The sequence below is a fragment of the Streptomyces sp. CC224B genome (genome assembly GCF_030010595.1).
Classification (GTDB): Bacteria; Actinomycetota; Actinomycetes; order Streptomycetales; family Streptomycetaceae; genus Streptomyces; species Streptomyces longispororuber.
On sequence record NZ_JASCXL010000015.1, the window covers coordinates 1 to 57671 of the forward strand.

General features: G+C 74.9%; 22 protein-coding genes and 1 tRNA gene (1 of these 23 running past the window's edge). 17 read left to right on the forward strand and 6 right to left on the reverse strand.

Annotated features, from left to right (window positions below; genetic code table 11):
- Positions 1-243: 243 nt before the first annotated feature.
- The 9 genes from QK440_RS08445 to QK440_RS08485 all read left to right on the forward strand — a co-directional run bounded on the left by QK440_RS08445 (position 244) and on the right by QK440_RS08485 (position 39037).
- Positions 244-1011, forward strand: a complete 768-nt coding sequence (locus tag QK440_RS08445) for an alpha/beta fold hydrolase (protein WP_282792373.1) — start codon at positions 244-246, stop codon at positions 1009-1011.
- A 149-nt stretch (positions 1012-1160) separates the two neighbouring features.
- On the forward strand, positions 1161-2378 hold the full coding sequence (locus tag QK440_RS08450; protein WP_282792374.1) for a cytochrome P450: 1218 nt from the start codon (positions 1161-1163) through the stop codon (positions 2376-2378).
- Between the two features lie 5 nt (positions 2379-2383).
- Positions 2384-2593: a ferredoxin gene (locus tag QK440_RS08455; protein WP_282792375.1), complete on the forward strand. Its 210-nt coding sequence runs from the start codon at positions 2384-2386 to the stop codon at positions 2591-2593.
- A 460-nt stretch (positions 2594-3053) separates the two neighbouring features.
- A complete protein-coding gene (locus tag QK440_RS08460; protein WP_282792376.1) occupies positions 3054-3590 on the forward strand; it encodes a response regulator transcription factor in 537 nt (178 codons plus the stop codon).
- A 590-nt stretch (positions 3591-4180) separates the two neighbouring features.
- A complete protein-coding gene (locus tag QK440_RS08465; protein ID WP_282792377.1) occupies positions 4181-24166 on the forward strand; it encodes a type I polyketide synthase in 19986 nt (6661 codons plus the stop codon).
- Positions 24167-24176: 10 nt separating this feature from the next.
- The gene (locus QK440_RS08470) at positions 24177-32666 is read left to right on the forward strand and encodes a type I polyketide synthase (protein WP_282792378.1); all 8490 of its coding nucleotides are present in this window, start codon (positions 24177-24179) and stop codon (positions 32664-32666) included.
- A complete protein-coding gene (locus QK440_RS08475; protein WP_282792379.1) occupies positions 32659-35403 on the forward strand; it encodes a thioester reductase domain-containing protein in 2745 nt (914 codons plus the stop codon). The genes QK440_RS08470 and QK440_RS08475 overlap by 8 nt, the downstream gene beginning before the upstream one ends.
- A complete protein-coding gene (locus tag QK440_RS08480) occupies positions 35400-36497 on the forward strand; it encodes an alpha/beta fold hydrolase (RefSeq protein ID WP_282792380.1) in 1098 nt (365 codons plus the stop codon). Before QK440_RS08475 ends, QK440_RS08480 begins: the two co-directional genes overlap by 4 nt.
- Positions 36498-38611: 2114 nt before the next feature.
- On the forward strand, positions 38612-39037 hold the full coding sequence (locus tag QK440_RS08485; RefSeq protein ID WP_282792381.1) for a hypothetical protein: 426 nt from the start codon (positions 38612-38614) through the stop codon (positions 39035-39037).
- An 89-nt stretch (positions 39038-39126) separates the two neighbouring features.
- Here QK440_RS08485 and QK440_RS08490 read toward each other — a convergent pair.
- Positions 39127-39199: transfer RNA gene (locus QK440_RS08490), tRNA-Arg, on the reverse strand.
- A 307-nt stretch (positions 39200-39506) separates the two neighbouring features.
- On the opposite strand from QK440_RS08490, the gene QK440_RS08495 reads away from it, so the two are divergent.
- The 7 genes from QK440_RS08495 (at position 39507) to QK440_RS08525 (ending at position 48638) form a co-directional block, all read left to right on the forward strand.
- Entirely contained in the window at positions 39507-41111 is a 1605-nt protein-coding gene (locus QK440_RS08495; RefSeq protein WP_282792382.1) for a dynamin family protein, read from the forward strand.
- A 5-nt stretch (positions 41112-41116) separates the two neighbouring features.
- On the forward strand, positions 41117-43066 hold the full coding sequence (locus QK440_RS08500; protein ID WP_282792383.1) for a GTPase: 1950 nt from the start codon (positions 41117-41119) through the stop codon (positions 43064-43066).
- A 139-nt stretch (positions 43067-43205) separates the two neighbouring features.
- Positions 43206-43793 carry a single-stranded DNA-binding protein gene (locus QK440_RS08505; protein ID WP_282792384.1) on the forward strand — a complete coding sequence of 196 codons (588 nt, stop codon included), beginning with the start codon at positions 43206-43208 and terminating at the stop codon, positions 43791-43793.
- Positions 43794-44174: 381 nt separating this feature from the next.
- A complete protein-coding gene (locus QK440_RS08510) occupies positions 44175-45590 on the forward strand; it encodes a Cys-Gln thioester bond-forming surface protein (RefSeq protein WP_282792429.1) in 1416 nt (471 codons plus the stop codon).
- 180 nt (positions 45591-45770) lie between these two features.
- Entirely contained in the window at positions 45771-47435 is a 1665-nt protein-coding gene (gene ettA / locus QK440_RS08515; RefSeq protein WP_282792385.1) for an energy-dependent translational throttle protein EttA, read from the forward strand.
- A 1-nt stretch (position 47436) separates the two neighbouring features.
- Positions 47437-47955, forward strand: a complete 519-nt coding sequence (locus QK440_RS08520; protein WP_282792386.1) for a thioesterase family protein — start codon at positions 47437-47439, stop codon at positions 47953-47955.
- Positions 47952-48638 (forward strand): hypothetical protein, encoded by a 687-nt coding sequence (locus QK440_RS08525; protein ID WP_282792387.1) that lies wholly within the window; start codon positions 47952-47954, stop codon positions 48636-48638. Before QK440_RS08520 ends, QK440_RS08525 begins: the two co-directional genes overlap by 4 nt.
- 42 nt (positions 48639-48680) lie before the next feature.
- On the opposite strand, the gene QK440_RS08530 is transcribed toward QK440_RS08525, so the two are convergent.
- Positions 48681-49085, reverse strand: a complete 405-nt coding sequence (locus QK440_RS08530) for a globin (protein ID WP_282792388.1) — start codon at positions 49083-49085, stop codon at positions 48681-48683.
- 85 nt (positions 49086-49170) lie between these two features.
- Between QK440_RS08530 and QK440_RS08535 the strand changes: the two genes are divergently transcribed.
- Positions 49171-50160, forward strand: a complete 990-nt coding sequence (locus QK440_RS08535; RefSeq protein ID WP_282792389.1) for a methyltransferase domain-containing protein — start codon at positions 49171-49173, stop codon at positions 50158-50160.
- Between the two features lie 78 nt (positions 50161-50238).
- On the opposite strand, the gene QK440_RS08540 is transcribed toward QK440_RS08535, so the two are convergent.
- The 4 genes from QK440_RS08540 to QK440_RS08555 form a co-directional block, all read right to left on the reverse strand.
- Positions 50239-52446 carry an FHA domain-containing protein gene (locus QK440_RS08540; RefSeq protein WP_282792390.1) on the reverse strand — a complete coding sequence of 736 codons (2208 nt, stop codon included), beginning with the start codon at positions 52444-52446 and terminating at the stop codon, positions 50239-50241.
- A gap of 184 nt (positions 52447-52630) precedes the next feature.
- Positions 52631-53974, reverse strand: coding sequence for a VWA domain-containing protein (locus QK440_RS08545; RefSeq protein ID WP_282792391.1), 1344 nt, complete (start codon positions 53972-53974; stop codon positions 52631-52633).
- 141 nt (positions 53975-54115) lie between these two features.
- Positions 54116-55729, reverse strand: coding sequence for a protein phosphatase 2C domain-containing protein (locus QK440_RS08550; RefSeq protein WP_282792392.1), 1614 nt, complete (start codon positions 55727-55729; stop codon positions 54116-54118).
- Between the two features lie 2 nt (positions 55730-55731).
- Positions 55732-57671: the 3' portion of a serine/threonine-protein kinase gene (locus QK440_RS08555; protein ID WP_282792393.1), read on the reverse strand. The gene runs 697 nt beyond the window's last position; only the last 1940 of its 2637 coding nucleotides appear in the window; its start codon lies off the right edge, out of view — the gene reads right to left on this strand; its stop codon occupies positions 55732-55734.

A 57671-nucleotide genomic window follows, 5' to 3' on the forward strand; every position in this document is an offset into this window, starting at 1 on the left:
GGCGCCCCCCCCCCCCCGCCCCGGGGGGGGGCACCGGCGGGCCCCCCCCGCCCGGCCCCCGCCCCCCCCCCGCGCCGGCGCCGCCCCCCGCCCCCCGGGGCGGCAACCCCGGCCCCCCGGCCCCGGCGCCGGAACCCCGCCCCCCGGCCCGGGACCCCCGGCCCCGGGGGCGGCACCGCTCCCCCCGGGCAGCGCCCCCGCCCCCACCGCAGCTCGCCCCAACCCCGCCTGGAGAGCACCGACTTGACCGCGCCCGCCACCGCCGCCAGCCCGTGGATCCGCCGCTACCTCACCGTGGCGGAGCCCCGCGCGAGGCTGCTGTGCCTGCCGCACGCCGGCGGCTCCGCGACGTACTACCTGCCGCTGGCCCGCGCCCTCGCGGGCGACGGCGTCGAGGTGCTCGCCGTCCAGTACCCGGGCCGCCAGGACCGCCGCCACGAGCCGTGCGTCGACTCCGTCACCGGCCTGGCCGACCTGCTCGCCGCCGAGGTGCTGCCGTGGGCCGGCCGGTCCACGGCGGTCTTCGGGCACAGCATGGGCGCCATGGTCGGCTTCGAGCTCGCCCTGCGCCTCGAGGCGCGAGGGGTGGTGCCGCTCGCGCTGTTCGCCTCCGGGCGGCGCGCGCCCTCCCGGCAGCGGCCGAACGCCGACCCCGTGCACCTGCGGGACGACGCGGGCCTGCTCGCGGAGGTGCGCACCCTCAGCGGCACCGACGCGCGGGTGTTCGCGGACGAGGAGCTGGTACGGATGGTGCTGCCCGCCCTGCGCGCCGACTACAGGGCCGCCGAGACCTACGTCCACACCCCCGGCCCCCGCCTGGCCGCCCCCGTCCAGGCGCACGTCGGCGCCGACGACGACAAGGTGACCCTTGACGAGGCGCGCGCGTGGGCGGACCACACGGACGGGGCCTTTACGCTGCACACCCACCCGGGCGGCCATTTCTATCTGACCGAACAGGTGTCAGAGGTCGCGGGGGCGGTGTTGGGGAGGCTCGCGGAACTACTCGAGTAAACGCGGTCATATACCAGACGCAGGACTTTGGTCCCGGTTCGCAAAACGTGTGAGCTGCCTCACTCGAACGTTTTTCAGTCAACATTCTTGTTAGGCTGAATCCGTCTTTCCAATACCGAGTTCAGCGAGGTGTTGAAGTGGCGGGGGATATGACAGACGTCGATGTAGCGAACCTACCGGCCTTTCCGTTCATAGGCCCGGACAATAATCCGTTCATTCCTGTTCAGGAATCTGATACGGCCCGCCTCGGCGGGCCCATAGGGAAAGTCCGGCTGCCGTTCGGCGGCTGGGCCTGGCTGGTCACCCGGCACGAGGACGTGCGGCAGCTGCTGCGCCACCCCGGGTTCAGCTCCGACCAGTACAAGCCGGGGTTCCCGGTGCTCAACCCGATCCCGCAGAAGCGGGAGGACGCGTCCGGCCTGTTCATCTTCATGGACGGGGACGCGCACAGCCGGTTCCGGCGGATGCTGACCGCCGAGTTCATGATCAAGAACATCCGGCGGATCGAACCGCTGATCGAGGAGACGGTCGTCGAGGCCCTGGAGCGCATGCGCGCCATGGGCCCGCCCGCGGACCTGATGTCCGAGTTCGCGCTCCCGGTCCCGTCGATGACGATCTGCCACCTGCTCGGAATTCCGTATTCCGAGCATGACTTCTTCCAGAACCACAGCCGCGTGATCATGGACCGGAACGCAGGTCCCGCGGAGGTCGAGGCCGCGCTCGGCGCCCTCGCCGGCCTCATCGGCAAGGTCATCGAGTACAAGCGGAACGCGCCCGAGGAGGACCTGCTCAGCCGCCTGGTGGCGGAGCGGGTGGTCCCCGGCGAGCTGCGCGAGGACGAGCTGGTCAGCCTGGCCATGCTCCTGCTCGTCGCGGGTCACGAGACCACCGCGAACATGATCGGCCTGTCCGCGCTGGCCCTGCTCGAGCACCCGGAGCAGCTCGACGCGCTGCGCGCCGACCCCGGCCTCGCGCCGGGCATGGTGGAGGAGCTGCTGCGGTTCGGCACCGTCGTCCGCACCGGCCTGCCCCGGCTCGCCATGAAGGACGCGGAGATCGGCGGACAGCTCATCCGCGAGGGCGAGGGCGTCGTGGCCATGCTGTCGATGGCCAACCGGGACGCCTCGGTCTTCCACGACCCGGAGCTCTTCGACCCCGCGCGGCGCGAGGCGCACCGGCACATGGCGTTCGGCTTCGGCCTGCACCAGTGCATCGGCCAGCCGCTGGCCCGGGCCGAGCTGCGGATCGCGCTCGTCGAGCTGGCCCGCCGCTTCCCGGACCTTCGGTCCGAGACCACGCTGGCCACCGTGCCGAAGCGGCACCTGGCCGTGACGTTCGGGCTCGGCGAACTGCCGGTCTCGTGGTGAGCGGCATGGACATCACGGTGGACAGGGAGCTGTGCGTCGGCTCCGGCAACTGCGTGGCCAACGTCCCCCAGGTCTTCGACCAGGACGACGACGAGGGCCTGGTCCTTGTGCACACCACCGAGGTGCCCGAGCACCTGCGGGCATCGGTGGAGCTGGCCGAGCGGGTCTGCCCGGTCGGCGCCATCCAGGTCGGGCGTCAGGCGCCCACGCACTGAGACGCAGTACACGGGGGAGTAGCACGCGTTTCGCGCCGTGGCGCGCGGACCCACGCTGAATTCCGCATTCCGTATTCCCTGTCCCCGGGCGCGCCGGGTCGGCTCGGCGCGCCCGGGGGGAACGGACGGATTCCGGCACGGGTCGGCCACCGAGGGGGATGGTTCCCGCGCGCACGGCGAACGCGGTCACCGCACGCTCCGCCATGCCCGGATTCCGCGCTTTCCGGCGCGGCTGTCGGGCATGCGGCCGGAGCGGCAGACATGGTCGAAGGGTTCGCGGAGGAATATGTCCACGGACCTTGCTCACCCCTGTGTGAATTCCACGTACGCGAAAGCTTTTGCTGACAGGGGAGTACGGAAGTTGAATAGTGGAATTCAAGCGCGGGTTATTGTATGCGACCCCCATCCCTATGCGCGACTGGGTATTCGGGGGGCGCTGGAGGAGGACCCCGGGCTGACCGTGGTCGGGGAGGCCGCGGGCGTCGTCGAGCTCCTCCCGGCGGTGCGCATGGCCACCCCGGACGTGGTGGTGCTCGGCGCCCAGTCGGGGATCGAGCACGTGCACGAGCTGGCCGGCGTCGACGCCGCCCTGGTGGTCGTCGTGGGCGACACGGAGGCCGCGACGGACTGGATCCGTTTCCCGCAGGCGAATGTGCGCGCGCTCGTCCACCACGACGACCCGGAGGAGGATCTGGTGGCGGCGGTACGGCGCGCCGGCGGGGGCACCGGCTATGTGTCGCCCGGTCTCAGCGGGGCGCTGCTCTCGCTGGTACGGGCCTCGCTGCCCAGGCCGCTGAAGTCCGTGCCCACGCACGAGCCGCTCACCTCGCGCGAGTCGGAGGTGCTGCAACTGGTGCGGCGGGGCATGGCCAACAAGGAGATCGCCCGCCGTCTCGGCCTGAGCGAGAAGACGATCAAATTTCACGTCTCCAACGTCCTCGCGAAGGCGCACATGGCGTCCCGGGCGCAGTTGATCGCGTCCGCCGCCGCCATGTGACGGACGTCCTGAGGGCTCCGGGGGATGAGCCTTGAGGACCGTCCGGGACACCGGTGACACCACGGGCCCGACAGCGGGCCCTGTGCGTCCGCGAAGTTCCCGGGGCGTACCCGCGGCAGCAGCCGCGCGTACGCCCCTTCGCCATGCGCGCGTGCCTCTTCCTCGCACGCGACGCCCCCCGCCGTGCCTGTCCACCTGTACGCCTCCCTCCCCGGGGCCGGTCCGTCCGCCCCGGGCCGGTGCGTCCAGCAGGCGGCGCCGCCCCGCGCGTCCGACCGCGCTCCGGTCCGTTCCGAGCTCCGCGGGTGCCTCCGTACGCCGGGCAGGGTTCCCGGGGCCCGTGGCGGGGAAGGCTGTGACAACGGCCACGGTGACGTCCGAACGGGCGGTACCGGACCGGGCGGCGGACGCAACTGCCGTGACACCAGAGGCCCTTGAGGCGCCGGGCTGGTCGAAAGTCCGGGTTTCGCGGCCCGTTCCTGCACCGAAGCCCGGCCCCCGCCTGCACCGAAGCCCGGCAGCCGAGCCCCTTCCTCTGGCCGAAGTCCCGTCACCGGCCGGAAACCGATACTCCCCGTATGAAGCCATCCATGTCTGGGGACCAGGGGACCGGCGGGGCCCACGACACCGCCGTCGCAGTGATCGGGGCCTCCTGCCGCGTTCCGTCGGCGTCGAACCCGGCTGCTTTCTGGCGCCTGTTGGCGGAGGGGACCGACGCGGTCTCGCCCTGGCCGGCGGAGCGCGGGCCGGGCCGCGCGTCCTGGCGCGGTGGCTTCCTGGACGAGGTGGGCACCTTCGACGCCGCCTTCTTCGGCGTGACGCCCGACGAGGCCGCCGCCATGGACCCGCAGCAGCGGCTCGCCCTGGAGCTGGTCTGGGAGGCGATGGAGGACGCCGGGCTGCCCGACGTACGGCTGCGGGGCTCGCGCACCGGCGTGTTCGTCGGCGTCTCCTCCGACGACTACGCGGCGCTCGCCGCGGCGGGCGACCGGACGGGCGGCGGCGAGCTGCACGACTTCACCGGACGGCACCGCGCCGTCGTCGCCAACCGCGTCTCCTGGACCCTCGGCCTGACCGGGCCGAGCCTCGCCGTCGACGCGGCGCAGGCGTCGTCCCTGGTCGCCGTCCACCTGGCGTGCGAGAGCCTGCGGCGCGGCGAGTCCGACCTCGCCTTCGCCGGCGGCGTGAACCTGATCCTGTCGCCGGAGAGCATGCGCACCACGGCCGCGCTCGGCGCGCTGTCCGCCAAGGGCCGCTGCGCCGTCTTCGACGAGAGCGCCGACGGGTTCGTGCGCGGCGAGGGCGGCGGCGTGGTCCTGCTCAAGCCGCTGGCCCGCGCCCTCGCCGACGGCGACCCCGTCTACTGCGTCATCCGGGGCGGCGCCGTCACCAACGACGGCGGCGGCGAGCGGCTCACCGACCCCGACGTGGCGGGCCAGCGGGACGTCCTGCGCCGGGCCTACGCCGACGCCGGGATCAGCCCCGAGGCCGTCCAGTACGTCGAACTGCACGGCACCGGCACCCCGGTCGGCGACCCCGTCGAGGCCGCCGCCGTCTCCGCCGTCGTCGGCCGCGGCGGCGCGGACCGCCCGCCGCTGCGCGTGGGCTCCGCGAAGACCAACGTCGGCCACCTGGAGGCCGCCGCGGGCATCGTCGGCCTGCTCAAGACCGCCCTGGCGCTGCGCCACCGGCGGCTCCCGCCGAGCCTGCACTTCACCGCCCCCAACCCGGCGATCCCGCTGGCCGAGCTGAACCTGCGGGTGCAGACCGAACTCGACGCCTGGCCCGCCGCGGACGCCCCCCTCGTGGCGGGCGTCAGCTCCTTCGGCGTCGGCGGCACCAACTGCCACGTCGTCCTGACCGAAGCCCCGGCCACCGCCAGGACCGAGCCCTCGGCACCCCGGCCCGCGGCCGCCCGCCCCCTGCCCTGGGTACTCTCCGCCCGCACCGGCCGCGCCCTGGACGCCCAGGCCGCGCGCCTGCTGGCCCATGTGAGGGCGGAGCAGGAGTCCCCGGAGGGAGAGCACGCGCGGGGCGCGGCGGACACGGGTGCGGCGGACGCGACGGCGGCGGCACGGACCGGGGTGGACGTGGGCGCGGGCGCGGCGGACGTGGGTGCGGCGGCACGGACAGGGGCGGCCGAGGATGCCGCGGGCGCCGCGGATGTCGCGGGCGCCGCAGATGTCGCAGGTGCCGCGGATGTCGCGGGCGCCGAGGATGTCGCAGGTGCCGCGGATGTCGCGGATGCCGCGGACATCGCCCTCTCCCTCGCCGCCGGCCGGTCCGTGTTCGAGCACCGTGCCGTCGTCGTCGGCGGGGACCGGGACGAGCTCACGTCCGGCCTCGCGCACCTGCACGAGCGGGCGGTGAGCGGTGTCGCCGCCCCCGGCAGGACGGCGTTCCTGTTCTCCGGCGTCGGCTCCCACCGCCTCGGCATGGGGCGCGAGCTGTACGAGACGTACCCGGTGTTCGCCGAGGCCCTCGACGAGGTGCTCGACCACTTCGTGCCGGGGCTCGACCTACGCGCGGTGCTGCTCGGCGGCGTTGACGACGAGGCCGCCGCCGTTGCCCTGGACGGCATGCGCTTCATGCAGCCCGCCCTGTTCGCCTTCCAGGTCGCCCTGTACCGCCTGGTGACGTCGTGGGGCGTCGTCCCGGACGTGCTCGTCGGCCACTCCTTCGGCGAGATCGTCGCCGCCCACGTCTCCGGCGCCCTGCCGCTGGCGCACGCCGCCGCCCTCGTCGCCGCGCGCGGCGAGCTCATGGAGGCGCTGCCGCCGGGCGGCGCCATGGTCGCCGTGGAGGCGACCGAGGAGGAGGCGCTCGCCGCCCTCGACGGCGTCCCGGACGTCTCGGTCGGCGTCATCAACGGGCCGCGCGCCCTCGTCCTTTCCGGCGCCGACGAAGGGGTCACCCGGGTCGCGGACGCCTTCCGCGCCCGCGGCCATCGCACCAGCCGGCTGCGCGTGCGCAACGCCGCGCACTCGCCGCTGATGGCGCCCATGCTCGACGAGTTCGCCCGCAGGATCAGCGGCCTCGCCGTCGCCGAGCCCGGCGTCCCGATCGTGTCCACCGTCACCGGCCGCACCGGGGCCGCCCTGACGGAGGAGTACTGGGTCGGGCACCTGAGCGCCACCGTCCGCTTCCACGACGCGCTGGCCGCCTGCCGCGAGCAGGGCGTGACCCGCTTCCTGGAACTCGGCCCGAACAGCGTCCTGACCCCGCTCGTCGCCACCTCCGACACGGAGCGCGCGGTGGCCCTCCAGCACCGCGACCGCCCCGAGGCGCGTGCGCTGCTCACCGGCCTCGCCGAGGCCTGGACCGCCGGGGTGCCCGTCGACTGGGCGGCCGCCGTCGGCGAGGCCCGCACCGTCGCCCTGCCCACCTACGCCTTCCAGCGCGAGCGCCACTGGCTCGACGAGCGCCCCGCCCCGGCCGCCGCGGCCGAGCGGCACCTCAGCTCGGCGACGCTGGCCCTGCGCGAGCGCGTCCGCGCCGAACCGGACGGGTTCCTGCTCCGCTGGCTCGCCGCCCACGTCGCCGAGGCCACCGGCGTCACGCCCGACCCGGACGCCACCTTCCGCGACCTGGGCCTGGACTCCGTGCTCTCCGTGGAGCTGCGCAACCGCCTGGTGTCGGCGACGGGACTGCGCATGCCCGCGAGCGTCCTCTTCGACCACCCGACGCTCACCGCGCTCGCCGCCCACGTCCACGAGCAGCTCACCGGCGTCCTGGACACCCCGGACGACACCCCGGCCACCGCACCGCTCCCCGCGACGGCCGCCGCCGACGACGACCCGGTCGTCATCGTCGGCATGGCCTGCCGCTACCCGGGCGGCATCGGCTCGCCGGAGGACCTGTGGCGCACCGTCGCGGACGGCCTGGACGCCACGTCGGAGTTCCCCGCCGACCGCGGCTGGGACCTCGCCGCCCTCTACGACCCCGACCCGGCCAACCCGGGCACCACGTACACCCGCCGCGGCGGCTTCCTCGCCGGAGCCGGGGACTTCGACGCGGAGTTCTTCGGGATCAGCCCGCGTGAGGCTGCGGCCATGGACCCGCAGCAGCGGCTGCTCCTGGAGACCGCCTGGGAGGCCCTGGAGCGCGGCGGCATCAACCCCGACGGCCTGCGCTCCAGCCGGACCGGCGTGTTCGTCGGCGCCACCGGCATGGAGTACGGGCCCCACCTGGACGCCCCGGCCGACGGCACCGAGGGCTTCCGCCTCACCGGCAACACCTCCAGCGTGGCGTCCGGCCGCATCGCGTACCAGCTCGGCCTCGAAGGCCCGGCCCTGACGGTCGACACCGCGTGCTCGTCGTCCCTGGTCGCCCTGCACCTGGCGGTGCGCGCGCTGCGCACCGGCGAGTGCGCGCTGGCCCTGGCCGGCGGGGTGACGGTGATGTCCACGCCCGGCATGTTCGTCGAGTTCTCCCGCCAGCGTGGCCTCGCCCCCGACGGCCGCTGCAAGCCGTTCTCCGACGACGCCGACGGCACGGGCTGGGCCGAGGGCGTGGGCCTGCTCGTCGTCGAGCGGCTCTCCGACGCCCGCCGCAACGGACACCAGGTCCTCGCGGTCGTACGAGGCTCCGCCGTCAACCAGGACGGCGGCAGCAACGGCCTCACCGCCCCCAACGGCCCCTCCCAGCAGCGCGTCATCCGCGACGCCCTGGCGAGCGCGCGCCTGTCCTCGGCGGACGTGGACGTCGTGGAGGCCCACGGCACGGGCACCTCCCTCGGCGACCCGATCGAGGCACAGGCGCTGCTGGCCACGTACGGGCAGGGGCGCGCGGCGGACCGGCCGCTGCGGCTCGGCTCGATCAAGTCGAACATCGGCCACACCCAGGCCGCGGCCGGTGTCGCCGGTGTCATCAAGATGGTGCAGGCCATGCGCCACGGCCTCATGCCGCGCTCCCTCAACGTGTCGGAGCCGTCCAGCCGCGTCGACTGGGAGTCCGGTGCCGTCCGCGTGCTGACGTCGGACCAGGAGTGGACCGACCTCGACCGGCCGCGCCGCTCGGCGGTGTCGTCGTTCGGCATCAGCGGCACGAACGCGCACGTGATCCTGGAGGCGGCACCGGAGTTCGCCGAGGCCCCCGCCGAGGAGGCGCGGCCCGCCCTGCCGGAGGTCCCGGCGGTGGTGGACGCGCCGGTGGTGCCGTGGGTGCTGTCGGCGCGCACTGAGGCGGCGCTGGCGGAGCAGGCCGGGCGCCTCCTCGCGCATGTCGGTGAGGGCGCGGAACTCGATGCGCGGGACGTGGGGTTCACGCTGGCGTCGGGGCGTGCGGTGCTTGAGCACCGGGCGGTGGTCCTGGGCGGCGATGCGCAGCAACTGAACGCCGGTCTGCGCGAGTTGGCCGCCGGGCGTCCGGCCTCGGACGTGATCGAGGGCCGGGCACGGACCGGCGCGGCCGGTGGCGTGGTGTTCGTGTTCCCCGGCCAGGGCTCGCAGTGGATGGGCATGGCGCGGGAACTTCTCGCATTCTCCCCGGTGTTCGCGGCACGCATGGCGGAGTGCGCGTCGGCGTTGGAGCCGTACGTCGATGGCTGGTCGCTGTTGGACGTGGTGCGCGAGGGCGATGAGGTCGTGCTGCGGCGGGTGGATGTCGTCCAGCCGGTGTTGTTCGCGGTGATGGTCTCCCTTGCGGAGGTGTGGCGCTCGCTGGGTGTCAAGCCTTCGGCGGTGGTCGGGCATTCGCAGGGGGAGATCGCGGCCGCGTGTGTGGCGGGTGGTCTGTCGCTGGAGGATGCCGCGCGCGTGGTGGCGTTGCGTAGCCGGGCGATCGTACGGCTGTCGGGGCGTGGCGGGATGGTCTCGGTGCTGGCCGGGGAGGAGGCGGTGGCCGGTCGGTTGACGGCCGGTATCCAGGTCGCGGTGGTCAACGGCCCCGAGCAGGTCGTGGTCTCCGGTGCCCCCGAGGAGCTGGACGCGTTCCTGGCCGGATGCGAGGCCGACGGCATTCAGGCCCGGCGTATCGCGGTGGACTACGCCTCGCACTCCCCGCAGGTGGAAGACCTCAAGGACGAACTCCTCGACGTCTTGGCAGGCATCACCCCGCGCACGGGCCACGTACCTCTGTACTCCACCGTGACCGGCGCGGTCATCGACACCGCGGGCATGGACGCGGAGTACTGGTTCACCAACCTGCGCCAGACGGTGCGCTTCGACGCCGCCCTGGAAGCGCTGCTGGCGTCGGGACACCACGTCTTCGTGGAGTCGAGCCCGCACCCGGTGCTCACCGGGGCCGTGACGCAGGCCGCGGAGAGCCGCGGGGTGGCCGGTGTGACAGCTGTGGGGACGCTGCGGCGGCACGAGGACGAGCGGGCACGGCTCCTGCACAACCTTGCCGAGGTGTTCGTCGCGGGCGTGGCCGTGGACTGGTCGCCGTGGCTGGGCGCCGGGCGTCTGGTGGAGCTGCCCACGTACGCCTTCCAACGGCGGCGGCACTGGCTGCCCGCGAGGCGGTCGGTGGTGGACGCGGCCGGGCTCGGCCTGCACCCGGCCGGGCACCCGCTGCTCGGCGCCGCCGTACGCCTCGCGCCACAGGAGGGCCTGGTCCTCACCGGCAGGATCTCGCTGCGCACCCACCCGTGGCTGGAGGACCACGCCGTCCACGGCACCGTCATCCTGCCCGGCACCGCCTTCGTCGAGCTGGCGCTGCACGCCGGTGGCGCGGTCGGCTGCGAGGCGCTGGAGGAGCTGACGCTGGAGCGCCCGCTCGTCCTCGCCGAGGACACGCTCGTCGCCGTACAGGTGTCGGTGGGCGCCCCGGACGAGGCCGGGCGCCGTTCGAGCGCCGTGCACTCGCGGGTCCAGGACGAGGGCGCCGAGGGCGCCGACGCCGAGGTGGAGTGGGTCCGGCACGCGGTCGGCACGCTGGTCCCCGGGCCCGTGGCGGCCGAGGAGCGCCTGGACGGCGCCTGGCCGCCCGCCGGCGCGCGGCGCGTGGACATCGCCGGGGCGTACGAGGAGCTCGCCGGGATCGGCTACGGCTACGGCCCGGTCTTCCGGGGCCTGAGCGCGCTGTGGCGCGTCGGCGACGAGATGTACGCGGACGTATGGCTGCCCGCCGAGGCGGACGAGTTCGGCGTCCACCCGGCGCTGCTCGACGCCGCGCTCCACCCGCTGCTCGCGGATGACCTGTGGGTGCCGTTCTCCTGGAGCGGGGTGCGGCTGCACTCGGTGGGCGCGACGGCGTTGCGGGTGCGGTTGTCGCGGGCGGTGGACGGCGCGGTGCGGCTGGTGGCGTTCGACGGTGCCGGTCTGCCGGTGGTGACGGTGGACGAGCTGCGCCTGCAGCGCATGTCGCGTGAGCAGTTGGGCTCAGCCGTCTCCGCTGCTGATCCGCTGTATGAGGTGCGGTGGGTGGAGGTGCCCGCTCCGGACGCGTCCGGCGGGGTGGCGTCGGGCGTGACGGTCGCGCGCGTGGAGCCGGGTGGTGACGTCCGTACGCGGGTGGCCGAGGTGCTGGCGGAGGTCCAGCGGTTCCTGGCCGAGGCGGGCGAGGAGTCCCGCCTCGCGGTGGTCACCCGGGGCGGCATGACGGGCACGCCGGACATGGCCACGGCCGCCGTCTGGGGCCTGCTGCGTTCCGCGCAGGCCGAGCACCCGGGCCGGATCGTCCTCGTCGACACCGCCGAGGACGCGGACGCCGACGAGGCGGTCGCGCGGACCCTGGCGGCCGGAGAGCCGCAAGCCGCCTGGCAGGCCGGGGAGTTGCTCGTACCGCGACTCGTACCGCTGGCACCGGAAGCGGCAGCGGCAGCGGAGGCGGAGCCGACGACGGCCTGGGACCCGGACGGCACGGTCCTGATCACCGGTGCGGGCGGCGCGCTGGGCGGCCTCGTGGCCCGGCACCTCGTCGCCGAGCACGGCGTACGGCACCTGCTGCTGCTCAGCCGCCGGGGCGCCGAAGGGGCGCGGGAGCTGGCGGACCAGTTGGCGCAGGCGGGCGCGAGCGTGGCCTTCGCGGCGTGCGACGTGGCCGACCACGAAGGGCTGGCGGCGGCGCTGGCGGGCATTCCCGCCGCGCACCCGCTGACCGCCGTCGTCCACGCGGCGGGCGTCCTCGACGACGGCGTGGTGACCGCGCTGACGCCCGAGCGGGTGGACACCGTGATGCGGCCCAAGGCCGTTGGCGCCCTGCTCCTTGACGAGTTGACCCGCGACGCCGACCTCGCCGCGTTCGTCCTGTTCTCGTCGGCGGCCGGGGTGATGGGCACCGCGGGCCAGGGCAACTACGCCGCCGCCAACGCCTGCCTCGACGCCCTCGCGCAGGCGCGCCGCGCCGCGGGGCGTGCCGCGACCTCGCTGGCGTGGGGCCTGTGGACCAGCGACAGCGCGATGACCGCGCACCTGGAGGACGCCGACCTGGCCCGCCTGTCGCGCAGCGGCCTGGCGTCGATGTCGGCGACGCAGGGGCTCGCGCTGTTCGACGCGGCCCTCGCCGCGGACCGGGCCACCGTCGTCCCGGCCCGCTTCGACCTGCCCGCGCTGCGCAACCAGGCGGCGCGCGACGGCATGGCCGCCGTCTTCAGGTCCCTGGTCCGGACGCCCGCGCGCCGCGCCGCGGCACCCGGCGTCGAAGAGGCCTCGTCGTGGGCGGACCGGATGGCCGCCCTGGACGGCGCCGAACGCCAGGCGGAGCTGCTCGCACTGGTCGGCGCCCAGGTGTCGCTGGTGCTGGGCCACGGGTCCGCCGGGACCGTGGACGCCGACCGGGCCTTCCGCGACCTGGGCTTCGACTCGCTCACCGGCCTCGAACTGCGCCAGCGCCTCCAGGCCGCCACCGGCCTGCGGCTGCCGTCGACACTGGTCTTCGACCACCCCACGCTCACCGCGCTGGCCGGTTTCCTCGCGGAACAGGTCCAGGGCACGCACGCCGGGCCCGCCGGGCCGGTCGTCACGCGGGCGGCCGCCGACGACGACCCGGTCGTCATCGTCGGCATGGCCTGCCGCCTGCCCGACGGCATCGACTCGCCGCAGGAGCTGTGGCAGGCGACCCTGGACGGCGTCGACGCCATCACCGAGTTCCCCGCCGACCGCGGCTGGGACCTCGCGGGCCTCTACGACCCCGACCCGAGCCACGTCGGTACGAGCTACTCCCGCCGGGGCGGGTTCCTGGCCGGGGCCGGGGACTTCGACGCGGAGTTCTTCGGGATCAGCCCGCGTGAGGCTGCGGCCATGGACCCGCAGCAGCGGCTGCTCCTGGAGACCGCCTGGGAGGCCCTGGAGCGCGGCGGCATCGACCCGGCCTCGCTGCGTGGCAGCAGGACCGGTGTCTTCACCGGCCTGATGTACCACGACTACGGCTCCTGGCTGCCGGAGGCGACCGAGGACGTCGAGGGCCTGATGATCACCGGCAACAGCGGTGGTGTGGCCTCGGGCCGCATCTCGTACCAGCTCGGCCTCGAGGGCCCGGCGCTGACGGTGGACACGGCGTGCTCGTCGTCGCTGGTGGCGCTCCACCTGGCGGCGCAGGCGCTGCGCAACGGCGAGTGCACCCTGGCGCTGGCCGGTGGCGTGACGGTGATGTCGACACCGACGACGTTCGTGGAGTTCTCGCGGCAGCGCGCCATGTCCCCCGACGGGCGCTGCAAGGCCTTCTCCGACGACGCCGACGGCGCGGGCTGGTCGGAGGGCGTGGGCCTGCTCGTCGTCGAGCGGCTCTCCGACGCCCGCCGCAACGGGCACCCCGTACTCGCCGTGGTCCGCAGTTCGGCGGTGAACCAGGACGGCGGCAGCAACGGCCTCACGGCCCCCAACGGCCCCTCCCAGCAGCGCGTCATCCGCGACGCCCTGGCCAGCGCGCGGTTGTCGACGGCGGACGTGGATGTCGTCGAAGCGCACGGCACGGGCACCTCCCTCGGCGACCCGATCGAGGCCCAGGCGCTGCTCGCCACCTACGGGCAGGGGCGCGCGGCGGACCGGCCGCTGTGGCTGGGCTCGGTGAAGTCCAACATCGGGCACACCCAGGCCGCGGCCGGTGTCGCCGGTGTCATCAAGATGGTGCAGGCCATGCGCTACGGCACGATGCCGCGCACCCTGCACGCGTCCACCCCCTCCCACCACGTCGACTGGACGGCCGGCCAGGTCGAGCTCCTCACCGAGAACAGGCCGTGGCCGGAGCTCGACCGGCCGCGCCGCTCGGCGGTGTCGTCCTTCGGCATCGGCGGCACCAACGCGCACGTGATCCTGGAGGCGGCGCCGGAGTTCGCCGAGGTCCCTGCCGAGGAGGCGCGGCCCGCCCTGCCGGAGGCTCCGGCGGTGGTGGACGCGCCGGTGGTGCCGTGGGTGCTGTCGGCGCGCAGCGAGGCGGCGCTGGCGGAGCAGGCCGGGCGCCTTCTCGCGCATGTCGGTGAGGGTGCCGAACTCGATGCGCGGGATGTGGGGTTCACGCTGGCGTCGGGGCGCGCGGTGCTTGAGCACCGGGCGGTGGTCCTGGGCGGTGACGCGAGTGAACTGAGCGCCCGGCTGGCTGAGTTGGCGTCGGGCCGTGAGGTCTCGGGTGTCATGTCCGGGCGTGCCGGGGCGTCGTCCTCGGTGGTGTTCGTGTTCCCCGGGCAGGGCTCGCAGTGGGTGGGTATGGCGCGGGAGCTGCTGGAGTTCTCGCCGGTGTTCGCGGCGCGGATGGCGGAGTGTGCTGTCGCGTTGGAGCCGTACGTCGATGGCTGGTCGCTGTTGGACGTGGTGCGCGAGGGCGATGAGGACGTGCTGCGGCGCGTGGATGTCGTCCAGCCGGTGTTGTTCGCGGTGATGGTGTCGCTGGCGGCGCTGTGGCAGTCCCTTGGGGTGAAGCCTGCTGCGGTGGTGGGTCACTCCCAGGGGGAGATCGCGGCCGCGTGTGTGGCGGGTGGGCTGTCGCTGGAGGATGCGGCCCGGGTCGTGGCGTTGCGCAGCCGGGCGATCGTACGGCTGTCGGGGCGTGGCGGAATGGTCTCGGTGCTGGCCGGGGAGGAGGCCGTCGCCGGGAGGCTGACCGCTGGCATCCAGGTCGCGGTCGTCAATGGGCCCGAGCAGGTCGTGGTGTCGGGTGCCCCCGACGAACTGGACGTGTTCCTGGCCGGATGCGAGGCCGACGGCATTCAGGCCCGGCGTATCGCGGTGGACTACGCCTCGCACTCCCCGCAGGTGGAAGACCTGAAGGACGAACTCCTCGAAGTGCTGCGGGAGATCGAGCCCCGTACGGGCCAAGTACCGCTGTACTCCACCGTGACCGGCGCGGTCATCGACACCGCGGGCATGGACGCGAAGTACTGGTTCACCAACCTCCGCCAGACCGTCCGCTTCGATGCCGCCCTGGAAGCGCTGCTGGCGGACGGGCATCGAGCCTTCGTCGAGAGCAGCCCCCACCCCGTCCTGACCGGCGCGGTGACGCAGGCCGCGGAGAGCCGCGGTGTGGCCGGTGTGACGGCCGTGGGGACGCTGCGGCGGCACGAGGACGAGCGGGCACGGCTCCTGCACGGGCTCGCGGAGGTGTTCGTCGCGGGCGTGGCCGTGGACTGGTCGCCGTGGCTGGGCGGTGGGCGTCTGGTGGAGCTGCCGACGTACGCGTTCCAGCGGCGCAGGCACTGGCTCCCGGCGGGCCGGTCGGCGGTGGACGCGGCCGGGCTCGGGCTGCACCCGGCCGGGCACCCGCTGCTCGGCGCCGCCGTACGCCTCGCGGGCGGCGAGGGCGTGGTCCTCACCGGGCGCATATCCCGCTCCACCCACCCCTGGTTGGAGGACCATGGTGTCTTCGGCACGGTCCTGCTGCCCGGCACCGCCTTCGTGGAGATGGCCCTCCGCGCCGCCGACGAGGTCGGCTGCGAGACGCTGGAGGAGCTGACGCTGGAGCGGCCGCTCGTCCTCGCCGAGGACACGCTCGTCGCCGTACAGGTGTCGGTGGGCGCCTCGGACGAGGCCGGGCGCAGGCCCGTCGCCGTGCACTCCCAGGTCCAGGACGCCGACGGGGCCGGGGCGGGGGAGTGGGTTCGGCACGCGGTCGGCACGCTGACCTCCGGGCCCGTGGCGGCCGAGGAGCGCCTGGACGGCGCCTGGCCGCCCGCCGGCGCGGAGCGCGTCGACGCCGCCGAGGCGTACGACACCCTGGCCGGACTCGGTTACGGCTACGGCCCCGCGTTCCAGGGCCTGCGCGCGCTGTGGCGCGTCGGCCACGACATGTTCGCCGAGGTCCACCTCCCGGTGGAGGCCGACTCCTTCGGCATCCACCCGGCGCTCCTGGACGCCGCCCTGCACCCGCTCCCCACCGGTGAGCTGTGGGTGCCGTTCACCTGGAGCGGGGTGCGCCTCCACTCGGTGGGCGCCACCACGGTCCGGGTGCGGTTGTCGCGGGCGGCGGACGGCGCGGTGCGGCTGGTGGCGTTCGACGGCGCCGGTCTGCCGGTGGTGACGGTGGACGAGCTGCGCCTGCAGCGCATGTCGAAGGAGCAGTTGGGGTCGGCCGTCTCCACTGCTGATCCGCTGTATGAGGTGCGGTGGGTGGAGGTGCCCGCTCCGGACGCGTCCGGCGGGGTGCCGCCCCAGGTGACGGTCGCGTCCGTACAGCCGGGCGGTGACGTCCGTACGCGGGTGGCCGAGGTGCTGGCGGAGGTCCAGCGGTTCCTGGCCGAGGCGAGCGAGGACGAGGAGTCCCGTCTGGCCGTGGTCACGCGGGGCGGCATGGCGGAGGTGCCCGACCCTGCCACGGCTGCCGTCTGGGGCCTGCTGCGCTCCGCGCAGGCCGAGCACCCGGGACGGATCGTCCTCGTCGACACCGCCGAGGACGCGGACCCGCACGCGGCACTCGGCCGGGCCCTCGCGTCCGGCGAGCCGCAAACGGCCGTACGGGACGGGAAGGTGCTCGTCCCGCGTCTGACCACGGTGACGGCGGAGGCGCCGCGGTCACCGGAGTCCGGGGACGCGGACCCGGCGGAGCGGCCCGTGACGGCGGCACCCCCGCGCTGGGACCCGGACGGCACGGTCCTGATCACCGGTGCGGGCGGCGCGCTGGGTGGCCTCGTGGCCCGGCACCTCGTCGCCGAGCACGGCGTACGGCACCTGCTGCTGGTCGGCCGCCGGGGCGCCGAAGGCTCGCGTGACCTGGTCGCGGAGCTGACCGGCGCCGGGGCCACCGTGGCCTTCGCGGCGTGCGACGTGGCCGACCGCGAAGGGCTGGCGGCGGCGCTGGCGGGCACTCCCGCCGCGCACCCGCTGACCGCCGTCGTCCACGCCGCGGGCGTCCTCGACGACGGCGTGGTGACCGCGCTCACCCCCGAGCGCCTCGACACCGTGCTGCGCCCCAAGGTCGACGGCGCCCGGCTCCTTGACGAGTTGACCCGTGACGCCGACCTCGCCGCGTTCGTCCTGTTCTCGTCGGCGGCCGGGGTGCTGGGCACCGCGGGCCAGGCCAACTACGCCGCCGCCAACGCCGGCCTCGACGCCCTCGCGCAGGCGCGCCGCGCCGCAGGGCTGCCCGCCACGTCCCTGGCCTGGGGCCTGTGGGCGAGCGACAGCGCGATGACCGCGCACCTGGACGACGCCGACCTGGCCCGGCTGACCCGGGGCGGACTCGCGCCGATGACGCCCGCCCAGGGGCTCGCCCTCTTCGACGCCGCGCTGGCCGCCGACCGGGCGACGCTGTTCCCGGCCCGCCTGGACCTGCCCGCGCTGCGCAGCCAGGCGGCGCGGGACAGCCTGCCCGCCGTCCTCACCTCCCTGGTCCGGGTGCCCGCGCGCCGCGCCGCGGCCGCCGGAGCGGCCCCGGCCGCGTCCTGGGCCGCCGACATGGCGGCGCTCGACGCCGCGGAGCGCGCCGCCGCGCTGCTCGAACTCGTGGGCGCCCAGGTGTCGTTGGTGCTCGGCCACAGCCCGGACGCCTCGGTGGACGCCGACCGGGCCTTCCGCGACCTGGGCTTCGACTCGCTCACCGGCCTCGAACTGCGCCGACGCCTCCAGGCCGCCACCGGCCTGCGGCTGCCGTCGACACTGGTCTTCGACCACCCCACCCTCACCGCCCTCGCCGCGTTCCTCGACGAGCAGGTGCGGGGCGCGGGCGCCGGGGCCGCACCGGCCGCCGCGCCGGTCCCGGCGACGGCCGACGACGATCCGGTCGTCGTCGTCGGCATGGCCTGCCGCTACCCGGGCGGTATCGGCTCCCCGCGGGAGCTGTGGCAGGCGACCCTGGACGGCGTCGACGCGATCACCGAGTTCCCCGCCGACCGCGGCTGGGACGTCGAGGACCTGTACGACCCCGACCCCGACCGCGTCGGCAAGACGTACACGCGGCACGGCGGGTTCCTGCGCGACGCCGCCGTGTTCGACGCCGAGTTCTTCGGGATCAGCCCGCGTGAGGCGGCGGCCATGGACCCGCAGCAGCGGCTGCTCCTGGAGACCGCCTGGGAGGCCTTCGAGCGGACCGGCATCGACCCGGCCTCGCTGCGTGGCAGCAGGACCGGCGTGTTCGCCGGGCTGATGCCCATGGAGTACGGGCCGCCGCTGCACGAGCCCGTCGAGGGCATGGACGGCTTCCGCATGCTCGGCAACGCGTCCAGCGTGGCGTCCGGCCGCATCTCGTACCTCCTGGGCCTCGAGGGCCCGGCGCTGACGGTGGACACGGCGTGCTCGTCGTCGCTGGTGGCGCTCCACCTGGCGGTGCAGGCGCTGCGCAACGGCGAGTGCACTCTGGCGCTGGCCGGTGGCGTGACGGTGATGTCGACACCGACGACGTTCGTGGAGTTCTCACGGCAGCGGGCGATGTCTCCGGACGGCCGCTGCAAGGCCTTCTCCGACGACGCCGACGGCGCGGGCTGGGCCGAGGGCGTGGGCCTGCTCGTGGTCGAGCGGCTCTCCGACGCCCGCCGCAACGGACACCAGGTCCTCGCGGTCGTACGAGGCTCCGCCGTCAACCAGGACGGCGGCAGCAACGGCATGACCGCCCCCAACGGCCCCTCCCAGCAGCGCGTCATCCGCGACGCCCTGGCGAGCGCGCGCCTGTCGGCGGCCGACGTGGACGTCGTCGAAGCGCACGGCACCGGCACCTCCCTCGGCGACCCGATCGAGGCGCAGGCGCTGCTCGCCACCTACGGGCAGGGGCGCGCGGCGGACCGGCCGCTGTGGCTGGGCTCGGTCAAGTCGAACATCGGGCACACCCAGGCCGCCGCGGGCGTCGCGGGCATCATCAAGATGGTGTACGCGATGCGGCACGGCGTGCTGCCGCGCACCCTGCACGCGTCCACCCCCTCCCACCACGTCGACTGGGAGTCCGGCGCCGTCAGCCTGCTCACGGCGGACCAGCCCTGGCCCGAGCTCGACCGGCCGCGCCGTTCGGCGGTGTCGTCCTTCGGCATCAGCGGCACCAACGCGCACGTCATCCTGGAAGCGCCCGCCGAGGAGCCGGAGCACCGCGGCCCCGCGCCGGACGCCCCCGTCACCAACCCCGTCACCGCCACCGTCACCCCGTGGGCGCTGTCCGCGAAGACCCCCGCCGCGCTGCGGCGGCAGGCCGCCCGGCTGCTCGCCCACCTCACCGGCGAGCCCGGCACCGACCCCCGCGACGTGGGCCACACCCTGGCCGTGGGCCGCACCCTGATGGAGCACCGGGCCGTGGTCCTCGGCACCGGCCGCGACGAGCTGACCGCCGCGCTGACGGCCCTCGCGCACGGGGAGGACACCCCCGGCGCCGTCGTCGGGGCCGCGCCCGCCGCGCCCGGCGGACTCGCGCTGGTCTTCTCCGGCCAGGGCTCGCAGCGGGCCGCGATGGGCCGCGAGCTGTACGAGCGGTACCCCGTCTTCGCCGAGGCCTTCGACGCCGTGTGCGCCGCCGTGGACGCCCACCTCGCCGGGCACGCCGAACACCCCCTGCGGGACGTCGTGTTCGCCGCCGAGGACAGCGCGCTCGCCCCGCTCCTGCACCGGAGCATGTACACCCAGACCGGCCTGTTCGCCGTCGAGGCCGCGCTCCTGGCCCTGCTCACCTCCTGGGGCGTCACCCCCGACTACGTCATGGGCCACTCCCTGGGCGAGATCACCGCCGCCCACGCGGCGGGCGTGCTCTCCCTGGCCGACGCCTGCGCCCTCGTGGCGGCCCGCGGCCGCCTGATGGGGGCCCTGCCGGAAGGCGGCGCGATGGTGGCCCTCGCCGTCGGCGAGGACGAGGCCGCCGCGTACCTGGAGGAGGCGTCCCTCACCGGCGCCGTCGGCATCGCCGCGGTCAACGGCCCGCGCGCCGTCGTCGTGTCCGGCGACGAGGCGGCCGCCCTCGCCGTCGCCGACCACTTCCGCGCCGCCGGGCACCGGGTGCGCCGCCTCACGGTCTCGGGCGCCTTCCACTCCCACCGGATGGACGCCGTGCTCGACGCGTTCGCCGAGGTCGTGTCCGGCCTGACGTTCACCGCGCCGCGCATCCCCGTGGTGTCGAACCTCACCGGCGGCCTCGCGGACCCCGAGCGGCTGTGCGACCCCGCGTACTGGGTGGAGCACGTGCGCGGCGCGGTGCGCTTCGCCGACGGCGTGCGCGCCCTCGCAGAGCGGGGCGTCACCGCCTACCTGGAGGTCGGGCCCGAGGCCGTCGTCACCCCGATGGTGCACGCCACCCTCGACGAGGCGCCCGGTGACACCGCGTACACCGCCGTCGCCACCCTCAAGGCCGGCCAGGACGAGCCGCTCGCGCTCACCCGGGCGCTCGCGGCGGTCCACGTCGCGGGCCCGCCGGTGGCCTGGGAGCGGCTGCTGTCCGGCGGCCGCCGCACCGAACTGCCCGGCTACCCGTTCGCCGGACAGCGCTACTGGCAGGACGCGGACCGGTCGGCCGTCGGCATCCGGGCCGCGGGCCTCAACGCCACCCGGCACCCGCTGCTCGGCGCGGCCGTGTTCCTGCCCGACGGCCAGGCCGTGCTCACCGGCCGGGTGCTGCCCGGCGCGCACCCCTGGCTCGCCGACCACGCGGTGGGCGGCACCGCCCTGCTGCCCGGCACCGCCTTCCTCGACCTGGCGCTGTACGCCGGGGGCGAGACGGGCTGCCCGGCCGTCGAGGAGCTGACGCTGGAGACGCCCCTGGCCCTGCCCGCCGACACCGCCGTGTACCTCCAGGTCGTCGTCGGCGCCCCGGACGAGGACGGCCGCAGGGCCGTCGCCGTCCACTCCTCGCCCGGCCCGGCAGCGGCCACCGGACCACTCGTGCGGCACGCCGCCGGCACGCTGTCCCCGGCACCCGCGCCCGCCGCCGGGACCCTGGCGGCGGCGCCCTGGCCGCCCGCCGACGCCGAACCGCTGCCCCTCGACGGGTTCTACGACGACCTGGCCGCACAGGGCTACGGCTACGGCCCGGCGTTCCAGGGCCTGCGCGCCGCCTGGCGCACCGCCGACGCGCTGTACGCGGAGGCTCACCTCCCGGCCCCGCCGGGCGCGTTCGGCATCCACCCGGCGCTCCTGGACGCCGCCCTGCACGCCGTCACCCTCGGCGTACCGTCCCTGACCGGCGCCGACACCGGCGGCGGGCGGCCCCTGCTGCCGTTCTCCTGGTCGGGCGTGACGCTCGCGGCGACCGGCGCGACCGCGGTCCGGGTCCGGCTCGCGACCGCCGGGGACGGCGCCGTGTCCCTGGCCGTGACCGACACCGCCGGACAGCCCGTCGCCGCCGTGGAGGCGCTGGCCGTACGGCCCCTCACCGGCGGCGCGGCACCCGGCCCGGACGCCGGACTCCACCTGCGCTGGCGCGCCGTACCGGCGCCGGAACCGGCCACCGGGCCCGCGCCCGGCGTCACCGTCGTCCACGTCGGCCCCGGCGACGTCCACACCCGTCTGACCGAGGTACTCACCACCGTGCAGCGGTTCCTGGCCGGAACGGCCGACGGCGCGGCGACGGCCGACGGTGAGGGGGTGGCTGACGGTGAGGGGACGGCCGACGGTGAGGGGACGGCCGACGGCGCGGGGAAGCAGGACAGCCGCCTCGCCGTGGTCACCAGGGGCGCCCTCATGGAGGCGCCCGACCCCGCGACCGCCGCCGTCTGGGGCCTGCTGCGCTCCGCCCAGGCCGAACACCCGGGCCGCGTCGTGGCCGTGGACATCGCCGCCGACACCGATACCGACACCGACGCCTCCGCCCATGCCGCAGCCCATGCCCCAGCCCGTGCCTCCGCCCTCGCCGACGCCGGGGCCGACGGTCCCGCCGCCGAGGCCGTCGCGCTGGCCCTCGCGTCCGGCGAGCCCCAGGTCGCCGTCCGCGACGGCCAGGTGTTCGTCCCCCGGCTCACCCGCACCGCCCCGGCCGCGCTGCCGCTGCCGGACGTACCCGAGTGGCGCCTGGAGACCACCGCGGACGGCGACGCCGAGGGCCCGGCGGGTCCCGGCGCCCTCGCCCTGGCCGCCGACCCGGCCGGCACCGCGCCGCTGGGCCCGGAGCAGGTCCGCGTGTCCATGCGGGCGGCCGCCATCGGTCCCGAGGCCCTGACCGGCCCCAGGACGCCGACGGGCCCCGAGGCGCCGACCGGCCCCGCGGGCGCGCCCGGCACCGAGGGCTCCGGCGTCGTCACCGAGGTCGGCGCGGCCGTCACCGGCCTGGCCCCGGGCGACCGCGTCTGGGGCGCCTTCCCCGACGGCGGCGCCCTGGCCCGCACCGCGGTCACCGACCACCGCGCGGTCACCCGCATGCCGCGCGGCCTGACCTTCGCCGAGGCGGCGGCCCCGACGGCGTACCTCGCCGCCTGGCACGCCGTCGTCGACGAGGCCCGGCTGCGCCCCGGCCGGCGGGTCCTGGTCCACACCGGGGGCGGCGCCACCGGCCTCGCGGCGGTCCGGCTCGCCCGGCACCAGGGCGCCGAGGTGTTCGCCACCGCGCCCCTGGACGCCCACGCCGCGCTGCGCGGCCTCGGCCTCGACGAGGCGCACACCCTCACCCCCGAGGCCGACGCCGTCGCGCGGCGGGTGCCGTGGGGCCTCGACGCCGTCCTGGACGCGCGCGGCGGCCCGGGCACCGACGCCTCGGCGGCCCTGCTCGCCGAGCACGGCCGGTACGTGCCCGTCGCCCCGGTGGCCGCGCCCGACGCCGACCGGAGCCGCGCCGCCCTCACCCGGCTCACCGGACTGCTCGACTCCGGCGCGCTGTGCCCGGTGCCCGTACGGGCGTACGACGTACGGGAGGCGGCCGAGGCGCACCGCTCCCTGGCCGGGCACGGGCCCGGCGGCCGGGCCGTCCTGACCATTCCGCGGCCCCTCGACCCGAACGGCACGGTCGTCGTCACCGGGGCGAGCGGCACCCTGGCCCGGCTCGTCCTGCGGCGGCTCGTCTCCGCGCACGGCGTGCGCAGCGTCCTGCTGCTGAGCCGCCGCGGCGGCGAGGCCCCCCGGGAGCTGCTGGACGCCGGGGTCCGCGTGGAGTCCGTCGCCTGCGACGTGGCGGACCGCCAGCAGCTCGCCCGGGCCCTGGCCCGGGTCCCCGCGGAGCACCCGCTGACCGCCGTGGTCCACACCGCCGGGGTCCTCGACGACAGCGTCCTGGAGGCGCTGACCCCGGAGCGGCTCGCCACCGTGCTGCGGCCGAAGGCCGACGCGGTGCGCGCCCTGCACGAGCTGACCGCCGGCGCGGACCTCGCGGCCTTCGTGGTGTTCTCCTCCGTCGCCGGTGTCCTCGGCTCGGCGGGGCAGGCCAACTACGCGGCGGCCAACGCCTTCCTGGACGCGTTCGCCGTACGCCGGCACACGGCCGGGCTGCCCGCGGTGTCCCTGGCCTGGGGCATGTGGGCCGAGGCCAGCGCGATGACCGCCGGGCTCGGCACCGCCGACCGCGGCCGGATCGCCCGCACCGGGCTGCTGCCCACCTCCACGGAGGAGGGCCTGGCCGCCTTCGACCGGGCGCTCGCCGGCACCGCCGCCGCGGTCGTGCCGGTACGCGTCGACACGGCCGCGCTGCGCGCCGCGGAGTCCGTGCCGCCGCCGCTGCGGGACCTGGTGCCCGCCGCGCGGCGGCGGACGGCGGCCCCCGCCACGGCGGCCGCGCCCGCGCCCGCCGAGCCCCTGGCGGACCGGCTGCGCGCCCTTCCGGCCGCACAGCGGCGGGCCCTGCTGCTCGACCTGGTGCGCACGGACGTCGCCCTGGTGCTCGGGCACAGCGACCCGCGCGGCGTCGCCGCCGACGGGGCCTTCCGCGACCTCGGCTTCGACTCGCTGACCGCCGTCGAACTCCGCAACAGGCTCACCAGGCGCACCGGCCTGAAGCTCAGCGCCACCGCGGTCTTCGACCACCCGAGCCCCGGCGCCCTGACCGACCACCTGCTCGCCCGGCTCGCCCCGGCGCCCGACGGGGCGGCGCCCGACGGGGCGGACGACGCCCAGGACCCGACGTACGAGCGCGTCATGGCCGACCTCACCCGGGTCAGGAGCCACCTGACCACGCTCCGGCTCACCGAGGCCCAGCGGAGCGCGCTCACCGACACCTTCCGCGGCCTCGCCGAGCCGTGGACGAACGGGGACGCCGCGGCGGCGGACGAGCAGCCGGCACCGGCCGGGCTCGCCTCCGCGACCGCCGCGGAAGTCCTCGACTTCGTCACCAACAGCCTCGGCATCTCCATCTCCGGCGACGCGTCGCCCACCGAACCGAGTTGAGAGTGAGTCCATGCCCACCGAAGACGAGCTGCTCAAGTACCTGAAGGCCGTGTCCGAGGAACTGCACGTCACCCGCGGCCGGCTGCAGACCCTGGAGGAGCGGCGCACCGAACCCGTGGCGATCGTCGGCATGAGCTGCCGCCTGCCCGGCGGCGTCTCCTCGCCCGACCAGCTCTGGGACGTCGTGGTCAAGGGCGAGGACGCGGTCGGCGAGTTCCCCGCCGACCGCGGCTGGGACGTCGACGCGCTGTACGACCCGGAGCCGGGCCGGCCCGGCAGGACGTACACGCGCTCCGGCGGATTCCTGCACGACGCGGCGGACTTCGACCCGGCGTTCTTCGGGATCAGCCCGCGCGAGGCGCACGGGACGGACCCGCAGCAGCGCCTCATGCTCGAAGCGTCCTGGCAGGCCCTGGAGAGCGCGGGCATCGACCCGCACTCCCTGAAGGAGACCCGCACCGGCGTCTTCGCGGGCTGCTTCCACCACGACTACGACCCCGGCGGCGGCAGCGTCGGCAGCCTCGTCTCCGGCCGCGTCTCCTACGCGCTCGGGCTCCAGGGCCCCTCCGTCACCGTCGACACGGCCTGCTCGTCGTCGCTCGTCGCGCTGCACCAGGCGGTGCGGTCGCTGCGCGACGGCGAGTGCACCCTGGCCCTGGCGGGCGGCGTCACGGTGCTTGCCACGCCGGGCGTGTTCGTCGAGTTCTCCCGCCAGCGCGGTCTCGCCGCCGACGGCCGCTGCAAGTCGTACGCCACGGCCGCCGACGGCACCGGCTGGGGCGAGGGCGCGGGCGTCCTCGTCCTGGAGCGCCTCAGTGACGCCGAGCGCCTCGGCCACCGCGTCCTCGCCGTGGTCCGCGGCTCGGCGGTCAACCAGGACGGCGCCTCCAACGGCCAGACCGCCCCCAACGGCCCCGCCCAGCAGCGGGTGATCCAGGACGCGCTGGCCAGTGCCCGGCTGACCCCGGCCGACGTCGACGCGGTCGAGGGCCACGGCACGGGCACCACCCTGGGCGACCCGATCGAGGCGCAGGCGCTGCTGGCCACGTACGGGCAGGGGCGGGGCGCGGACCGGCCGCTGTGGCTGGGTTCGCTGAAGTCGAACATCGGGCACACCCAGGCCGCCGCCGGTGTCGCGGGCGTCATCAAGATGGTGCAGGCCATGCGGCACGGCGTGCTCCCGCGCACCCTGCACGTGGACGAGCCCTCGCACCACGTCGACTGGACCGAGGGGGACGTCGAGCTCCTCACCGAGAACAGGCCCTGGCCCGACACCGGCCGCCCCCGCCGCGCCGGGGTCTCGTCCTTCGGCTACAGCGGCACCAACGCCCACGTCATCCTGGAGGCAGCCCCGGCCCCCGCCGAGGAGCCCGCGCGCCCCCACCCGAACCTCGTGCCCTGGGTACTCTCCGCCCGCACCGAGGCGGCGCTGGGGGAGCAGGCCACACGGCTGCTCGCCCGGATCAGCGAGGACGCCGAACTGGACCCCCGGGATGTGGGGTTCACGCTGGCGTCGGGACGCGCGGTGCTTGAGCACCGGGCGGTGGTCCTGGGCGGTGACGTGAGTGAACTGAGCGCCCGGCTGGCTGAGTTGGCGTCGGGCCGTGAGGTCTCGGGTGTGGTGTCAGGGCGTGCCGGGGTGTCGTCCTCGGTGGTGTTCGTGTTCCCCGGGCAGGGTTCGCAGTGGGTGGGTATGGCGCGGGAGCTGCTGGAGTTCTCGCCGGTGTTCGCGGCGCGGATGGCGGAGTGTGCTGTCGCGTTGGAGCCGTACGTCGATGGCTGGTCGCTGTTGGATGTGGTGCGCGAGGGCGATGAGGACGTGCTGCGGCGGGTGGATGTTGTCCAGCCGGTGTTGTTCGCGGTGATGGTGTCGCTGGCTGAGCTGTGGCAGTCGCTCGGCGTGCGGCCTGCGGCGGTGGTGGGTCACTCCCAGGGGGAGATCGCGGCCGCGTGTGTGGCGGGTGGGCTGTCGCTGGAGGATGCCGCTCGCGTGGTGGCTCTGCGTAGCCGGGCGATCGTACGGCTGTCGGGGCGTGGCGGGATGGTCTCGGTGCTGGCCGGGGAGGAGGCCGTCGCCGGGAGGCTGACCGCTGGCATCCAGGTCGCGGTGGTCAACGGACCTGAGCAGGTCGTGGTCTCCGGTGCCCCCGAGGAGCTGGACGCGTTCCTGTCCGGATGCGAGGCCGACGGTATCCAGGCCCGGCGTATCGCGGTGGACTACGCCTCGCACTCCCCGCAGGTGGAGGACCTGAAGGACGAACTCCTCGAAGTGCTGCGGGAGATCGAGCCCCGCACGGGCCAAGTACCGCTGTACTCCACCGTGACCGGCGCGGTGATCGACACCGGGGAGATGGGCGCGGAGTACTGGTTCACCAACCTCCGCCAGACCGTCCGCTTCGACGCCGCCCTGCGCGGCCTGCTGGCGGACGGGCACCGCGTCTTCGTGGAGTCGAGCCCCCACCCGGTGCTGCTCGGCGCCGTGGCGCAGAACGCCGACCACAGCCGTACGACCGGGGTGACCGCGGTCGGCACCCTCCGGCGCGACGAGGGCGAGGAGGCGCGGCTCCTGCGCAACCTTGCCGACGTGTTCGCCGCGGGCGTGGCCGTGGACTGGTCGCCGTGGCTGGGCGGTGGACGCCTGGTGGAGCTGCCGACGTACGCCTTCCAGCGGCGCCGGTACTGGCAGCCCGCCGCGGCCACGGCGGCCGACGTCGGCTCCGCGGGCCTCGGCCCCGTCCGGCACCCGCTGCTCGGCGCGGCCGTGCGCCTGGCGGGCGGCGACGACGTGGTCCTCACCGGGCGCATATCCCGCGCTACCCACCCCTGGCTGGCGGACCACGCCGCCTTCGGCAGGGTCCTGCTACCCGGCACCGCCTTCGTGGAGATGGCCCTGCGCGCCGCCGACGAGGTCGGCCGCCCCGTGCTGCGCGACCTGACGCTGCACGCGCCGCTGGTCCTCCCCGAGCACGGCGAGACCGACATCCAGGTGCAGATCGGCGCAGCCGACGGCAGCCGCCGCCCGCTTGAGATCTACTCCCGCCCCCGCGGCGGTGACACCGCCGCGTGGACCCGGCACGCCGACGCCGTGCTCACGGACGCGGCCCCCGAGGACGGCGCCGCCGCGCCGGAGCCCGAAGGACCGCTGTACGGCGCCGCGTGGCCGCCCGCTGGCGCCGAACGCCTGGACGTGGCCGCCCACTACGACACCCTGGCCGCCGCGGGCCTCGAGTACGGCCCCGCCTTCCAGGGCCTGTCCGACCTCTGGCGGCTCGGCGACGAGGTCTTCGCCCAGGTCACCCTGCCCGGCCGGCAGGCCGAGGAGGCACGGAGGTTCGGGCTGCACCCCGCCCTCCTGGACGCGGCCCTCCAGGCCGCCGCTGCGGGCCGCACGGACGACGGCCGCGCGCCGTTGCCCTTCTCCTTCGGGACCGTCACCGCGCCCGGCCGGGGCGCGAGCGAGATGCGCGTACGCGTCGCCCCCGCCGGGCCCGACACCTTCACCGTCGAGACGGCCGACCCCTCCGGCGAGCCGGTCGCGCGCGTCGACGCGCTGCTGGTGCGCCCGGTGGCGCCCGGCGACCTCGCCACGCCGGAGGGCGGCACGGACGCGCTGCTGTCCGTCGCGTGGACGCCGTACACCGGCCAGGTCGACGAGAACGCCGCGACCGCAGTGGGCGCCGCGACCGCCGCGGATGCCGCGACCGCCGAGAACGCTGCGACCGCCGCGGACGCCGCCGTTGCGGACGTTCCGGCGGACGTGACGCTGGTGCCGGCCGCCGCCGGGCCGGACACCGGCGACGCGGCGGCCCGCGCCCGGGCCGTGCTCGGGGAGGCGTTGCGCGACGTGCAGCGGTGGCTGGCGCGTACCGACCGGTCCGCGACCGCCCGCCTCGTCGTGCTCACCCGCCGTGCCGTCCTGACGGGCACGGAGGAGCCCGGCACCGCCCCCGACCTCGCCCACGCCTCGGTGTGGGGCCTGGTGCGGGCGGCCCGCGCGGAGAACCCGGGCCGCGTCGTCCTCGTGGACGTGGACGCCGGGGCCTTCGACCGGATCGCCGCGTCCGCCGCCTCCAGGAAGACCGGGGAGGCGGGGGAGGCTGGTGAGACCGGTGGGCTCGGTGAGACCGGTGGGCTCGGCGGCCTCGGCGCGGCCGACGCCAGCGCCCTCCGCGAGGCCCTGCGCACCGGGCGGCCCGAACTGGCCCTGCGCGACGGGCAGATGTACGTGCCCACCCTGCGCCACCAGGACACGGAACCCGCCGACGGCGCCGCGGCGGCCCTCGGCACCGGCACCGTCCTGATCACCGGCGGCACCGGCGGCCTCGGCGCCCACGTGGCCCGGCACGCCGCCGCGCGCGGCGCCCGGCACCTGCTGCTCCTGTCCCGGCGCGGCCCCGCCGCCGAGGGCGCCGGGGCGCTGCGCGACGAGCTGACCGCGGCCGGGGCCCACGTCACCGTACGGGCCTGCGACGTGGCCGACCGCGACGACCTGGCGCGGGCGCTGCGCGAGGTGCCGGAGGAGTACCCGCTGACCGCTGTCGTCCACGCCGCCGGAGTGCTCCGCGACGCCGTCGTCGAGTCCATCGACGCCGAAGGGCTCGACGCCGTGCTGCGGCCGAAGACCGACGCCGCCTGGCACCTGCACGAGCTGACCGCGGACGCGGACCTGTCCGCCTTCGTGCTCTTCTCCTCCCTCGCGGGCGTGCTCGGCGGGGCGGGCCAGGGCGGTTACGCCGCCACCAACGCCTTCCTCGACGCCCTGGCCCGGCACCGCCGCGCCACCGGGGCGCCCGCGCTCTCCCTCGCCTGGGGCCTGTGGGCCGAGGCGACCGGCATGACCGGGCACCTCGGCGCCGCGGACCTGGAGCGGATCAACCGGGGCGGGATCGCCGCGCTCGGCACCGAGCGGGGCCTGCGGCTGTTCGACGCCGCACTCGGCCGGGACACCGGTGACGCGCTGCTCCTCGCCGCCGCCCTCGACGTGCCCGTGCTGCGCGCCACCGAGCCCGCGCTGCTGCCGCCGCTCCTCGCCGGCCTGTTCCCGCCGCGCCGCCGCCTCGCCGTGGCCCGCGCCGGGCGGCCCGCGGGCGGCGCAGGGGCGGACGGCCGCCTCGCCCTCGACTCGCGCGACGCGGTGGTGGACCGGCTGCGGTACCGCTTCGCCCGCACCCTGGGCTTCGACACCGACGAGGTCGACGTGGCCGCGCCGCTCGTCGGCCAGGGCCTCGACTCCGTGATGGCCATGCAGATCCGCAGCCTCATCGAGTCGGACTTCGGCCGCTCCGTGCCCGTCTCCTCGCTGTTCAACGGCGCCACCGTGGAGAGCGTCGCCGACGCGCTCATGGCGGCGGCCCCGGGCGAGGGGCGGCCCGCCCCCACGGCCGGTGGCACCGGGCCCGCCGAGGTCCCCGAGGTCGTACGCCACCCGGCCACCCGAGACGTCGTACGGCTGCTGCGCGCCGAGCAGCACGGCACGCCGGGCGTCACCCACCACATCGGCCTCGCCGTGCGGCTCGCCGAGCCGACGACCCCGGACCGCCTCACCGAGGTGATCGCGTCCCTCGCCGCCCGGCACGCCGCGCTGCGCACCGCGATCGGCCCGGACACCGACGGCGGGCAGCAGCTGGAGGTCCGCCGCTCCCTCGCCGGTGACCTCGTCCGCTGGTCGCCCGTCGCCGAGGGCACCGACGTCGACGAACGGCTGCGGCTGCTCATGGAGCCGCCCTTCGACCTCGGCTCCGCCCCGCTGTGGCGGTTCGAGCTCCTCGCGTACGCCTCCGGCGAGCAGGTCCTCGTCTTCGGCGCCCACCACGCCGTGTCCGACCTGGCCTCGCTGATGCTGGTGGCCCACGGCCTCGGCGCCGGCCTGCGCGGCACCGAGCCGCCCGCCGCCGTCACCAACCGCGACGTCGACCTGCTCCTGCGCGCCCAGGCCGGGCGCCCCGCGGACGCGTCGGCACCCACCGGTGACTGGCGCGCGGACTTCACCGGGGCCCGCCGCCTCGACCTGGAGCTGGCCGGGCCCCGGCCCGAGCGGCGGACCTTCCGCTCGGCCATGCACCTGACCGAGCTGCCCGCGGACCTCCAGGAGCGCGTCGCGGCCCGCGCCAACGGCCTCGGCATCACGCCCGCCGCCTTCTGGCTCGGCGTCCTCACGGTCCAGCTCGCCCGGCTGCGCGAGCGGGAGAGGTTCGTCCTCGCCGTGCCCGTGGACACCCGGCTGCACGTGGCGGCCCTCGACGCGGTCGGGTACTTCGGGCTGCCCATCCCCTTCGCCGCCCAGGTCGGCCGGGGGGAGACCGCCGAGGCCGTCCTGCGGCGCACCGACAGCAGGCTCAGCCGGGTCCTGGAGCGGGGCGTCACCTTCTTCGACGCGATGTCCGCCCTCGTCCAGGAGGGGCTGTACCGCAAGGACGCGCCGCTCGTCGAGGTCTACTTCAACTACATGCCGCCGGCGGCCGGGGCGGCGGAGGGCCTGCGCATCCTGCCCGCGGGCACCGGCTACTCCGACCTCGACCTGATGGTCACCGTCATGCCGGGCCTCGGCAAGGTCGGCCTGGAGTACAACACCGACGTCGTCGACGAGGCGAGCTGCGCGGCCCTCGGGCGCGGGCTGCTCGCGCTGGCCGCCGAGGCCGCGGCCGCCCCCGAGACCCTCCTCGCCCTACCGGAAGGACCCGCAGTGGCCCCCGCCCCCGAGCCCGTGGCGACGGCCGTGGGTACGTCACCCGCCGCCGAGCCCGCGGTGTCCGCCGCCGTTACGACGCCCGCCGCCGAGCCCGTGGCCACGGCCGTGGATACGACGCCCGCCGCCGAGCCCGCGGTGTCCGCCGCCGTTACGTCATCCGCCGCCGGGCCCGGCGGCGCGCCCGCACAGATCGCCGTCGCCGCCACCTTCGCCCTCGGCAACCTCCCCGCCATGCTGTCGGTCGCCCTGGAGGACGCCGGGGTCGAGGGCGGCCCCTTCGAGGTGGCCGAGGCCCCGTACCACCAGGTCCTGGCCAGTCTGCTCGACCCGGGGAGCGTCCTCGCGCGGAAGGCGACCGTCGCCAACCTGGTCCTGCTGCGCCCCGGCGACCTGACCCGCTTCGCGGAGGCCGAGGGCGACGGCGGACGCCTCCTCGACCAGCTCGCCGAGGAGTACCCGGCCGCCCTGCGCGCCCTCGCCGACCGCACCCGCACGCCCCTCGTCGTCGCCTTCCTGCCGGAGGGCTCCGCCGACGCACGGCTGCGCGCCTGGGAGCTGCAGGTGACGGAACAGCTCACCGACCGGCCCGGCATCGCCGTCCTGCCGTCGGCCACCTGGGACGACGGCGAGTTCCCGGCCGACGGCGTCCTCAACCCGCGCACCGACGCGGTCGCCCACCTGCCCTTCCAGGAGGAGTTCCAGGCGTTCGTGGCGCTGCGCCTCGCCGACGTGCTGTGGAACGTACGCCGCCGGGCGCCCAAGGTGATCGTCGTCGACGGCGACGAGACGCTGTGGAGCGGCGTCGCCGGCGAGGCGGGCCCCGAGAACGTCCTCTTCACCGGGGCCCGCGCGCTGCTCGCCCAGCGGCTGCTCCAGTGGCGGGAGGCCGGGGTGCTGCTCGCGCTCGTCTCCAACAACGACGAGGCCACGGTGCACGCCGTCCTCGACCGGCCCGACAGCCCGCTGCGCCGCGAGCACTTCGCCGCGGTCTCCGCGGCGTGGGGGCCCAAGTGGACCCGCATCCTCAAGATCGCCGAAGACCTGCGGCTCGGCCTCGACAGCTTCCTGTTCCTCGACGACAACCCGGTGGAGCTGGCCGCGGTGCGGGCGCAACTGCCCGAGGTGCTCTGCGTGACCTGCCCCGCCGACAGCGAACTCGCCGGCTTCGTCACCCGCCTGTGGCCGGTGGTGCCGCGCGCGGCCACGGCCGAGGACGCCGCCCGCGCCGCGTTCTACCAGCAGGAGCGGGTGCGCGACGTGGCCCGCGCGCAGCTCGGCTTCGCCGAGTTCCTGGAGAACCTCCGGCTCGAACTCGACATCGAGCCGGTGAACGAGGACACGGCCGAGCGCACCATCCAGCTCAGCCGCCGCACCAACCAGTTCAACCTGCGCCCCCGCCCCCTGGACGCCGCCGAGCTCGACCGGCTGCGCAAGGACGGCGAGGTGTGGACGGCGACCGCGCGCGACCGGTTCGGCTCGTACGGGCAGATCGGCGTCCTGGCCGTCAAGGCGGAGGGCGACGCGCTCGAAGTGGTCGCCTGGATGATGAGCTGCCGCGTGCTCGGCCGCGGCGTCGAGGACCGGCTGCTCCAGTGGCTGGCCGACCGGGCCGAGGAGCACGGGTGCGCCACCGTGCGCCTCGTCGCCGAGAACACGCCCCGCAACACACCCGCCCGGCGCCTGGTCTCCCGCCTCGGCGGCGGCGAGGTCGACGCGCCGCGCCTGGAGACGGCGGTGGCCCTGGCGCACCTCCGGGAGTTCCGTTCCTGGGACCTCGGATCCGAAAACGCAGCGGAGGTCAGCAATGCCTGAGGCGGGAAGCGGTACGAGCCGCAACCGCGGTGTCAACCGGCGGCCGGAGGAAGAGGTGATCGAACGGCGCGGCCCGGGCCGCGCCCAGGCCTCCGACCTCCTCGCCCGCTTCCGCGGCGCGAACACGGCGCGGACGGCACCCACTTCGCCCCCGGCGCCTCCTACGGCACCGCCCGCGGCCGACGACCGCACGGGACCGGCACCCAATGGTCGTACGGAGACCGCGGCGGACGCTCGTACGGGGACGGGGACGGTGACGGTGACGGCCACGGAGGCGGCGGCGGACACCGGTACGGGGACGGACATCCCCGCCGGGCCCGCGGCGGACATCCCCACCGACCCCGCGGCCGGTGCCGCGCCCGCACGGCGCGGTGTCCCGGAGGTCGCCGCGGGCATCGCCGCCCTCGCCGCCCGCTTCGTGCCGGGGGCCGCCGCCGACGTGGAGAAGGACCTCTTCGACGCGGGCCTGTCGTCGGTCGACGCGGTCGAGCTGGTCGCGCTCATGGCGGGCGAACTGGACGTCCAGCTCAGCCTGGACGACGTCTTCGCGGACGCGCGCCCGCGCCGCCTCGCCCAGCGCTGGGCGGCGGCGGCCGGACTCCCGACCGACCTGACGGCCACGGCCACGGCCACGGCCGGGGCGAACGGGGCGGCGGGCGCGACGGCCACGACGGCGATCACCCCGGCGCCCGCGGTCACCCCGGCGACAGTGGCCACCCCAGTATCCGCAGCCACCACAGCACCGACGGCCCCGGCGATCCCCACCACCCCAACAACCCCAACAACCCCAGTAACCGAGCCGACCCCGTCGACCCCGTCGGCATCCCACCCGCCCGCCGTGGTCCGCGCCGCGGCCGACCCGGCGCACGAGGACCTGGAGACGATCCTGGCGGACCTCGCGCTGGCCGACCGGCTGCCGTTCAGCCGGCAGGCCGACCCGGTGGAGCCGCGCCGCGTGCTGCTCACCGGCGCCACCGGCTACCTGGGCAGCCACCTGCTGCTCGACCTGCTGCGGCAGGGCGACGCCCACGTGGTGTGCCTGGTGCGCGCGGCGGACGACGCGGCCGCCGAACGCCGCCTCGCCGAGGCCCTGGCGAGCTTCGGCCAGCCCTGGTCCACCGAGGTGCGGCGGCGCGTGACGGTCCTTGCCGCGGACCTGCGGCGGCCGTACCTGGGGCTGCCGCAGGACCGATGGGCCGCCCTGGCCGCCGAGGTCGACTCCGTCGTCAACGTCGCCGCAGCGGTGGACTTCCTGCGCGGCTACCCCTCGCTGCGTCAGACCAACGTGCTCGGCCCGCTGGCCCTCGCCGAACTGGCGATGACGGGACGGCCCAAGCCGCTGCACCACGTGTCGTCGGTCGCGGTGTTCAACGAGGTCGGCATCGAGAAGATGGGCGAGGACGACCCGGTCGCGCACATCGACCGGCTCTTCGCGGGCTACGACAAGTCGAAGTGGGCCGCGGAGGCCGTGCTGCGGCGGGCCCGCGAACACGGCCTGACCGTCACGATCCTGCGGCCGGGCGCGATCGGCGGCCACACCCGCACCGGCGTCTACAACCCGCGCGACCTCAGCACCGGCCTGATCGGCGCGTTCTCCCGGTACCGGACCGTCCCCGCCTTCAAGTTCATGAACCTGGCGCCGGTGGACTGGATCAGCCGGACCGCGGCGGCCATCGTGTTCGACCCGAGGGCGTGGGGCCAGAACTACCACCTCACGGGCCGCGCGGAGACGCTGCCGGAGCTGGTCAAGGACATGAAGCTGGCCGGGATGAACGTCCGCGTGGCGGGCTGGCGCGACTGGCGGGACGACCTGCTCCGGCGGCACGCCGCTGAACCGGTGCCCGAACTCGACTTCCTCATCCGCATCCTGCGCAGCCCCACCGCGATGAAGCTGTTCGAGGCGCTGATGTTCGGCCCCGAGGCGGGCATGGAGCGCACCGAGGCGTTCCTCGCCCGGCACCGCCTGCCGCTGCCGGAACGCTACGGCTCCCAGGCCCAGTTGAAGGCCTTCGAGCGCATGGCGGAGGACGGCGTGGCCCGGCTGCCCAGCCGCGACGACCCGCCCTACCTGTCGTTCCGCGAACGTACGAAGGGCCACGTCGGCCCGGTCGGCGAGCAGCGCGACACCAGGTGCCGGATGGCGCTGACGCTGTCCATCGCGAGCATGTACCAGGTCGTACGGCACCGGAAGATCGACGTGCGCGGCGAGGTGTCCTGCGAGCGGCTGCACCCCGAGCCGCTGACGGTGGCGGCCGGCGAGATCTGGGTCCGCCCCGACGAGGGCGTCCCGCTGCGGCACGGCAACGACCACCCGCTGCTGCGCTACCGCCTGGTCCTGGTCGACCGGGACGGCGGACGCTGGTGGCTTGAGGGCTGGAAGACGGCCCGGGCGCGCCGCGACTTCTGGAAGCAGACCCGGACCATCGAGGTCACCCTCGGCCGCGAGGGCGGGCCCGCGAGCCTGGAGGGCGTCGTCAGGGTGCCCGGCAAGAGCTACGTACCGGACCAGATCGACGGCATCCGGGTCGACCCGCGGCTGTCGTCGCAGGAGCAGCGGCTCGCCAAGCTGGCGTGGCTGTCGTGGTTCTTCGTCCAGGTCGGCATGGGGCTCGCGGAGCCGTCCCTGCGCGCCGGCGCGGAACTGCTCGACCTGCGCAGGGACGCGATCGACCGGGACAAGGACAGGCTGCAACGGAAGATCAGGAAGCTGATGATCAAAAGGGAGCAGACCCGATGACGCTGAGGCCCCTCCACTCCGCATACGGGGACCGGGTCGAGCAGATCCCCTTCACGGCCTCCGACGGCACCGAGCTCGGCCTGACCCGGATCGCCCCCGCCGACGGGACCGGCGACCGCCCGGCCGTGCTGGTCCTGCACGGACTCACCGCCTCGGCGGACATGTTCACGCTGCCAGAGACCCGCAACCTGGTCGACGTGCTGCTCGACGCGGGCTACGAGCCCTGGCTCCTGGACTGGCGCGGCAGTTGCCGCCTGCCGTACAACGAGGGCCGGGTGCGCTACACCTTCGACGACGTGGCGCTGTACGACATCCCCGAGGCGGTGGCGCTCGTCAAGGAGCGCACCGAGGGCCGCGAACTCCACGTGGTGGCCCACTGCATCGGGGCGATGTGCCTGTCGCTCAGCATGGCGGCCGGCCTGGTCCCGGGCCTCGCGGGGGTGGTGGCGCAGGGCGTCTTCCTGACCCCGAAGATGTCCTGGAAGACCCGCGCCCGCCTGCACTTCGGCGGCGAACTGCTCCGCTCCCGCATCGTCAACATCCCCACCGACTTCAAGAAGGTCGGGATGTGGTCGAAGTACTCGCTGCTCTTCGCGGAGGTCTCGCTGGGCGCCGAGTGCAAGGACCCCAACTGCCAGATCCTGCACAACGACTCGTGGGGCGTGGGCGGCTCGCTCTTCGAGCACGACAACCTCCACGACGTCACCCACGACCGCCTGGCCGACCTGTACGGCACCGTCCCGATGTGGATCCTGCCGCACCTGCGCGGCATCGAGCTGGCCCACACGATGATGCGCTACAACGACGCCGACGGCCGCTACGACGCCCTGCCGAAGAACGCCCTGGACAACGCGGGCACGTTCGACACCCCGCTGCTCCTGCTCTCCGGCAGCGACAACCGCTTCTGGTACGACTCCAACAAGCTGTGCCACGAGGTCCTGCGCGGCCGCTACCCCGACATGGACGTCCGCTACGTGGAGGTCCCCGGCTACGGCCACCTGGACGCCTTCATCGGCCGCAACGCGGCCCTGGACGTCTTCGGCCACATAGTCGACTTCCTGGACGACTGCCACAGCCGCCACGCCACGGCCTGACACCACCACACCCGCCGGGCGTCCCCACCCACACCACGGGGACGCCCGCAGGGGCCCGCGCCCCGAGGGCCGCGGGGAGGGTGGATGCGGTCCTGCCCCGTACGCACGCCGAGGAGTTGCCCGATGCCCGCACCGCCCGGCGACGAGCAGCCGGGCAAGGCGGGAACGACGTCCGACCTGATCGTCGAGCGCCTGCTGGAACGGGGCGTGGACACCGAGCGGCTCATGGACCCGGCCCGGCCCACGCCGTCACCGCGACCTCGGACACGGCGCTCGATGTCAGCAAGGTGCGAAGCCCCGACTACCAGCCGGCAGCGCGTTCGGAAGCCAGCGCACCCAGGCCGACTTCTCCACGGTGGTCACGTCGCCCGAGCGAGGCATCGCCATGTATTTCAGCCTTTCGGTGGACTTCAACCCGTTCCGCTTCACTTTACGTACCTGTTTGATGCACGTCTGTGGCACGATAGCCAGTTTGGCCGACTCGCCTCACTATGGCGCGATCCACCCGAACAGCCGGGCGTATGTCTGAATGCGCTTCTCTCCCGCCCCGGTTGTGGCGCAGGCCGAACGCTGGCGTCCGTGCGCTCTACTGCGCGCCGATCTGGCCGATGCCAAAGGGAAGTTGCCTGACGCACAAAAGCGCATCCGGAATGGCGTACGACGGAACGCGCTGCCGACTGGCCCCTTGCCGCCACGATGGGCGCACCGCCAAGGAGTGGTTGCTGCCGCGAGAGCTTTCGTGCCGGTCCGCGGACTGGACATGAGGCGCTGTCGCAGCCGACGGTCCTCCACGGCATCGGCTACTGACCCGCGCGGCGAGCAGCGGTGCAACGGCCTGCGTGAGCCGGTGCTCGACCTTCCTGCCGAAACAGGTGGACGGCTACGCCGCCAGCGAGGCGACGCCCTCGCCGACCCACAGGCCACTGACGCCTGCTCCGCAACCTCGAACGCGCCGAAGCCCCCGACGGACTCGAACCTGCGGCCAAGTGCCGAGAAGGTAGTTGCTCGCTCTACGGAAGCGAGACCCGTGACCTGCGCTGCAAGGCTGCACCCGGCTGCAGAAAGGCGGAAAACGCCACCGCGCACTCACCGGAACGAGCCGTTCCTCGCCTGCCTTCGTCAGGTGTGCTTCCCTGGCGCCCGCTCCGGGCTGCCGGTGCTACACAAGTCCATATACGCACAGGTGGGTCTGGCTGGGCGGTTCAATACCTGGGGAGCGGAATGTCCGTTTCTCTGAAAGTGAGTAAAATCCAGGGCCGGCTCGACTAACGTGCCTGGTCAGTTCCGTGGTCCCCGCACGCGCGGGGGTGGTCCCAAGGAGTACGTCGAGCGAGGACGCGACGTCTTGTGGTCCCCGCACATGCGGGGTGGTCCCAGGCAGGCCGCGTCCGGAGGTGTCGGCCGGCACGCGGTGGTCCCCCGGCGTTCGAGACGCGGAGCGGTCAGGGGGTCCACGTCGTCGCGGCTGTGGAAGGCGTAAGCCTTGATCTCGGAGCGCTGCGACCGGATCCGCTCCTGAAGCTGCGCAGGCAGAGGACCGCCATCGAAGAGGAACAGCACCTTGTCGCCTTCAGCAGGGCTGGGGCCCAGTCGACTGCAAGCACACGACCGATCCCGGGCGTGATGCCCAGCTCCTCGCGGAACTCCCGCACGCACGCCTGCAGCGGGGACTGGCCCCCGTGTACGTACGGGCGGCCAGGGGGAGCGTCGGCAAGGAGCGGCAACTGCCTGGTGGCGAAGCCGAAGCGCGACGCCTGGTAGGCGCCCCACACCTCGCCGACGTCGCAGGGACGGTGTGCCGGCCGCTGTCGTTCGACCACTCCAGGAGCGTGGTTCACCGATGAGGTTGCCGATGGACGCGTCCCGGGCGGGTGCCAGGGCGCGCATCGCGGAGAGGCAGTCGAGCTCGATGCGGTCGTCTCCGCCTTGCCGAGCCAGTCCGACGTACGGCCGACCAGCCCGGCCGGCACTTCCTGGGAGAGGCGCTGCCGGTACCAGGCCATGCGCTCACCGATCGTCAGGCGCTGCGTCATTCCTCTTCATACGGCGGAGCCGGACGTCGGGAAGAACTGGACCGACGGCGGCACCCTGCATGAAGAGCGGGACCTGTAGGGGTGAGCCGAGGCGAGGGCGACACGCGCGTCGTACGGGGCCCTCCTGCCCTCACGAAGATCATTCGGGAGCACACCAAGGCAGAGGGCCTGAAGCCCGGCGACCAGATGTTCCAGGGCGAGAAGGGAGGAATCCTCTCCGGCTCGGTGACGCGCCGAGCGCGGAGGAACGCTCGCAAGACGGAACTGACCGAGCGTCAGTGCGCATCCCCGATAGGCAAGCGAATTTATGACATTCGGCACACTCTGCTGACGAAGTGGCCCAACGGCGGCATTCCGCCCCCGCAGGTCGCGTACGCGTACGGGGCAGGCAACACATCCCCGGTGCTGCTGGCGTCCGACGCCGGGTGCGTCGAGGGCCAGCTCCCGGATCTCAAGCGCCGGATGGACGCTCAGGGGGACTTCCCTGAGCTGCCCGACGAGGACTGAGCCCCGAGCGGACTCCTCCGCTTCGCCGCGCCTGAGCGTAACGCCCCTGACCAGCAAAAAGGCCTCCCCGAAGGAAGGCCGGTGAAGTGCGCCCCCGGCAGGACTCGAACCTGCGGCCAAGTGCTTAGAAGGCACCTGCTCTATCCACTGAGCTACGGGGGCCGATGATGGCCGGTGGCCTGGAGCCCGGTGTGGGGCCGGTCCGTGACCTTGCCGGGGACAAGGATAGGGCTCCTGCGTCCGTGTCCCTGGTGCTTCACCTCCGCGCCGCGATGTGGAGGTTCAGTGAAGCGGTCCTGATAATCGCAGGCAGGTGCGAATCTCGCACCGCTTTTGGCGCCTGACGCCCCGGGTGTTGTGCACTCGTTATGCCTGTGCCCCAGTCATCCCTTCCGTCACGTGTGTCCGATCGGCGCGCAGGCGTGCTCATATGCTTCAGAAAGCCGTCAAAATTGGGCATTCTTCGCATGTGGTGACCTTGGACGTACGGCCTCAATTGCTTGACGCGCTGACCACCCTGCGTGAGCGCGTCGCCGCCGCACGCTTTCCGCTCCCCCTGCCGGGGGCGCCACGCGCGCGTGCCAACCGGGATGAGCTCCTCGCCCAGCTCGACGACTATTTGGTGCCCCGCCTCAAGGCCCCCGAAGCGCCCTTGCTGGCGGTCGTCGGCGGGTCCACCGGGGCCGGCAAGTCGACGCTGGTGAACTCCCTGGTGGGGCGGCAGGTCAGCGAGGCGGGGGTGCTGCGCCCCACGACCCGCACCCCGGTCCTCGTCTGCCATCCGGATGACCGGCACTGGTTCGCGGGGGTGAGAATCCTGCCCGACCTCACCCGCGTGTGGGTGCCCCGCCAGGACGGCGACGAACCGACCCCGCCCGCCGAGGACGACCGGGTCCTGCGGGTGGAGACCGCCGACACGCTGCCCGCGGGCCTCGCCCTGCTCGACGCCCCCGACATCGACTGCCTCGTCGCCGAGAACCGGGTGCTCGCCGCCCAGCTCATCTGCGCCGCGGACGTGTGGGTCACCGTCACCACGGCGGCCCGCTACGCCGACGCGGTGCCCTGGCACCTCCTGCGGACCGCCAAGGAGCACGACGCCACCCTCGTCACCGTCCTCGACCGCGTGCCGCACCAGGTGGTCGCCGAGGTCTCGCTCCAGTTCGAGGCCCTGCTCGCCAAGGCGGGCCTCGGCGACGTGCCCCGCTTCACCGTGCCGGAACTGCCCGAGTCCACCGGCGGCGGCGGACTGCTGCCCGCGACCGCCGTGGCGCCGCTGCGCGAGTGGCTCGCCCAGCAGGTGCGGGACTCCGCCACCAGACAGGGCGCCCTCGCCCGCACCGCCCTCGGCGCGCTCGGCTCGCTCAACTCCCGCCTGCCCGAGCTGGCCGGCGCCGTCGCCGCCCAGTACGCGGCCGCCCTGCGGCTCACCGCCGCCGTCGACGAGGCGTACGAGAGCGAGCACGCGCGCGTACGGGAACGCCTCCAAGCGGGCGCCGTGCTCGCCGGGGACGCGCTGAAGCGCTGGCGGGCCTACCCCCTCGACTGCGGCCCCAGCGAACTCCTCGACGCCGTCTCGGCCAGCCTGGAGACGCTCCTGCTGTGCGCCGTCACCGCCGCCGACGAACGCGTCGACGAGGCCTGGCGCCGGGAGCCCGCCGCCCGGCTCCCCGAGCTCGCGCACCACCGCGACAACGGCGCCGACCACCGCATCGGCATGGCCGTACGCCGCTGGCAGCGCGTCCTGGAGGAGTACGTCGAGGACGAGATCCGCGCCGTCGACCGCGCCGACAAGAGCGCCGCGCCCGACCCCGAGGTGCTCACCGCGCTGCTCGCCACCGCCCTGCTCGGCGGGCGCCGAGCCCGCTCCGCCGGGGAGGGCCTCGCCGCCCGCGTCGGCGCCCACGGCGCGCTGCGGCTGCGCGACCGCGGCGGCCGGCTCCTCACCGCCTACCTGGACAAGGTCCTTGGCGCCGAACGGGAGCGGCGCCTCGCCCCCCTCGACGCGCTCGGCGTCCACCCCGAACCACAGGCCGAACTCATCGCCGCGCTGTCCGTACTGCAGAAGGAGAGGTGACCGCGGTGACCGCCGTCACGGATCACACCGACCACGCCGACCGGCCCGACGACGACACGGCCTCCCGCGCGCGGGAGGACGAGGAGATCTGGGACGACGGGCTCATCGCGCGGCGGGTCAACGAGCACAGCGAGAACGACGAAGCGGACGGCACCGGCACCCCCGCGGGCGACGAGGCGCCACGCTCGGCCCCCGCGCGCGGCGGCCGCCCCCGGGGAGCCGCCGGAGCGGGCTCGTCCGCGTACGACAAGTCCTCCCGGTACGGCAGGTCCTCCGGGTACGACTCCGGCCACGGCACCACCTCCGTGTACGACATCGGCGCCTCCCGGGAGACGACCGTCCTCTACGAAGGGCCGCTGCGGGGCCGCCTCGACGCGCTGCGGGAGCTGATCGGGCTCTCCCGGACACGGCTCGACAGCACCACGCTCGCCGAGGCAGGACGCGTCCTGGACGAGGCGGCGGCGAGGCGGCGGCTGTCCGACCGGCACACCGTCGTCGCCGTCGCCGGGGCCACCGGAAGCGGCAAGTCGACCCTCTTCAACGCGCTCGCGGGCGTGATGATCTCGGAGACCGGCGTCCGCAGGCCGACCACCGCCGCCCCCATCGGGTGCAGCTGGACGGACGGCGCGGCCGGGCTTTTCGACCGGCTCGGCATCCCCGGACGGCTGCGCCGCCGCCCCCTCCAGAGCGCCGACGGCGACGCCATGGAGGGCCTCGTCCTCGTCGACCTGCCCGACCACGACTCGGCGGCCGAGGAGCACCGCGAGCACGTGGACCGCATCCTGCGCCTCGTCGACGCCGTCATCTGGGTCGTCGACCCGGAGAAGTACGCCGACGCCATGCTGCATGAGCGCTACCTGCGGCCGATGGCGGGCCACGCCGAGGTCATGTTCGTCGTGCTCAACCAGGTGGACCGGCTGCCCGGGGACGCCGCCGACCAGGTCCTCGACGACCTGCGGCGCCTCCTCGACGAGGACGGCGTCGCGCTCGGCGAGCACGGCGAGCCCGGCGCCACCGTGCTCGCCCTGTCCGCGCTGACCGGCCAGGGCGTCGGCGAGCTGCGCGAGGCGCTCGGGCAGTTCACGCGCGAGCGCGGCGCCGCCACGCGCCGCCTGGAGGCAGACCTGGACGCGGTGGCCGCCGACCTGCGCCCGGTGTACGCCGCCGAGGCGGCGCACGCGCCGGGGCGCGCCCGGGTCGGGCTCAGCGAGGAGGCGCGCGAGGAGTTCGCCGACCGCCTCGCGGAGGCCGTGGGCGCGACGGCCGTGGGCCAGGCCGCCGAGCGGGCCTGGCGCCGGCACGCCAACAAGGCGTGCGGCACGCCCTGGCTGCGGCTGTGGCGCTGGTACGAGGCGCGCCGCTCGCCCTACAGCTCCATCCTCCGGCCCACGCTGCGCCCGCCCGTCGACGAAGAGGCCACGGCACGCGCGCGCGTGGAGCACGCCGTGCGCACGGTGGCCGACGAGGCGGCGGCGGGCCTGCCCACACCGTGGGGCCAGGCCGTGCGGGAGGCGGCGGCCCGCGGCGCCGAAGGCCTGCCCGAGGCCCTGGACGAGCTGGCCCTGCGGGCCGGACTGCCCCAGGGGCGGCCGCCGCGGCCCGGCTGGTGGCCGGTCGCGGTGCTCGCGCAGGCGGCGATGACCCTGCTCCAGATCGTCGGCGGCCTCTGGCTCGTCGGGCAGATCGTGGGCCTCGCGGACCCGAACCTGGGGGTGCCCGTGCTGCTGATGCTCTCCGGCATCCTCGGCGGCCCCGGCGTGGAGTGGCTGAGCCGGATGGCGGCCCGCGGACCCGCCCGGCGGTACGGCTTCGAGGCGGAACGGCGGCTGCGGGAGGCGGCCGCGGGGTGCGGCCGGGCCCGCGTGCTCGACCCGGTCGCGGCGGAGCTGCTGCGCTACCGGGAGGTGCGGGAGCAGTACGTGCGGATGGCGCGGCGGAACGCCTCCTTCGGGTGACGGAGTTGTCCACAACCGGTGGGTAGGGCACAGCGCTCAGCGGGCCCGGCCCGACCGGCGCAGTCTGGAACCGCGGTCGTGGCGACCGCCGCCGACGCGGGAGGGCCCCGCACGCGGTGGACGAGGGAGGGGTACGACGATGAACGACACGATGGTGACGGTGGTGGGGAGGGTGGCGACGACCCCCGTGTTCCGGGAGCTCCCGTCCGGCCCGGTGACACGCTTCCGGATCGCGGTGACCCCCCGTCACTTCGACCGTACGCGGAACGAATGGACGGACGGGCACACCAACTTCTTCACGGTATGGGCCCGCCGGGCCCTCGGGGTGAACGCGCAGAGTTCGCTCTCGCTCGGCGAACAGGTCATCGTGCAGGGCCGGTTGAAGGTCAAGGACGAGGAGCGCGGCGGCCAGCACTGGCTGTCCGTGGACATCGACGCCCAGGCCATCGGCCACGACCTGGCGCGCGGGACGTCCGCGTTCCGGCGCGGCAAGGCCCTCGACCAGTCGCCGGACCAGTCACAGGACCGGTCGCGGGGCCGGGCGGAAGGGCCGACGGGGGACCAGGCACCCGACGGGACACGGGCGGAGCCGGAGCCCGCCTGGGAGTCACCTCCCGAAGGGGGCGCGGAAGGGACGGCGGGCCCGGCGGCCAGGGCGCGGACCCCGGCGGAAGCCGCGCCCGACGCGGAGCAAGGCGCGCGCCCCCAACCGGCCGCGGTGGGTTGACGCGTTCGGCCGGCACCCGCCGTCCCGAGGTCCTGCCGCCCCGAGGTCCTGCCGTCCCGCGACCCGTACCGGCGGCGAGGCGCCCGGCCCCGGCCGCCGACGGCCGCCCAACCACCCGCAAAACCATGGATTTGTCGATAAGCCCAGCTCAACAGGCGCCCTGGCGATAACGATTCCGATTCGGATCGGTTGTCGGACGGCACCTGCGGGAATGGTGGTGCGCCACCTCCTTAGGATGCCGGGCGTGGCTCCGTAGGGCCGACGAGGTCTGAGCGGGGCGGATCGGCAGGTGACTCTGCTCGGTTGCATCTGCTGGCGGGACCGGTCCCCCATGTGAATCGGTTCCGCCCGGAGGGGAATTCTGTGTTTGCTGCGTTGTCCATACGGAGCCGGGGCGCCGTGCGCCTCGCCGCCGCGCTGGTCGCGTCCGGGCTCGTCTCGGCGGGCGCGACGGCCACCGCGACGGCGGCCGTGACGACGGACGCCCCGCCGTACCGCGGCGGAGCCACCGCCACCCTCGACGGCCTGAAGACCTACGGCCAGGCGGTCGTCCGCGAGGACGGCGGCAACCAGCGCATCCCCGCCGGCCTCTTCCAGATGTCCGTCGACGACGGCGGCACCCTCCAGACGTACTGCGTCGACATCCACAACCCCACGCAGAAGGACGCGCAGTACAAGGAGACCCCCTGGAGCGGCACGTCACTGCACGCCAACGCCGACGCGGGCAAGATCCGCTGGATCCTCCAGCACTCCTACCCGCAGGTGAACGACCTGGCGGAGCTGGCCCGCAAGGCCGGCGCGCCCTCCCTCACCGAGGAGACGGCGGCGGCGGGCACCCAGGTGGCGATCTGGCGCTACTCCGACAAGGCCGAGGTGGAGGCGGTGGACCCGCGGGCGGAGAAGCTCGCGGACTACCTGGAGCGCAGCGCGCGCCGGACCCCGGAGCCCAAGGCGGCCCTGACCCTGGAGCCGCCCGCCGTGGCCGGGCACGCGGGGGAGCGGCTGGGCCCGGTGACCGTGCGGACCGACGCGGACAGCGTGGCCGTCATCCCGCCCGCGGACTCCACGAGCGGGGTGAAGGTCGTCGGCAGGAACGGCAAGCCGGTCACGACGGCGTCCGACGGCAGCGAGCTGTACTTCGCCGTCCCCAAGGGCACCCCGGACGGCATGGCCTCGCTGGACGTGCAGACCTCGACGACCGTGCCGGTCGGGCGGGCCTTCACCGCCGAGACCAGGAGCCAGACGCAGATCCTCGCGGGCTCCAGCGAGTCGACGGTGTCCGCGACGGCGACGGCCCACTGGGCCGCGCGGGGGGCGATACCGGCGCTGTCGGCGGAGAAGAACTGCGCCGCCCGCGGCCTGGACATCACGGCGAGCAACAAGGGCGACGCGCCGTTCACCTTCAGCCTGATGAACGCCGAGCACACCATCAAGGCCGGCCAGACACGGACGGTGACGATACCGCTGCAGGAGGACCAGCCCTACGACTTCACGATCACCGGGCCCGCCGGCTTCGAGAAGCGGTTCCAGGGGGTGCTCGACTGCCGGACCGAGGGCAGCGTGATCGGCGTCGGCAGCAAGGCGCAGCCCGCGCCCCAGCCGAGCCCCGCGTCGGCGGGCGGCACGTCCGGCGGCGGTGACCTCGCGGCCACCGGCGGGTCGAACGCGACGCCGCTGATAGCCGGGATCGCGATCGCCCTGGTCGTGGTCGGCGGCGGCGCGGTGTATCTCCTGCGCAGGAAGGACGCCCCGGCCGGCTCCGCGCCGACGAAGTCCGCGGACGGTGCCAAGGAGTGAGCGCACCGTAGCCGCACGGCGACGACGCGAACGCTCCGCCCCCTCACACCCCGTCCCTCCCCGGCCCGCCCCCCCGGCGCCGGGGAGGGGCTGCCCGCAGCTATCCGGTTTCCTCCGGGGGGTGGCCGTCAGGCAAGATGGGGTGTATCTGCCCACACACTGATTGCCGGACGGTTTCTCTTGGCTGAGTTCATCTACACCATGCGCAAGACGCGCAAGGCGCACGGCGACAAGGTGATCCTCGACGATGTCACCTTGAACTTCCTGCCCGGCGCGAAGATCGGTGTCGTGGGTCCGAACGGCGCCGGTAAGTCCACGGTGCTGAAGATCATGGCGGGTCTGGAGCAGCCGTCGAACGGCGACGCGTTCCTGTCGCCCGGGTACAGCGTCGGCATCCTGCTCCAGGAGCCCCCGCTGAACGAGGAGAAGACGGTCCTGGAGAACGTCCAGGAGGGCGTCGCCGAGATCAAGGGCAAGCTCGACCGGTTCAACGAGATCGCCGAGCAGATGGCGACCGAGTACACCGACGAGCTGATGGAGGAGATGGGCAAGCTCCAGGAGAAGCTCGACCACGCCAACGCCTGGGACCTGGACGCGCAGCTCGAGCAGGCCATGGACGCGCTGGGCTGCCCGCCCGGCGACTGGCCCGTGACCACCCTCTCCGGTGGTGAGCGCCGCCGCGTCGCGCTGTGCAAGCTCCTCCTGGAGGCCCCCGACCTGCTGCTGCTCGACGAGCCCACCAACCACCTCGACGCCGAGTCGGTGAACTGGCTGGAGCAGCACCTCGCGCAGTACGCGGGCACCGTCGTGGCCATCACCCACGACCGGTACTTCCTCGACAACGTCGCCGAGTGGATCCTGGAGCTCGACCGCGGCCGCGCCTTCCCGTACGAGGGCAACTACTCCACGTACCTGGAGAAGAAGCAGTCCCGCCTCAAGGTCGAGGGCCAGAAGGACGCCAAGCGCGCCAAGCGGCTCAAGGAAGAGCTGGAGTGGGTGCGGTCCAACGCCAAGGGGCGGCAGGCCAAGTCCAAGGCGCGTCTGGCGCGGTACGAGGAGATGGCCGCCGAGGCCGAGAAGACCCGGAAGCTGGACTTCGAGGAGATCCAGATCCCGCCGGGCCCGCGCCTGGGCAACGTCGTCGTGGAGGTCGAGCACCTCAGCAAGGCCTTTGGCGACAAGGTCCTCGTCGACGACCTCAGCTTCACGCTGCCGCGCAACGGCATCGTCGGCGTCATCGGCCCGAACGGCGCGGGCAAGACCACGCTGTTCAAGATGATCCAGGGCCTGGAGGAGCCGGACTCCGGTTCGATCAAGGTCGGCGACACGGTCAAGATCTCGTACGTCGACCAGAGCCGCGCCAACATCGACCCGAAGAAGACGCTGTGGGCGGTCGTCTCCGACGAGCTGGACTACATCAACGTGGGCCAGGTCGAGATGCCCTCGCGCGCGTACGTGTCCGCGTTCGGCTTCAAGGGCCCGGACCAGCAGAAGCCCGCGGGCGTGCTCTCCGGCGGTGAGCGCAACCGGCTGAACCTGGCGCTGACCCTCAAGCAGGGCGGCAACCTGCTGCTCCTCGACGAGCCGACCAACGACCTCGACGTCGAGACGCTGTCGTCGCTGGAGAACGCGCTCCTGGAGTTCCCGGGCTGCGCCGTGGTCGTCTCCCACGACCGCTGGTTCCTGGACCGCGTCGCCACGCACATCCTGGCGTACGAGGGCGAGTCGAAGTGGTTCTGGTTCGAGGGCAACTTCGAGTCGTACGAGAAGAACAAGGTCGAGCGCCTCGGCCCGGACGCGGCCCGTCCGCACCGCGCCACGTACAAGAAGCTCACCCGGGGCTGACATGGCCCGCCACCTTTTCCGCTGCCCGCTGCGGTGGTCGGACATGGACGCCTTCGGGCACGTCAACAACGCCGTCTTCCTGCGGTACCTGGAAGAGGCGCGGATCGACTTCATGTTCCGGCTGTCGTCGAAGGACGGCCCGTCGTTCTCCGGCGGGTCCGTGGTGGCGCGGCACGAGATCGACTACCTGCGGCCGCTGGTGCACCGGCACGAGCCGGTCACCATCGAGTCGTGGGTGACGAAGCTGGGCGCCGCGTCGCTGACGATCTCGTACGAGGTCAAGGATGCGGAGCAGGTGTACGCGCGGGCCTCGACGGTGGTCGTGCCGTTCGACCTGCGGGCGCAGCGGCCGCGGCGGATCACGGCCGAGGAGCGGGCCGTCCTGGAGCGCTACCAGGACGACAGCACGGGCAGCACCGGCGGTGCCGCCGGTGCCGCCGGTCCTGACAGTGCCGACAGTGCCGACAGCGCCGAAGGCCCCGCTGGTGGTGCCGGCGGCGCGCGGGCGCTCGTGGCATGACCGTGCGGCTGCACTTCGCGGAGCCCGGGGAGGCGGCGGACCTCGCCGCCTTCCTGGCGCGCCTGCTCCACTACGACAAGGCGGCGGCGGTCCGGCTGCAGGCGGCGGGGGAGACGCTCGCCGTGTTCGGGCGCCCGCCGTCGTTCGAGGTCCTCGCGATCCGCACGGCGCGGCTCGCGAAGCCCTTCCAGTACGGGCTCGACACGTCGCTGGACGTGACGGTGTCGGCGGGAGAGTTCCTGGAGGCCGTGGGGGAGTCGGCGGACGCCGCGGAGACCGCGGGGACGGCCGCCGTGCCGCAGGCGGTGACGGGGCCGCCGTGGGCGGGGGTGCTGCCGCCGCGGGGCGGCTGGGCGCGGGTGCCCGGGCTGCCGTCCGGGTCCGCCGTGCGGGCCCTGGTGCAGGCGGCCGTGGCCGAATTCCGGTCGCGCGTCGAGGAGTTGGCGCCGGAGCGCCGGGTCCGGGCGGAGCTGGACCGGCTGGGGCGGGAGATATGGTCCCGCACCGTCGCCGGGACCGGGCTGCCCGTGCGGGCCGCGCACGCGGCGCAGTCCCTGGGGTTCTTGCGGGGCGACGCGCTCGACCTGCTGTCGGCGGGGGCGTGGCTGCGGCTCCGCACGCCGTACGGCTCCGTCGCGCTGCGGCGGGCCGGGGTCGGGGCGCTGTCCGTCAGCCCCGCGTGACCGGTCGCCCGGCGCCCACCGGCGGCCGGGGCCGCGGGTGGGTCAGCCCGGGGTGTTGACCATGGAGGCCGCCGCGTAGGTCAGGTAGTCCCACAGCGTGCGCTCCTGGTCCTCGGGGAGGTCCAGGGAGTCCACGGCGTCGCGCATGTGCCTCAGCCAGGCGTCGTGGGCCGCGCGGTCGACCGTGAAGGGGGCGTGGCGCATCCGCAGGCGGGGGTGGCCGCGGTGGTCGCTGTAGGTGCGCGGGCCGCCCCAGTACTGCATCAGGAACAGGACCAGGCGCTCCTCGGCCGGACCGAGGTCCTCCTCCGGGTACATGGGGCGCAGCAGCGGGTCCTCGGCGACTCCCTCGTAGAAGCGGCGCACCAGGCGCCTGAAGGTCTCCTCGCCGCCGACCTGTTCGTAGAAGGTCTGCTCCTGAAGCGTGCCGCGTGGATTCTCTGTCACGCCTCCATGGTCTCAGACGCCGCGGCCGAGGACGGAAGGCTTAGGACCACTCGCATCGCGCGGCCCGGGGCAGCACAGTGGGGGTATGGGTGCGCAAGCTCCGCTCAGCGACGAACCCGACCCGGCCCTCGCCGAGGAGGCGCGGGCCTCCCTGGTGCGCGACATCGAGGCGGGCGGGGCCTTCGACGGCGACCCGGGCTGGCGGGAGGCGTTCGAGGCGGTGCCGCGCCACCTCTTCGTGCCGTACTACTACCTGGGCGTGCCCGGGGGCTACGAGCGGCTGTGGGGCGAGGACCCCGACCCGGTGCGGCGCGGGCGCTGGCTGCGCGGGGCGTACGCGGACGCGCCGCTCGCCACCCGGGTCCGCGACGGGGAGCTGCTCTCGTCCAGCAGCCAGCCCTCGCTCATGGCCCGGATGCTGGTGGAGCTGCGGGTCGGGGACGGCGGGACGTACGACGTCCTTGAGATCGGCGCGGGGACCGGGTACAACGCGGCGCTGCTCGCGCACCGGCTCGGCGAGGAGCACGTCACGACCGTCGACCTGGACCCGGAGATCACCGAGTCGGCGCGGCGGCACCTCGCCGCCGCCGGGTACCGGCCCGCCGTCGTCACCGGTGACGGCGCGGCGGGGTGCGCGGAGCGGGCGCCGTACGACCGGATCATCGCGACCTGCACGCTGAACGCCGTCCCCCGGCCGTGGCTGGCGCAGTGCCGGGCGGGGGCGCTGGTGCTCGCGCCCCTCGCGACGGGGCTGATCGCGCTGCGGGTGCGGGACGCCGAGCACGCGCAGGGGCGGTTCCTGCACACGCCCGCGTACTTCGTGCCGCTGCGCGGCGGCAGTGGCCGTGAGCCGCGGGAGCAGCAGCTCGGCGGGCTGCCGCGGCGGGCGCTGCAGAGCGAGCTGTTCCGCTTCCTCCTCGAGCTGACGGCGGGAACCCTCGACCCGTACGAGGCGCTGGCGCTGTGGCAGCGGGAGGGGCGGCCGGTGCGGGAGCGGTTCGGGGTGACGGTCAGCGGGGAGTACGCGTGGGCGTGGCTGGACGACCCCGAGGGGCCGTACGCCTGGCCGCTGTGACGGCGGCGGGCGTACGGCCCCTCGGTGGCGGCCGGTGGCTGCCGGTGTGCTTCCGGGCCGGACGCAGGCCCGTCCGGCTCAGTCGCGCCGGATGGTGATCGTCGTCCAGGCGCCCACGTGCACCTTGTCGCCGTCCTGGAGCGGGACGGGGACGAACGGCTGGATGGGCTCCTCGCCGCCGTTGACCGTGGTGCCGTTGGTCGAGTTCTGGTCGACGACCGCCCAGCCGCCGTCGGGCTGCTGGACCAGGATCGCGTGCTGGTGCGAGACGCCCGGGTCCTCCGGCGGCACCGACAGGTCGATGTCGGGGGTGTCGCCGGTGGAGTGGCGGCGGCGGCCGATGCTGACCTGGTTGCCGACCAGCGGGTGGTGCTGCTCGGGCGAGTACGCGGGCAGGTTCAGCCCCGCGGCCTCGGGGCCGCTGCGCTGCATCATCGCCATGAAGTACTCGCGGTCGGGGCCGACGGTCGCCGTCCAGTTCCCGGGTCCCTGGGGCTGCCCCGCGGCGGGAAAGCCCTGCTGCTGCGAGCCCTGCGGCTGACCGGGACCGCCCTGGCCGTCCCGGCCGTCCTGGCCGCCGGGACCGCCCGGGGGCGGGAGGACCCAGTCGTCACCGCCACCGCCACCGCCAGGACCCGAGGGGCCGGGGCCGGGCGGCGGGGGCCCCTGCGGAGCGCCGGTCTCGCGCGGGAACGCGGGGGGCGCGGCCGGGGCCTGCTGGAAGCCCTGGGGACCGCTGGCCGGCGGGGCGGAGGGGCCGCCGCCGAAGGACGGGATCGGCTCGGCCGGACGGTTCACCTGCGAGGGCCGGGAGCCCTGGTAGTCGAACGAGTCCTGGCCGGGGGCCGAGGGGCCGCCGGAGCCGGGCGCCGGGGGGAACGGACGGGAGGCGTCGGGACCACCGGGGCCGCCGGGGCCACCCGGGCCGTCGTGGTGTCCGGGACCGCCGGGGCCCTCGTGGCGTCCGGGACCACCGGGGCCCTCGTGACCGCCGGGGCCACCAGGACCGCTGGGGCCGTCGGGGTTGCCGAAGCCGCCGCCGGGGCCACCCGGGCCGCTGCGGTCGCCGGGACCGCTCGGGCCGCCGGGACCGCTCTGCCCGCCGGGACCGCCGGGACCGTCCGGGCCGTCGAAGGGACGCCGACCGCCCGGCCCACCAGGACCGCCGGGGCCGTCGGGCCCGCCGAAGGGGCCGGGTCCGCCCTGGCCGCCGGGGCCGTCGAAGGGACGGGGTCCGCCCGGGCCGCCTGGGCCGCCAGGCCCACCGGGCCCGTTCGGGCCGTCGAAGGGGCGCGGGCCGCCGGGGCCACCGGGGCCGCCAGGACCGTCGGGGCCGCCGAAGGGGCGGTGCCCGCCGGGCGCACCCGGGCCACCCGGGCCGTCGGGCCCGTCGAAGGGACGCGGGCCGCCGGGGCCACCCTGCGGGCCAGGCCCACCAGGACCACCGTGCGGACCGGAGCCACCGGGACCCTCGGGGCCGTCAGGGCCACCGGGACCGCCGAACGGGCCGGGGCCACCGGGACCGCCGTGTGCGCCGGGGCCGCCCGGGCCACCGGGACCACCCGGGCCGCCGGGGCCGTCGGGACGGCCGAAGGGGCCCGGGCCTCCGGGACCACCGGGTCCGCCGGGGCCATCAGGACGGCCGAACGGACCGGGCCCGCCGGGACCACCGTGCGCGCCGGGCCCACCGGGACCACCCGGGCCACCGGGCCCGTCCGGACCGCCGAAGGGACCGTGACCACCAGGCCCACCAGGCCCACCAGGCCCACCGGGCCCACCAGGCCCCGAAGGCCCACCAGGACCCGAAGGCCCGTCGAAACCAGGTCGGCCCCCAGGCCCGTCAAAGCCAGGTCGGCTCCCAGGCCCGTCGAAGCCGGGCCGGCCCCCGGGCCCGTCGAACCCAGGACGCCCCCCGGGCCCGCCCGGCCCCCGGCCGCCGCCGGGCACGCCGGGTGACGTGGGCAGCGGGGGGTTCGGCGCGGCGGGGGTGTAGGAGGTCGCCGTGTTGGTCAGGAAGTTCCAGCGGCACTCCTCGCAGAACGGCGCGTTCGCCTCGCGGGGGGTGCGGCACTGGGGGCACAGCTCGGGCTCGGAGCCGGGTGGAGCCGAGGGGTGCGGGCGGCCGGGCGGCGGGCCGGGCTGTCCGGCCGCGGGCGGCGGATAGCCGTACCCGGCGGCCGGGGGCGGCGGGGGAGGCGGCGGTGGTACGGCACCAGCCATGCGGTGACCACAGACCTCGCACCAGTCGTCGGAACCCGACTGGTGTCCGTTCGGGCAGGTCGGCATGTCGGCGCTTCCCCCTCTCCTTCTTCGGCCCGAGGGCCGTGTGCGGTGCTTGTCCGGTACGGGCGTACGTGCCGCTGCGGCAGACGTACTGCGCCGTCGTATCACGACGCCCCGTACCGTCGTATGACGAGGGACACGTCGCTTGCTCGTGCTACTCCACTACAGCGTGAGGCGAGCGCTCGTTCTACTTCTTCACACGAACGGTTATCGTCGAGCGCGTCTCGAGTGTCATCTCGTCGGCCTCGGCGACGCGCGCCTTCAATCGAACAGTACCCGTCGTGGCGTCGACGACGTCCACCACCTTCGAAAGCAGCCGCGCGGTGTCCTCGTTGCCGGAGGCGCTGGCGAGCTGAACGGCGCGTCCCAGCTTGGCCGTTGCCCCGTCGAGGTCGCCCAGCTTGCGGGCGTCGAGGCCCTGCTGGATCACCTGGGCCAGCTCGGCCTGGCCGGTGTAGTGGGCCACCTGCGGGTTGATGGAGGTGGAGGCGGCCATGTCGTCCGTCCACACGGCCCGGACCAGGCCCTGGGAGAGGGTCTGCGCGGTGCCGTCGGCCGCCGGTACGACGAGGGAGACGCGGGCGGCGAGCATCTCCTGGCCGATCTCGGCGCCGGGGACGCGCACGCAGACGTGGTAGTCGCGGGACTCGTCGCCCCAGGATCCTGTGGGGTAGTCGCCCGCGCGGGGCCCGGCCTCGGTGCGCCGCCCGGTCAAGTCCTCGACGGTCGGCGCCACTTGCTTGACGAAGACGATCTCCACGCCCATGGGGGTCCACAGCCGCAGGCTGACGTCGGCGACCTCCTTGCCCATGGCGGCCTCCATCATCCGCGTGAAGTCGGCGGCGAGCCCGGCGGGGTCGGCGACGATGTCGGCGGTGCCGAGGAGCGCCGAGGCGATGCCTGTGACCTCTTTCACTTCCCAGTCGGTGCCGACGCCGCGGGCGTCACAGGTGAAGCGGCCCGCGCAGGCGTCGAGGGCGGCGCGCAGGTCGTCGGGTGACTCGTGTTCGTTGCGGCCGTCGGTCAGCAGGATGCCGTGGCGGATCGATACGTCGGCGGCGGCGAGGAGCCGGTCGGCCAGGCGCAGCCAGGTGCCGATGGCGGTGCCGCCGCCCGCGCTGAGCTTGCGCAGGGCCTCCTTGGCCTGGGCGCGGGTCTGCGGGCTCGCGACGGCGAGGCGGCCGTCGCCGGGGTAGACCTCCGTGGCGACGTGGGTGCCGCCGATGACGGCGAAGTGCACGCCGTCGCGCAGCGCGTCGACGGCGGCGGCGGTGGCGTCGCGGGCGCCGCGCATCTTGGTCGGCGGATAGTCCATGGAGCCCGAGCAGTCGACCATGACGGCGACGGCGGCGCTCGGCCCCCCGCCCGCCGCGTACAGGTGGGGCGCGCTGACGGCGGTGCCGATGGTGCCGCCGCCGGTGGCGGTGACGGTGGCGATCGCGTTGACCTCGCGGCCGCCCTCCGGCAGGTACGCGTTCTGGTAGACGTCGACCGTGAACTGCGGGACGGGCGACTTCGAGAAAATGGCCATGGACGCTGTTCCCCCCTCAGACTGTTCCCACGGCGGCCCCCACGGTGTGGGCGCACGGGTGACGTGCGGGCGTACGGCGGCCGGTCGCGGGCCGCTGTCGTCCGCGGGCCCCGGCGCGGGCGTGGCGTCGCGCCCGGACCGCTAGGCCGATCCTGCCCCTCGCGGCGCGGCGGGGAACGGCAGGACCGCCACTGTTACGTTGTCGTGGCCGCCGCCGTCGAGCGCGTGGCCGACCAGGACCTGGGCGCTGTGCAGCGGCCGCTCGGCGGCGTCGGCGGGCACGGCCGCGGCCATCTCCTCGGCCGCCTCCGCGTAGTTCCACAGGCCGTCGGTGCACACCACCACTACACCGGCCCGGTCCGGCTTGAAGGAAGCGGTGTGCGGCTCCAGTTCGTAGGCGTCGGCGCCGAGCCAGCCGGTGATGGCGTGGGCGCGCTCGTCGGCGTAGGCCTCGGCCTCGCTCATCAGGCCCGCGGCGACCATCTGGGCGGCCCAGGAGTCGTCCTCGGTGAGGCGGACGGCGGGCCCGGTGCGGTCCACGGGCACCCAGTAGACGCGGCTGTCGCCGACCCAGCCGACGACGAGCAGACCGCCGGTGACGACGGCGCCGACGAGGGTGCAGGCGGGCGCGTTCTGGTGCGGGTGGTGCTCGCGGGCCGGGACGGGCTCGTCGGCGAGGGCGTTGACGGCCTCGCCGGCGGCGAGGATCGCGTCGTGCATGGCCTGCTGCGGGTGGGTGCCGCGGGCCAGGGCCGCCTGCAGGGAAGCGCTGGCGGCGCGGGAGGCGGCCAGGGACGCCTCGTCCGGGCGGGTCGCGGAGGAGACGCCGTCGCAGACGATCGCGACGGCGGCGGGGGTGCCGTCGGCCAGGGCGGCCGAGGAGATGGCGAAGGCGTCCTCGTTGCGGTGGTGGCGCAGCCCGCGGTCGCTGACGGCGGCGACGGCGTCGAGCTCCTGCTCCATGTGGTCGCGCTCGCGCGGCTGGGCGTGCCCGCAGTTCTCGCAGTAGCCGTCCGCGGCGACGCTGCCCGCGCGGCAGGCGACGCAGACCTTGGCGGCCGCGGGGTCCGCCGCGGGGGCGGCGGCGCGGGGGTCGGGGGCGGGCAGGGGGTAGTCGTCGGACCCCGCCCCGGCGACGCCGTCCCACCCGTCCCGGCCATCCCGGGCCCCCAGGCCATCCCGTGCGCCCAGGCCGTCCCGGCCATCCCGGGCCTCCAGGCCGTCCCGGCCATCCCGTACGTCCCGGCCGTCGTCCACGTCCCGGCCGTCCAACCCCCGCCGTCCGTCCGGCCCTTGCTGTCCGGCCTGACCGGTCTGCCCGGCCTGCCCGAGTCGCCCGTCCCGCGGGCCCCGCCCGCCCTGTGCGTCCGGTACGTCCCGGCCGTGTCCCTGCCCCTGACCCTGACCCTGACCCTGACTATGACTCTGACTCTGGTGCTGCACGTGCTGCCCGTTCCGCTCGTCGGCGCTGTCCCGTACGCGTACGTCGCCCGCGTCCTGCGTCTCGACCGTGCCGAGGCCGCTGTCCGGCTCCGGTGCGGCCCCGGGCGCGGTGGGCCAGTCGGCCGGGGCCGCGGGGGGCGCGGCGGCGTCGCCGGGCCGGTCGTTGACGGCCAGGGTGGGGTGGTCCCGCGGTGGCCCGGGGACCGCCGAGAGGTCGTAGCCGCACGCGCCGCAGTACAAATCGCCCGATTCCAGGGGCCACTCGCAGCTCGGGCACGTCGACAGGGCCGCCGGTTGGTGCATCTCCGACATCCTCACACCCACGTCCGGGGGCGGAAACGGTTGGCCCGCTCCACCAGTTCGATCCTTTCCTCGCCACCCTGGGCGAGCCGGGCGAGCGTCCGGTACGCGCGCTCCAGACCGAACCGGAGGCCGCGTTCGTCCAGATCGCTGCCGAGCAGTACGGTCCGCGTGTGCCCGTCGCCCGGGGCCGTCGGCGGGGCGGGGGCGCGACCAGAGTGCCTACCGGAGAGTACCCAGTCGAGCGCCGTGCCGAGGACCTCGGTGGACAGGCGTTCGCGCCGCACCGCGTCGAGGCCGAACCCGGCGAGCGCCTCGACCTGCCGGGCGGCGGCCCGCAGGTCGTCGAGGAACGCCGCGCCCGGGTCCCCCGCCGTGTCGAAGTTCATACGCCGGCGCAGCCGCGCCCGCACCGCCGCGACCCGGGCCGCCGTGTAGTGGATCGACGACTCCGGTACGGACTCCAGGGTGCGGACCGCGCCCGGCCGGTCGCCGGTGGCGAGCTGCACCCGGGCCAGGCCGAAGGCGGCGCTGACGTAGCTCGGGTCGGTCGTCCACACCAGGCGGTAGTACTCGGCGGCGTTGTCGAGCTGGCCGAGTATCTCGGCGCACAGGCCGAGCGCCAGCTTCGGCGCGGGCTCGCCGGGGAAGGCGTCGTAGATCGCGTCGAAGGACAGCGCGGCGTGCTCGTGATCGCCGGTGGCGAGCGCGGCGACGCCGCGGTACCAGACGACCCGCCAGTCGTCGGGGTGCTCCTTCTCCAGCTCGTCCAGGGCGTGGGCGGCCGCGACGTGCTCGTTCAGGGTGAGGCGGGCGCGCAGTTCGCGCAGGCGCAGCTCGGGGGAGCGGGCCGGGGCCGCCTGGAGGGCGGCGATCAGCTCGCCGCCGCCCGCGGTGTCGACGAGGCCGGCCAGGAAGCCCGCGTTCGGGTCACCGGGGTCCACGCGCGGCACGGGCAGGGCCAGGGCCGCCGCCGGGGCGTCCAGGGGGCGGACCGGGACCGGCACCGGGGTCGAAGCCTGGGTCTGGGTCCGGGGCTGGGCCTGGGCGGGGACGGTGCGCGGGGCCGGGACGGCGGCGGTGCGCGGGGCCGGGACGGTGCCCCCGGCGGGCGCGCCGAGGAGGGAGACCTCGCCCTCCAGCTCCTCGAACAGCTCCGTGTCCGTCACCTTCAGCTCCGGGCCGAACAGGGTCGACAGGGCCGGGCGCGGGCGGCCGCTCTGCAGGGCGACGACCTCACGCAGAACGCCCGTGAGCTGTTCGGACATCTCCTGCGCGGAGCCGAAGCGGCGGGCCGGGTCGGGGTCGGTGGCCCGGACGAGCAGCCGGTAGAAGGACTCGTACCGCTGGAAGACCTCGATGTGCTCGGGGTCGGGCAGGGAGTCCACGAAGACGTTGGTGTAGCCCTGGAAGTCGAACGTGAGGACCGCGAGCGTACGCGCCACCGTGTACAGGTCGGAGGCGACGGACGGGCCGAGTTCGGCGACCTCCGGGGCCTGGTAGCCCACGGTGCCGTAGATCGCGGACTCCTCGTCGTCCATGCGGCGCACCGCGCCCATGTCGATGAGCTTGAGCTGGTCCTCGGTCTGGATGGCGTTGTCGACCTTGAAGTCGCAGTAGAGCAGGTTCCTGCTGTGCAGGTGGCCCAGCGCCTCCAGGGCCTCGATGCCGTAGGCGCACGCCTGCTCCACCGGCAGCGGGTCGCGCTTGCCGGAGGCGGTGCGGCGGCTGTTGGCGATCTCCTTGAGGGACTTGCCGCCCACGTACTCCATGACGATGTAGCCGTCCATGGAGCCGGTGCGCTGGTCCAGGTGCTCGACGAAGTTGTAGATGCGCACGATGTTCGCGTGCTCGATCTCGGCGAGGAAGCGGCGCTCGGCGATCGCGGCGGCCATGGCGTCCTGGTCGCCGGTGTCGAGCAGGCCCTTGAGGACCACCCACCGGTCGGAGACCG

Excerpts from the sequence above, each read along its gene's own strand:
- QK440_RS08450 (WP_282792374.1), top strand. The coding sequence starts at position 1,161 with ATGACAGACGTCGATGTAGCGAACCTACCGGCCTTTCCGTTCATAGGC.
- QK440_RS08455 (WP_282792375.1), top strand. The coding sequence starts at position 2,384 with ATGGACATCACGGTGGACAGGGAGCTGTGCGTCGGCTCCGGCAACTGC.
- QK440_RS08465 (WP_282792377.1), top strand. The coding sequence starts at position 4,181 with ATGTCTGGGGACCAGGGGACCGGCGGGGCCCACGACACCGCCGTCGCA.
- QK440_RS08470 (WP_282792378.1), top strand. The coding sequence starts at position 24,177 with ATGCCCACCGAAGACGAGCTGCTCAAGTACCTGAAGGCCGTGTCCGAG.
- QK440_RS08475 (WP_282792379.1), top strand. The coding sequence starts at position 32,659 with ATGCCTGAGGCGGGAAGCGGTACGAGCCGCAACCGCGGTGTCAACCGG.
- QK440_RS08480 (WP_282792380.1), top strand. The coding sequence starts at position 35,400 with ATGACGCTGAGGCCCCTCCACTCCGCATACGGGGACCGGGTCGAGCAG.
- QK440_RS08505 (WP_282792384.1), top strand. The coding sequence starts at position 43,206 with ATGAACGACACGATGGTGACGGTGGTGGGGAGGGTGGCGACGACCCCC.
- QK440_RS08520 (WP_282792386.1), top strand. The coding sequence starts at position 47,437 with ATGGCCCGCCACCTTTTCCGCTGCCCGCTGCGGTGGTCGGACATGGAC.
- QK440_RS08525 (WP_282792387.1), top strand. The coding sequence starts at position 47,952 with ATGACCGTGCGGCTGCACTTCGCGGAGCCCGGGGAGGCGGCGGACCTC.
- QK440_RS08535 (WP_282792389.1), top strand. The coding sequence starts at position 49,171 with ATGGGTGCGCAAGCTCCGCTCAGCGACGAACCCGACCCGGCCCTCGCC.
- QK440_RS08540 (WP_282792390.1), bottom strand. The coding sequence starts at position 52,446 with ATGCCGACCTGCCCGAACGGACACCAGTCGGGTTCCGACGACTGGTGC.
- QK440_RS08545 (WP_282792391.1), bottom strand. The coding sequence starts at position 53,974 with ATGGCCATTTTCTCGAAGTCGCCCGTCCCGCAGTTCACGGTCGACGTC.
- QK440_RS08550 (WP_282792392.1), bottom strand. The coding sequence starts at position 55,729 with ATGTCGGAGATGCACCAACCGGCGGCCCTGTCGACGTGCCCGAGCTGC.